The organism is Streptomyces natalensis ATCC 27448, from assembly GCF_000935125.1.
GTDB classification, from domain to species: domain Bacteria; phylum Actinomycetota; class Actinomycetes; order Streptomycetales; family Streptomycetaceae; genus Streptomyces; species Streptomyces natalensis.
Genome location: NZ_JRKI01000061.1, coordinates 800,157 through 857,216, shown reverse-complemented (window position 1 = coordinate 857,216; position 57,060 = coordinate 800,157). Strand labels below are relative to the sequence as shown.

Genomic DNA, 57,060 nt, shown 5'->3' with positions numbered 1-57,060 from the left:
CGCCGACCTGGGCCGCGGTCACCGGCACGCCACGCGTGATCCCGACTGTGCGGAAATTCACCCCGGCCGACGGACGCGGCTGGCGCCCCTCGAAGGGGGCCCGGATCGTGGTGCCGGCCGGGGAGAAGAGCACCCTCGCCGACGAGGCGCAACTCATGGCCCAAGATCTTGGCGGGCTTCCGGTGGTGTGGGGTGACAAGACCGTACGTCCAGGTGATATCGAGCTGAAGCTCACCGGCACCCAGGGGACGTCCCGGCCCGACGACGCGGCCGCCCGCAGCACCGCCGACGAGGCGTACACCCTCACCGCCCGCGGCACCCGGCTCACTCTGACGGCCCCGACCGACGCCGGAATTTTCTACGGCACCCGCACCGTCAGGCAGGCCGTGCACACCGCCGGGGGCCTGCCCGAGGGCACCATCAAGGACCGGCCGGACCGCCCGCAGCGCGGCATGTCCCTGGACAACGCCCGCAAGCCCTTCAGCGCGAACTGGATCGAGGCCCGCATCAAGGAGCTGAGCGACCTCAAGCTCAACCAGCTCCAGCTGCACTTCTCCGACGACCAGGGCTTCCGTATCGAGAGCGACACCCACCCCGAGATCGTCTCCCCGGACCATCTGACCAAGGACCAGGTCCGGCATCTGATCAAGGTCGCGCAGAGCCGGCACGTCTCCCTCATCCCCGAGCTCGACTCGCCGGGCCACCTGGGCGCCGTCCTCGACCACTATCCCGACCTCGTCCTGCGCAATGCCGAGGGCCGGACGGTCAAGGGCGCCATCGACATCTCCAACCCCAAGTCCGCCCGGCTGGTCGACTCGCTGCTGCGCGAGTACGCGGCGCTGTTCACCAATCCCAAGGGCGCCGATGCGTACTGGCACCTGGGCGGCGACGAGTACCAGGCGCTGATGGCGAGCAACCCGGAGTCCTCCTATCCGCAGCTGGCGCAGGCCGCACAGCAGAAGTACGGGTCCGGCGCCACCATCGAGGACCTGGCGACCGGCTGGCTCAACGACCGGGAGAAGACCGTGAAGGCCGCGGGCAAGAACCGCATCGAGGCATGGAACGACGGCTTCTTCTCCGACGGGAAGGTCACCGCCGACAAGGACCGCACGGTCGCCTACTGGACCGGCAAGGAGATCGGCAAGCGCGACCCCTCGGCCTTCCTGCACGAGGGCCGCAACGTCCTGAACGTCAACGACGAGTACCTCTACTACGTGCTCGGCGAGCCGAACGACTTCACCTACCCGACCGGCGAACGGATCTACCGCAGCTGGTCCCCGTCGGTGCTGCGCGACACCGCACCGGTGGCCGTGCCGCAGAAGCAGACGACACCGGACCGGATCCCCGGCGGCCGCTTCGCCATCTGGGCCGACCAGTCCCAGGCCCAGACGGCGCAGCAGATCGCGGCCGGAATCCGGCTGCCGCTGGCGGCGCTGGCGCAGAAGACATGGAACCCGGGGACACCCACGATGTCCTGGCAGAACTTCAAGGCGCTGGCCGACCGGATGTGATCCGGCGGAGCCTCCAGGGGGCGCGCGCCACAGGGTGGGCGCCGGGTATGAGTTCCGTATGAATCGAGGGACGGCCGGGGCCGCCACCCCCCACAGGAGAGGCCCCGGCCGTCGTTCTCGGAGAGGCCCTCACGGGCCTCTAATCGATACAGCGCCAGGCGGCGCGAAAGCGTCACACAGGCGTCACGCGCGGTATGGGCCGGGCGGGTACAAGTGGTCTGGACGCGGGCCGCTCAGGGCCCGTAACGTGCGGGTTCGCGCCGGTAGGCGCACTGGCCGGGGCCGGCGCCCACGGCCGGCGAACGGCCGTGTTCCCGGGAGTCCCAGATGGATCGGTGCGCACCGCACACGGCGGCCACCGCGGCGGATGCGGGCCCCCTCGGGCACCGCGGCGCCCGACCCGCCGCCTCCGTTTTCGTCGCTCCATGCGCAGGTCCCGGTTCGGAGCGTGCGGTTGAACGCGTTACGGTCTCCTGGAGCAGCCGGGTTACCCGGAGTCGGTGAAGGGGCTCGGCGGACCGGCGCGGCCGACAGAACGCAAAGCAGCAAGGACCGGGCGGCGGACATTCCACGTGCGACAGGATGGACCCGTGCGAGGGGACGACATTCAGCCGGACGACAGCCGGCTGACGGTTGCCGTACAGGCGGCACAGGACGGCGACGAGACGGCGTTCCGTACCGTCTACCGCGCCGTGCATCCCCGACTTCTCGGATATGTACGGACCTTGGTGGGCGAACCGGACGCGGAGGACGTCGCCTCCGAGGCGTGGCTCCAGATCACCCGCGACCTCGCCCGCTTCAGCGGCGACGCGGACCGCTTCCGGGGCTGGGCCGCCCGCATCGCCCGTAACCGTGCCCTGGACCACATACGGATGCGTGGCCGCCGCCCGGCCATCGGCGGCGACGAGAGCGAACTGGCCGACACCCCCGCGCTGTCCGACACCGCCAAGGAGGCGCTGGAAGCCCTGGGCACCGGCCGCACCATGCGGCTCATAGCCAGGCTGCCGCAGGACCAGGCCGAGGCCGTGGTGCTGCGGGCGGTCGTCGGACTCGACGCCAAGAGCGCCGCGCAGGTGCTCGGCAAGCGGCCCGGAGCGGTGCGCACCGCCGCACACCGCGGGCTTCGCAAACTCGCCGAACTGATCGGGGACCCGTCGGGCGACGCCTTCGGGGAGGCCGCCGACCAGGACGAAGACACATCCGTCGGCCCGCCCGCCCGGGGCGCGCGCAGGGGCGGCGGCAGCGCGGGGGAGGTGCCCCCGCAGGGACGATGCCGCAGCGACGGCGCGACGGAATCGTCCGTACCAGGTGTGACGGAATCGGCCGCACAGACGCAGAAGGACATGTGATGGCCGACGACCCGTACGACTGGCTCGACAAGGACGCCGCGGAGCAATTGCTGCGTGGCGATTCGGTCAGTGCCACCGGCGGCGACGGCGCCCGGGAACTCCAGCAGCTGCTCAAGGCCGCCGCGGCCCTCGGCGCGGGTCCGGCCCAGGGCACCGAGCTGCCCGGCGAGGCGGCCGCGGTGGCCGCGTTCCGCCGCGCGCAGCACGGCTCCGGTGCGCGACCGCGCCGCCGCGCCGCGGCCGGCCAGGGCCCCACCCGCACCACTCGCTCCGGCGGCCTCGTCGAGCGCACCCGTCTCGCGCGCCCCTTCCGGCGCGGCTTCGCCGTCGCCCTGGCGGTCTGCGCGATCAGCGGCGTCGCGGTCGCGGCCGGTACGGGCGTCCTGCCGACCCCTTTCCAGGGCGGCGGCCCCGAGCCCGCCGCCACGGTCTCCGCCGCCGAGACCCCCAGCACCTTCGCTTCCCGCGGCCCCGGCACGGAGACCGACGGCGCCACCACCTCCTCGCCCTCCGGCAGCCCCGGCTCCGGCAACCCCAGCGACACCCCGTCACCGGGCGCCTCGCACGGCCGCGGCAAGCCGGGCGGCGGCAAGGGCGGCAAGGGCCACGGTGACGACGGCGGCGACCTCCCCGCCCAGGACGTCCGTAAGAAGATCCTCCTGACGCTGTGCCTCGCCTACCAGCGCGGCGACCTCGACGCGTCCGCCGAGCGCCGCCTGACGCACACCGCCGGCGGCGCCGACAAGGTGCACGCCTTCTGTCGCCCCTACCTCGCCGGCGGGGGCAGCGGCCAAGGTGACAACGATGGCGGGACCGCCGGCGACATCGCCGGCCTCACCGACGGCGGGGCCGGCGGCGGTGCCACCGGCAGTGAGGACAGCGGCGGCGAAGGCAACGGCCAGGGCGGCCAGGGCGACAACTCCCACCCGCACGCCTCCCTGAGAGCCGCCACACCCACCGGCGCCACCACCCCCGCGCCCACGCCCACCACCGGCGCCCCGGCCCCCTCAACCACCCCGAGCGCCGCGGCCACCGGCCAGGTGTGACGTTTTCTGCGCCAGTGACGCAGTACTGATTGAAGCCGACTGGTCATCGGCTGCGCGCGAGCCGGGGTCCCCCCCGTACCCACGGCTACCGCGCCAACGGCGCGGGCGGGGCACGTTCCCCCGGCCCTGCCCGCGCCCCCCCCGCCGCCCTTTGCGCCTAAGCCGGCGCCGCCCCTTTTTGCGCCTAAGCCGGCGCCGCTCTCGCGTAGGTGGTTGGTGTTCGTGGGGGTTGCTCAATTATCGCTTCGGTCACTACGCCGACGTGGGTGCGGGGCGGGTGCATCGTTGGCGGCTTTCCCTCTTGCCGTAGCGCCGTAGCGCCGTAGCGCCGTAGCGCCGTAGCGCCGTAGCGCCGTAGCGCCGTAGCGCCGTGCCGCCTTGCTCCCGTGCGCCCTGCTTCCCTGCTCGTCTGCTTCCGTGCTCCCGGGGTGCCGTGCTGCGGTGCGGCGTGGGGGCGGGCATCCTGGGCAGAAGCCGGAAACAGGCGTAAACCGGGTGCGGGTGACCTTGGGAGGCGGACGGTCATGGCGGGCGAATCGGGTGGTGTCCGGCGCAGTGAGAGCGGGCTTCCCATCGAGGCCGTGTACGGGCCGCAGGCGCTGGACGGCTGGGATCCCGAGCGGCGGCTCGGTGCGCCCGGCGCCTATCCCTACACCCGTGGCGTGTACTCGACCATGTACACCGGCCGGCCCTGGACGATGCGTCAGTACGCCGGATTCGGCACCGCCCGCGAGTCCAACGCCCGCTACCGGCAGCTGATCGCCCACGGCACGACCGGACTGTCCGTCGCCTTCGACCTGCCGACCCAGATGGGCCACGACTCCGACACGCCGATCGCCTCCGGCGAGGTCGGCAAGGTCGGGGTGGCCATCGACTCCGTCGAGGACATGCGGGTGCTGTTCGGCGGCATTCCGCTGGACCGGGTCTCGACGTCCATGACCATCAACGCGCCCGCGGCCCTGCTGCTCCTGGCCTACCAACTCGTCGGCGAGGAAGAGGGCGTGAAGCCCCATCACCTCACCGGCACCATCCAGAACGACATCCTCAAGGAGTACATCGCGCGGGGGACGTACATCTTCCCGCCGCAGCCCTCCCTCCGGCTGGTCGCCGACACCTTCCGCTACTGCCGGGCCGAGATCCCCAAGTGGAACACCATCTCCATCTCCGGCTACCACATGGCCGAGGCCGGCGCCTCGCCCGCCCAGGAGATCGCCTTCACCCTCGCCAACGGCATCGCCTACGTCCGTACCGCCCTCGCCGCCGGAATGGACGTCGACGACTTCGCCCCCCGGCTGTCCTTCTTCTTCGTCTCCCGTACGACGCTCCTTGAGGAGGTCGCCAAATTCCGTGCCGCACGCCGCATCTGGGCCCGCGTCATGCGCGAGGAATTCGGCGCCCGCAACCCCAAATCCCTCATGCTGCGCTTCCACACCCAGACCGCCGGGGTGCAGCTCACCGCCCAGCAGCCCGAGGTGAATCTCGCCCGCGTCACCCTCCAGGGCCTGGCCGCGGTGCTCGGCGGCACCCAGTCCCTGCACACCAACTCCTTCGACGAGGCCATCGCCCTGCCCACCGACAAAGCGGCCCGGCTCGCCCTGCGCACGCAACAGGTGCTGGCGCACGAGACCGATGTCACCGCCACCGTGGACCCCTTCGCCGGTTCCTACGCCATCGAGTCGATGACCGACGAGGTGGAGGCCGCGGCGGTGGACCTGATGCGGCGCATCGAGGACCTGGGCGGCGCGGTGGCCGCCATCGAACGCGGCTTCCAGAAGGAGGAGATCGAGCGGAACGCGTACCGCATCGCCCGGGAGACGGAGGACGGCGACCGGATCGTGGTCGGCGTCAACCGCTTCCAGCTGGACGAGGAGGAGCCGTACGAACCGCTGCGCCTCGACCCGGCGATCGAGGCCCAGCAGGTGGAGCGCCTGGCCGCGCTGCGCGCGGGCCGCAACCGCCGTACCGTCACCGCCGCCCTCGACGGCCTGCGGAAGGCGGCCGAGGGGACGGAGAACGTGCTCTACCCGATGCGGGAGGCACTGCGGGCGCGGGCGACGGTGGGGGAGATCTGCGAGGCGCTGCGGGGGGTGTGGGGGACGTATGTGCCTACGGATGCGTTCTGAGGCTGCGTGGGTTTCGGTCCACCAGGGTCGTGGAGTCGCCCCGCCCGGCCCGCAGGTTCATTCCACCCGGGCCGCGAAGCCGTAGAACAGATCCCGTCCCGGGACCGGGAGGCCGGGCGGCAGCGGTGCGCCGGGCAGGGGAGGAAAGGCGCAGTCGGTCCAGACCATGCGCCCGTCGTCGAAGTGCTCGGCGAGGTCGACGACGCTCACCTGCTCGCCGTACGCGTAGCCGCTGAGGGTCGCCGAGCCGCTCAGGCCGCAGCCCTCGGTGAGCCGGAACCACTGGTCGCAGGCCCAGCGGAGCTCATCGGGGCGGGCCGCGACGATGGTGGTGCGGTGGATGACCGATCCGCTCCACGCGTCGTCCTCCAGCACGTAGAAGCTGTGGGCGCCGCCGCTGTCGTGCGGGGGCTCGGGCGCGGACTCTCCGGACGGGGTGGGCAGTTCGAGCATGGCGGCCAGCTCGGCCAGACCGGGACGGGTGAGGCGATGGCCGGGATCGGAGCCGGAGCCGGGGGCGAGGTCGGGGCCGGGGGCGGCCGCGCGTATCCGGGCCAGCAGATCCGCAGCCTCGGCGCGCCGCCGCCCGATCGTGGCCTCGTCCTCCCCGAACTCCTCGGCGTCCGAGGGGTTGAGCTCGGTCATGTTCTCCCAGTAGTCGATCTGCTGGGCCAGGCGTCCGGCCAGCAGCGTCATCGCGGGGACGTCGCGGGGACGCCTGCGCAGTACGGCGCGCAGCCAGGGCTCCTCCGGCCAGGTCTGCCCCTCCGCCCCGTCCGCCGCGGTGCCCGCCGGACCGGCCGCCGTCAGGCACAGCAGCCGCCCCCATGCGAGCGCGGCCTGGGTATCGCCGGCCGCCGCCGCGGTGCGCAGACGCTCGATCGCCTCGTCGTTGATTGCCGTGGTTGCCATGAACGGAGGCTAGCGAGAGGCACTGACAACCGGTCCGTCAGACTGTCTTCCATGTCGTCACCCCGCCGCGCGTGCCCCGTCTGCACCCGAGAGATCGCCGTCGTCGGCGGCCGCTACGCCCGTCATGACCCTCCGGGCCGTCGTTCGGGCATCGAGTTGATCTCCTGCCCCGGCTCGCGGCGGACGGCGCCGATGATGGCGCCGGCGGAGAAGCTGTTCGACCCGGAGGAGCCGCCGATGCCGGGCCAGCAGCCGCTGTTCTGAGGGGTGCGCGGGCGATTGTTCGGGTCCAACTACGGTGCCAGGACGTCCAGTTCGGCCATCGCGCCGGTCGTGATCTCCCGTGTCAGCGCCTCCGCCCGCGCCGCGTCGCCCACCCGTACCGCCTCCGCCACCTGGACGTGCAGGGTGACGGCCGCCGGGTCGGGGTCGGTGAACATGACGTGATGCTGGGTGCGGCCGGTCAGGACAGCGGCCACGACATCGGCGAGCCGGGCGAACATCTCGTTGCCGGAGGCGGTGAGGATGACGCGGTGGAAGGCCGTGTCGTGCACGAGGTAGGCGTCGAGCTGCTGGCCGCGTGAGGTGGCGACCATGCCCATCGCGTGCCCGGTGAGCTCGGCGCACTGGTCGGGGGTGGCGTGGGCGGCGGCCAGGCCCGCGGCGACCGGTTCGACGGCGGAGCGCAGCACGGTCAGCGAGCGCAGCTGCCGGGGGCGGTCGCGGCCGGCCAGCCGCCAGCCGATGACCCGGGGGTCGTAGACGTTCCACTCCTCGGTGGGCCGGACGGTCACGCCCACACGCCGCCGGGAGACCACCAGCTGCATGGATTCCAGCACCCGGATCACCTCGCGGACGACCGTGCGGGAGACGTCGAAGCGCTCCGCCAGTTCGTCCGTGCGCAGGACCGTGCCCGGAGGGAAGTCGCCCGCGGTGATCTCGGGCCCGAGGGTCTCCAGCACGCGGGCGTGCGGCCCCTTCCCCTGCCCCTCGTTTTCCATGAACCAAGCCTACGGTCCCCCTCGGCAGCCAATTAAGTATGACTTTTACATCACAGACTCTTGAATACGTCGTACCCAATGGGTTTCAGTGGGGCCGGTCAATGAGGACGGCGCGAGCACCGCACGCGGCGCGAACAGCGCAAGCGGTGCGAGCGGCGCGCGTAGTGCAGTGCGAACAGCGAGGTAGAGCGGCATGAGCACCCCCCAGGTGATCGTCGTGATGGGCGTGGCCGGCACCGGCAAGACGACGATCGGGCCGCTGGTGGCCGCGGCTCTGGGCGTCCCGTACGCCGAGGGCGACGACTTCCACCCGCCGGCCAACATCGCCAAGATGTCGGCCGGCATCCCGCTGGACGACGCCGACCGGTGGCCGTGGCTGGACGCCCTCGGCGCCTGGGCCCACGACCGCACCGGCCACGGCGGGGTGGTCAGCAGCTCCGCCCTCAAACGCGCCTACCGCGACCGGCTGCGCGCCGCCGCCCCCGGGATCGCCTTCCTCCACCTCACCGGGGACCGTGCGCTCGTCGAGTCACGGATGACGGGACGCACCGGCCACTTCATGCCCACCGCACTGCTGGACTCCCAGTTCGCCACCCTCGAACCGCTCGGCGCGGACGAGGCGGGCGTCGAGGTCGACGTCTCCGGTACGCCGGAGCAGATCGCGGACCGCGCGGTGGCGGCCCTGCGCCACCTGGAACCGGTCGCCTGATCCACCCCCCCGTCCCTCTCCTCCCTCCTCACCAAGGGAACCCCTGCCCTCCACCAAGGGAACCCCCGACCCTAGGGAATCGCCGTGACACATCTCAGCGTCGAGATGCTCGCAGCGGACGCGACGATCGAGCCGATCACCTCGGCCGGTCACGCGCAGCTGGGCATCGCCGTCCTGGCCGGTATAGCCGTCATCGTCCTGCTCATCACCCGCTTCAAGCTGCATGCCTTTCTGTCGCTGATCATCGGCTCGCTGGCGCTGGGCGCGGTGGCCGGTGCGCCGCTCGACAAGGCCATAGCCAGCTTCTCGACGGGGCTGGGCACGACGGTCGCGGGCACCGGCGTCCTGATCGCGCTCGGCGCCGTCCTGGGCAGGCTGCTCGCCGACTCCGGCGGCGCGGACCGGATCGTCGACACGATCCTGGCGAAGGCGGGCGGGAAGGCCATGCCCTGGGCGATGGTGCTGATCGCCGGCATCATCGGCCTGCCGATCTTCTTCGAGGTCGGCATCGTGCTCCTGATCCCGGTCGTGTTGCTGGTCGCCAAACGCGGCAACTTCTCGCTCATGCGCATCGGCATCCCGGCGCTCGCGGGCCTCTCCGTCATGCACGGCCTGATTCCCCCGCACCCCGGCCCGCTGGCCGCCATCGACGCGGTCCATGCGAACCTCGGCATCACCCTGGCCCTCGGCATCGTGGTGGCCGTCCCCACGGCGATCGTTGCGGGCCCGCTCTTCTCCCGTTACGCGGCCCGCTGGGTCGACATCCGCCCGCCCGAGACCATGGTCCCCGAGCGCGCCTCCGACGACGTGGAAAAGCGCGCCTCCGACGACCTGGAGAAGCACCCCGGCTTCGCCGTCACCGTCGCCACCGTCCTCCTCCCCGTGGCGATGATGCTGGCCAAGGCCCTGACCGACATCGTCATCGACAACCCGGAGGACGCCGTCCAGCGCGCCCTCGACGTCATCGGCTCCCCGCTCATCGCGCTCCTCACCGCCGTCCTCGTCGCGATGTTCACGCTGGGCCGCGCGGCCGGCTTCACCCGCGGCCGGATCGCCACCACGGTCGAGAAGTCCCTCGCCCCGATCGCCGGCGTCCTGCTGATCGTCGGCGCCGGCGGGGGCTTCAAGCAGACACTCGTGGACGCGGGCGTCGGCCAGATGATCCTGGACGCCTCCAAGGGCTGGCACGTCTCGGCCCTGCTCCTGGCCTGGTTGATCGCCGTCACCATCCGTCTGGCCACCGGCTCCGCCACCGTCGCCACCATCTCCGCCGCCGGCCTGGCCGCCCCGCTGGCGGCCGACATGTCCACCACCCACAGCGCCCTGCTGGTCCTGGCCATCGGCTGCGGCTCGCTCTTCTTCAGCCATGTCAACGACGCCGGGTTCTGGATGGTCAAGGAGTACTTCGGGATGAGCGTCGGCCAGACCCTCAAGACCTGGTCGGTGATGGAGACGCTGATCTCGGTGGTGGGGATCGGGTGCGTGATGGGGTTGTCGGTGGTCGTTTAAGCCTTCGGGGCCCTGGGTTCTCCGGTTCCCCTGGATCCTCCGGTTCCGGTGGCTTCCCAACTCTTCTCCTCCCCAACTCCTCTCCTCCCACCCTGTGTGCCATCCGGGCGGATTCCGCCCCGGGCGCCGCACCCCCTCCGGCGCCCGTCCCCGTCACGAGGCCGCAGAGGCGGATTTCCCGCCTCTGCGGCCTCGTGGCACGTCGGCCTCCGGCTGGCGTTGGCTAGCATCGGCCGCCGCTTGTTTGAATACCGACATGATCTTTCCCGCAGGCGCGCGGGATGAAGAGTAGGGGGATGAGGGGGCATGTCGGCAGACATGGCGGCCTGGGTGCCGGCGACGGACGTGGAAGTCGGGCTGTGCGAGGCGCGGGCTCGGGGGGACTGGGCGGCCTATTTCGATGTGCTGGCCGCCACGCATGTGTTCTTGGCGGATGGACGGCGTGAAGTGGACGCCGGTTACGGGGAATCGGAGATAGGTGCGCCGTGGTGGAATCCGGCGATCGGGCAATGGTGTCTGACCGTCGTGACCGAGGGGATGTTGCCCGTACCGAGCGCCGATATCGTGTTCCACAGCCCGTATCTGCATCAGGTCGGGGAATTGCTCGCTGAGGGAGGCCAGTGGCTCGCGGTCAATCCGGGGACACCGTGTGAGGGGTACTTTCCGCCGAACCCGCAGCTGTGGCGTATGCATGAGCAGCGCGTGAAGACACCTGACCAGACGAAGCGACTGAGGGCCATCCGTACGGGGCCGACGCGCGGACCGCTGGCGCAAGGACTCGCCTGCGGTGCGCAGTTGTGCATCAACAACGGGTTCCCGTGGAACATGGTCAATTGGCATGGCGCGGGATATCAGAATGAGCGGAGGACGCTCAAGGAATGGTGGGGCATCGAGAGCCGGGCGGACTGGCTGGAGCAGCAGGAAACATTGCTCAGCCCCAATGTGGGGGCCTCCTATTGGGAGTTCGTACTCATGGTGCGGAAGGGAGTCACTCAGGCTGTGGGGCGTCCGGCGGATGCCATGACGTGGCGGTCCGCGACGGAACAGGTTCTGCGGGCGGAAGGTGAGAGCGAGAAGACCATCAAGAAGGCCGGCGGGATCATTGGAAAGATCCTGCGGTACGAGGCGCGGTTCCGGGCCGATGGGATCTTGGCGGAGGACCAGTGCGTGTCGTCGGTGCGGGCCTGGTATCTGGGGCGCGCTTCGAATATGGCGCGATGGGGATTGGGCGCTCGGTTCTGTGATGCCGGGGAAACGGAACAGAGGCTTGTGCAGACCGCGGAGCTGAGCCGCGCCGCCTACAGCTCCTGGGCGGATTTCGGGCTGGGATTCGTACTCGGCCGGTGTCTGCATTTCGATGAGGAGCGGTTCGGCAGCTGGTTCACCGACATGGTGGACGTGTATCGGACGTTGATGTCGGATTCGGGCAGCCCCTGGCTCAACATCCCTTGGTTCGGGGAGCGGGGGGAGACGGCCGAGAGGGGCGTGGCCGGCTACTGAGCGTGCGGTCCGTTCATGGTCCGTCCGTGGTCCGTTCGTCGCGTTCACGCCGCCAGGGCGGGTGGTGGCGGCGGTGGCGTCGAGGGCTTCAGCGCCAGCTCGAACCACACGGTCTTCCCGCCCGGCCCGAGCAACGAGTCCCCGAGCGCACACCCACCCCACTCGTCGGAGACGAGATCGAGGATGAACAGCCCCCGGCCGTCTTCTGCTTCTGCCGCGGGTGGCGCCGACAGGAGGGGCAGGTGGGGACAGGTGTCCGTCACGCTGACCCGCAGTACGGGGTGCGTCCAACGGACGCGTACGGAGGCGGGCCCTTTGGAGTGCTGGACGGAATTGGTGGCCAGCTCGGAGGTCAACAGCTCTGCCCGGTCGGCAAGTTCGAGCAGATCATGCGCGTCCAGCACCGCCCGGAGGGTCGTTCGCGCGATGCCGGGGCCGCGGGGATCGCGGGGGAAGGCGAGTTCGTATTCCCAGGGTTCGGTGAAGGGGAGGGGGGTGGGGTCTTCCGGGACGTACGGGTTCAGGTTCACGCGGGCACCTCCGTGTGCGGCGCGACGGTGTACGGACCTTCGGGCCAGTCGCTCTCCTGGTGCCGTGCGGTGGCATTGCCGCTTTCAGAGTGCGGTGCGCTTCCGCGAGTGCAGGACCGTGAGCGAGTGGCGTGGGCCACACCGTAGCCGCTCGCTACATAACCGTTCTACCAACTCACTAGAACGGGTTAACTGCTGGATCCCTCGTGGACCAGAACCACCGGTGTCGGCACACTGTGCGCAAGCGAGGAGAGAACACATGGCACCGAGGCATGCTCCGACGATCCGTCAACGCCGGTTCGGCGCAGAGCTGCGCCGCCTTCGAGAGGCGGCAGAGATGTCTGCACCTACGGCGGCCAGCCTGATTGGGACGGACCGCACGGTGATTTCCAACGTCGAGGCGGGGCGCTTCGGCATCAGCGAGGAGAGGCTGCGTCGCCTGGCCAGCGTCTACGAGTGCGACAACGATGCGCTGATTGATGCCCTGGCCGAGATGACCGGAGTCCGCAAAGGCGGCTGGTGGGAGGAGTACCGGGGCAAAATCCCGCCAGGCTTCCTCGACGTCGCCGAGCTTGAGCACCATGCGGTGCGGCTGCGTACCGTCCAGACCGCGCATCTGCCTGGGCTGTTCCAGACAGAGGACCATGCGCGAGCCATCTTCGAGCTCTTTACGCCCCCGATTCCTCGCCTTGAGGTCGAGCTACGGGTGGCACACCGGCTCAGCAGGCAGTCGGTGATCACGCGTGCCGATGCCGTTTCGTACATTGGCGTCATCCACGAGGCGGCCCTGCGCATGCAGCTCGGTGGCAGAGATGTGGCGAGGGCCCAGCTCAACCACCTTCTGGTTGCCGGAGAGTGGGAGAACGTGACACTCCTCGTGATCCCCTTCTCCGCCGGAGGGTTCCCTCTGATGGGCGAGAGCGCTGTCCTCTACGCCGAAGCGGCGAATCCGCACTTGGATACGGTTCACATGGACTCCCCGACTGGCGCGGTGTTCATCGATGCGCCAACCCAGTTGGCCCACTTTCGCACCCGGCTGGATCTGGCCGAGAAGAAGGCGCTGTCTCCGGAGGAGTCTGCTGACCTTATCCATAGGATCGCCAGAGAGTTGTAGGGGTAGCTGCCTTGTCCGAGCTGATATGGCACAAGTCATCGTTCTCCGACGCCGGAGGCAACAACTGCATCGAGGTCGCGGCCAATGGCGACGACATCGCTCTACGGGAGGGCGAGGCCCCAGCGCGGGTCATCGTGACCGGTCGGGGTGTGTTGCGGGGGCTGATCGTCGGGGTGAAGGCCGGAGCGATGGTGGGGGCTTCGAGCCGCTGAGCCTCCTACCCGCCAAATCGACTGTAAGGGAGTCGTCTTGACCGAGTGGAAATGGCGCAAGTCCTCGTTCTCCGAGGCTGCCGGCAACGCCTGCGTCGAGGTCGCCGCGACCGGCGACGGGGTGGCGCTCCGGGAGAGCGATGCCCCGACCGAGGTCCTCGTGGTCGGCGAGAGCGCGATGCGTGGGCTGATCGCCGGGGTGAAGGCCGAGTCGCCTGGCGCACCGCGCCGCTGACCGCCGGTCCGGACGACGACGCGGCCAGCGGCGCGGACCACGAAGCTCAACTCGGCGCGTCAGCCGGGTCGTCGGCATTGCTGCATGCCCTCATCAATCCCCCAACAAGCGGTCACGGCCCGGCAGGTGAGCTGCTCCGCCGCGACGGAAGCCGATTTCTCTTGAACCCAAAAGAACTGTAGGGCCGGTTTTGTCGCTGGCGTGTTCGACTCGTAGCGTCAGTGTCACGTGTCATGGCTGCGTCACGCATCAGGGGAATCAAGGGAGGGGCTCGCCGTGCCATTGGCCGACGAGGTAGCAGCAGTTCACGCAGGACAGCCAAATCCAGCCGCGCTGATCGGGGAATTCCGGCGCACGTCAGTACTTGTCCCCCTCGTCAACGACTCCCTCATGTCAGCCGAGTTGGGCGGCATCCGCTGGGTCTACGCATTCACCGACGAGGACGCGCTGTCGCGCTTCGCCGCCGCCCGTGGCAGTGAGCCCGGCACCGAGTGGCGCTACGTGACCGCAGCTGGCGCCCGCCTTCTTGACGTGCTGATTCCCGCTATGGACGGTCCCGCAGGCGTGGCTTTGGACGCGGGCAGTGAACAGGGGGCACTCTTCCCGCCGGTGGCCGGCATCGTGCCGGACCGCGCAGCCGTGGACATACCCGGAGACGTAGAGATACGGGACGCAGCACCAGGGGGAAATATCTTGCAAGGGGGGAACGTCTAAATGGGCCTGATAGGCGGAGACGGGTACAAGGTCGAGCCGGAGGCCCTCGAGCAACTCACCAAGGGCATCAAGGCCGCCACAGCCGAACTCAAGGAGCTTGGTTTTGACGTAGAAGCCGAACTCGGCCGTGGTTTCGGCAATTTGTCCCTGGATAGCCTGGAGTGCGGCGATGACGGACTCGCTGCCGCTATCGGCTCGTTCTGCGAACGCTGGGGCTGGGGCGTCCGCACCCTCATGCAGGACGCCAACGAATTCTCCAGAAAACTGGACATCACGGCCGGCATGTATCACGAAGAGGAGCAGTACGTCTCCGACGTACTCAAGATGGGGGTGAATGCCTCTATCGGCGACCCCACACTCTCGGGTGAGGAGCTCCATAAGAAGTCATGGAGCCAGATCGGCGCTGACAACCCGCTGACCAGCTGGGACTGGAACCCGAACTCCAAGGAGACAAACGAGGCCAGGCAGAGGTCGTCCGAGGCGCTCTCCCACGCCAAGGACGACATCACGTCCATACCCGACCGCATCACGGGCAGCGGCGATTGGGGTGACGGCAAGTGAGCTGGTTCGGTGATGCCGTAAACGCCGTCGGCGACGGCGCGGAAAAATTGACGAACGCCGTCGAGCGCGGTGCTGGCGAGGTCGTTGAAAAGGGTTCCGAGGTAACAAGCGATGCACTGGAGTGGGTCGGCGCGGACAAGGCAGCCCACGCCGTACGCACTGCCGGCGCCGACGTTGCGGGAGCCCTGGGTGCGCACGTCGATGAGCGCCAACTGGGCGAGACCGAGGATCCCAAGGAACTCATCCACGGCGATGTCGCGAAAATCCATGAATCCGCTTCCCATCTGAAGGACTTCTCCGCCGCCTTCGACCGCGTCGCGGACGGTATGCGCAAGATCGGCTCCCAGAGTCATTGGAGCGGTAAGGCCGCGGACGCCTTCCGGGAGAAATTCGATATGCATCCCAAGCAGTGGATGCACGCCGCGGACGCCTGCGACGCCACCTCAAAGGCCCTGAATTCCTATGCCCATACGGTCTCCTGGGCGCAGGACAAGGCCGCGGACGCCATTGAGAAATACCGCAAGGCACAGCAAGCCGCCGAGCACGCCCAGAGCGAGTACGAGTCCCAGTACGACAGCTATCGGGAACGCCACTCAGCCTACGAGTACCTCGTCTCACAGGGCAGCAGCGACGCCGGCTCCGAACCGCAGGCCCCCGACGAGCCTGGAGACGTGGGCAAGGAGGACCGCAAGGCCGCCGAGAGCATTCTCAAGAACGCCCGCCACCAGCGCGACGAAGCCGCACAGCGGGCTCGTCACGCGTTCACAGAAGCCCTGGCACACGCCCCGGCGAAGCCAGAGTTCACCGAACTGGCGGGCGCCAATCTCAAGGACTTCGGCACCGGCTACGTCGTTGAAAACGTGCATCTCGCCGGCGGCTTTCTGAAGGCGGCGGCCGAAACCAGCAAACTCGCCCGCACCGTCAACCCGATGGACCCCTACTACATCACCCACCCCTTCAAATACGGCCCCAACGTCACTACCACCCTCGCCGGCCTGACGAGCGCTGCCACCCATCCGAAGCAACTCGTGACGGGGATGCTCGGCACGGGCTGGGGCAGCGACCCGGCAGACGCCACCGGTGCCTTCATCTTCAACCTCATCGGCGGAAAGGGCGCCGGCGGGCTGGGCAAAGCCGCTGCGCGGGCGGGGGCGAAGGAGGCGGTCAAAAGCGCCGGGCGCAATGCGCTGAAGCGCTCCGCGGATGGCATGCGCAACTTCGCCCGCACGTTCAAGTGCAAGGTCCTGCGTCGCGAGCCAGTGGACGTGGGCACGGGCCGGATGATCCTCCCGCAGACTGATATCGCCTTGCCGGCCGGTCTTCCCCTGACCTTCACTCGTACCTTCGAGTCGTCCTACCGGGCCGGGCGGTGGTTCGGCCCGACGTGGTCGAGCACCGCCGACCAGCGACTGGAGATCGACGCGGAGGGCGTCGTCCTCATCACCGATGAAGGCCAGCTGCTCGCCTACCCTCACCCGGCCGTAGGGGTTCCTACCCTCCCCGCTGACGGCCCCGGGCGGCCGCTGGAGCGAACGCCGGACGGCGACTACCTGCTCACCGACCCCACCAGCGGCATGCGCTGGTACTTCACCACCCACACCGAAGACCTCGCCCTCCTCGACGAGATATCCGACCGCCACGGCAATCACCTCACCTACGACTACGACGAACAGGGCGCTCCGACCGCAATCACCCACAGCGCGGGCTACCGCCTCCTGCTCACCACCGAGGCCAGCCGTATCACCGCCCTCCACCTGGCCGGCGCGGCCCCGGGCGGTACCGATCAGCTCGTCCTCACCTACGGCTACGACGAGTGGGGCAACCTCGCCACCGTCACCAACTCCTCCGGCGTTCCCCTCCGCTTTGGCTACGACACCGAAGGCCGGATGACGTCCTGGACCGACACCAACGACAGCCACTTCACCTTCGAGTACGACGACGAAGACCGCTGCACCTGGCAGAGCGGCGGGGACGGGCATCTACGCTCCCGCCTCGTCTACGGCGACCCGGACCCCGAAACGGGACTACGCACCACCCTCGAGTACGACTCGCACGACCGGCTGACCCGCTACCAGATCAACGACCGCCTCCAAGTGGTCGCGGAAACGGACCCCACCGGCGCCACGACATACACCCAGCGCGACGCCCAGGACCGGGTCGTTTCCACAACTGACCCCCTCGGCCGTACGACTCACCTCACGTACGACGACGAGGGCCGCCCCGCGCAGATCACTCTTCCGGACGGCACCACTTCCTCCACCACCTACGACGCCGACGGCCACCCCATCTCCACCATCGGCCCCGACGGCACCATCTGGACTCACACCTACGACACCCACGGCAACCGCACCTCCACCACCGACCCCACCGGCGCCACCACCACCTACACCCACGACTCCCGAGGCCACCTCGCCTCCGTCACCGACGCCCTCGGCAACACCACCCGCCTCTACTGCAACGAGGCTGGCCTACCGCTCAGCGTCACCGACCCCCTTGGCGCCACCACCCACTACCGCCGCGACGCCTTCGGCCGCGTCACCTCCACCACCGACCCCCTCGGCGAAACCACCCACATGCTGTGGACGGTCGAAGGAAAACCGGCCGCGCGCATCGACCCCACCGGTGCCACCGAGGAGTGGACCTACGACGCCGAAGGCAACCGCCTCACCCACACCAACGCCGTCGGTCAGACCACTCACTTCGAATACGGCCACTTCGACCTGCTCACGGCCCAGACCGGTCCGGATGGTGTCCGGCACGAGTTCAGCCACGACACAGAGCTCCGCCTCACCTCGGTCACGAACCCCCAGGGTCTGACCTGGAGCTATCAGTACGACCCAGCCGGCCACCTGATGTCAGAGACGGACTTCGACAACCGCACCTTCACCTACACCCGCAATGCGGCCGGACAGCTCACGGCCCGCACGAACACCCTCGGCCGAACGATCACCTACACCCGTGATCTGCTCGGCCAGATCGTGGAGAAGAACGCCGACGGCAAGATCACCAGCTATCAGCGCGACACTGCGGGTCGCCTCCTTCAGGCGATCAGCCCCGACGCGACGCTCTCTTACCAGCGCGACCGCCTCGGCCGCATCACCGCCAAAATGGTGAATGGCCGCACGGTCTCGTACGTCTACGACGCCCTCGGTCGTCGCACGCACCGCACCACCCCCACCGGGGCTACCAGCACCTGGTCCTACGACGCGGCGGGTAATCGGACCACTCTCACAACCTCGGGACACACTTTTGACTTCGAGCACGACGCCGCAGGCCGCGAGATCACCCGTCAGCTGGGCAACATCCTCACCCTGGCCAACACCTGGAACGCCCCCGGACGCCTCATCGAACAATCCGCAACTGATGCCCATTCCCGCACCATCCAGCGCCGCGAGTACAGCTACCGGAGGGACGGCAACCTCCTCGGCATAGACGACCACCTCAATGGCCCGCGCACCTTCGGCCTCGACGCTGCGGGCCGCGTCACCACCGTCCAGGCGCAGGGCTGGACCGAAACCTACGCCTACGATGAGGCAGGAAATCAGTCCGAAGCCACCTGGTCGGATAGCCACCCCAGCTCAGAGGCTCGAGGCACCCGCACCTACACCGGCACCCGAATAGTCAATGCTGGCCGGGTCCGTTACGAACACGATGCCCAGGGCCGCATCACCCTCCGCCAGAAGACCCGCCTGTCTCGCAGACCCGACACCTGGCGCTACACCTGGGACGCCGAAGACCGCCTCACCACCGTCATTACCCCCGACGGCCAAACCTGGCGCTACCTCTACGACCCCCTCGGCCGCCGCATCGCAAAGCAGTACGTAGCGGCTGACGGATCGATTCTCGAACAGATCGACTTTACCTGGGACGGCACCAACCTCGCTGAACAGACAAGCAGTACACCAGGCTCCTCTACCCCCATCACGATCACCTGGGACCACGACGGCCTCCGTCCCATCGCCCAAACCGAGCGAAAAACCCTCGTCGACGCGCCCCAACAAGTAATTGACCAGCGCTTCTTCGCGATCATCACCGACCTCGTCGGCACCCCCACCGAACTCGTCGACGAAACCGGCGACATAGCCTGGCGCACTCGCAGCACCCTGTGGGGCGCCACCACCTGGACCCGAACCAGCACGGCCTACACCCCGCTCCGATTCCCCGGTCAATACTTCGACCCCGAAACCGAGCTCCACTACAACTTCCACCGCTACTACGACCCCGAGACAGCTCGCTACGCCAGCCCAGACCCTCTTGGTCTCGATGCAGGCCCCAACGCCTCCGCCTATGTCCACAACCCCCACACCCGGGCTGATCCTCTCGGGCTCATGGATTGCACGACCAGAGGAGGTGTCCTGCAAACTGGCGGTGAACTCCGTCGCGTGCGCGGGGACTCCGACTTCTACAACGATTGGGCAGAGGAAGCCTACAATTCAATTCGAACAGCTGACGATGTGGATGCTATTGCCGCAACTGCCGCGAACCACGGATTCTCACGCCCTGACATCGCACAAATCAAAAGCCATCTCTTCGAAGAAGAACACCTGCTCGACGGCTATGGGGAATCCTACACAAGTAGGTTCGATGCCAATCCCAGGATCGCCGAAGCCTGGATGCGGCTGAAGAACGGCGACCCGCACCCCGCAGATATTGACCTGCTCCGCCACGAGCGCTACGAATCCAACTACATGCGAAACACCGGAAACCCAAGCTACCAGCAGGCCCATCAAGCCACTCTCGACGCCGGCCATACATGGGATCAAGAGGCTGCTTCCCGCGATGGTTTCGGTCGCCGAATCTGAAAGGAGCCACTTCAAATGGCACTCTCTTTTCATGCCTTGCTCGTCGAGAGCACGGATTCAGTGCATCTCTATAAGGTAACTTGCGATGGCGATAGAGTCGCACATGTGATCCTCGACGAGGGCAGCAAGAAGATTATGCCCGCCTCCTCGGCTGGAGAGGCATCCGGAGAGATGAGCATGTCGCTGGAAAGTGGAAATGTGGTATCCCTGGATAATGGCGATTGGACTCGGGAAGAGTTCGCGCTTGTGGCATCGCACATCAGGTCCCATTGGGCGAAGACCGGATTGCCCCCGAATAGCATCAGAAAGTACTTCGGATGACAGGCGGCAGCCCACGTCGGCGGGCCCTGCGCAACGCTCACACGTCAAACGTTTTCTGGCACGTGTCACACCATGCGGACTTGCCGCCATATGCCAGCCTGCCGAGGCGCCAGCGATAGGGCACATGGGCGTTCACCCCCTCTCATCTCGTGTCCAGTCATGGAGGATTGCAGCGTCCTATCCGGGGGACGCTGCGCCGTTATGGTGAGCGCTCGCCCGAGCGAAGTTCAGTGTCTTTGGCTGCGACGTGCCGTCACTCCGTACCGTCCGTGTGGCTCAGAATGGGGCGGCCGAGATGAACTTCATTATCAAAAATTTGAGAAGTTGAATAGAGCGCAGGGAGGGGGGAATGGCGGATCTGGACTTGTATGTTGAGGCCGTGACCCGTGCGGAAATTCTCGGAGCTGCCTTGGGTGTTGATGTATCCAAGTGGAGCGAGGCTTTTGGCGATGACTGTGTGGAAGATGTGCGGAAGTCGCGCATGCGCAGAGACTATGGATTGATCGAGATTTTCTTCGAGCGGCGTGCGGCGTCATGCTGTTCTGGAAATTTCTCTTCAATTCACCGCCTCGGGCAGGGGGAGCACGTGGTGCCTCGAGTGCTGGCTCGCCGATACGGAGAGTTCCGTAGCCGAGCAAAATTCGAGGATCTGCGTGATTCGATTCTTCATTAGGGGGTCGGTATCGAAGAATTGGAGCTCCTGGGAGCTCACCGTCATTACAAGCTCACTCAAAACAACGTCTCTATTTACGTGGTGGAGGCAGCTGACGCGGAATTGCCGGTTGCGTGTGGAGACATCTGGTCTATCAACGTGCTTCTAGCTCGCTGAGCGCTGGACACGTATCTGCATCAGGTCGGGGAGATGTTGCCGGGTTGGTCGGCCGGGGTCCCTGTGTTTGCAGGCCCCGGCCGCGTGCTGGTGCGGGGCGGTGAAGTCCGCTCCTACCTCCCGACGGTCGCCCGTTCCGCAGCCGCGGGCGAGCATCGTTCCATGCGCCGTACTCAGCGCAGCGGCTCTGCCGCCAGTGCCGCACCCGCGCCGATGAACGTCTCCAGGGCTTCGGTGAGGCGCTCCGTGGCCTTCTCGGGCGGTGTTGCGACGGCGATGTAGCCGTCGGGGCGGATGAGGAAGACGGCGGGGTCGGAGCCATACGCGTCGCGGATGTGTCCGTCCGAATCGACGAGGTCCGGGGATGAGCCACCCACACGATACGTACGGACCAACTCCTCGTCCAAAGGCAGGAGTTCGACGTCACCCAGCGCCAGCACAGTGAACTGCGCCCCCCGATAAGCCTCGAAAAGCCGGAACGGCCGCCCATCAGCCGTCGTGCACGGCGCATCCGGTGCCCGATCCCCCGCCCGCAGTCCGTCCTCGGGAACATCCGGCCGCAGTTCCTGCGTCAGCGGGCTCTCCCGGTACCCGATGTCCAGCTGATGCAGATCCCGCCCGCGTCGCATCGTGCGGGAGCGGAAGAGGCGGGTGCTGATGTCGAGGATGTGGGCGGCGATGGGGCGGCGTTCGGATTCGTAGGTGTCCAGGAGGGTGTCGGGGGCGCCGTGGCGGAGGACCTGGCCGAGTTTCCAGCCGAGGTTGTAGGCGTCCTGGACGCTGGTGTTGAGGCCCTGGCCGCCGGCCGGGGTGTGGACGTGGGCCGCGTCGCCCGCGAGGAAGATCCGGCCGACGCGGAAGCGGTCGACCATGCCGACGCGCGGGCGGAAGACGGAGGACCAGCGCACCTCGCGGATCTGGTCTGCGGTCAGGTGGGTGTGGGCGGCGATCAGGGCGCGGACGGCGTCGGGTGAGGTGTCCGGCGTGCCCTCGGGGGATACCGCGACGAAGCACTGGAACAGGTCCGTGCGGGCCAGCGGCAGCATCATGGTGAAGCCGCCGCCCGGCGGCATCCAGCGGTGCCAGTGGTCCCGGTCGAGCCCGTCCACCCGGATGTCGGCGAGCACCGCGGCGCCCTCCTCCAGCTCCGGACCGCTCATCCCGATGTCGAGCCCCCGGCGTACGGTGCTGCGTCCGCCGTCCGCGGCGACCAGATAGCGGGAGACGACGGTCCGGGTGCCGCCGTCGGGGAGGGTGAGGTGGGCCCGTACGGTCTCCGCGTCCTGGTCGAAGGCGGTCAGTTCGGTGCCCAAGAGGACGCTGCCGCCCAGGTTCTGGAGGTGCGCGTGGAGGATTTCGATGTTGCGCCACTGGGGGACCATCAGGACGTTGGAGTACGGGGCGGACGGTGTGGGCTCGACGTGTTCGAGCAACTGTTCGCGGGAGGTGATCCGGCCGTCCTCCCAGAGGCCCACGGGGGGATATTCGCCGCCGGCCGCCTGTATCTCCTCCAGCACGCCGAGGTCCTCGTAGACCTCCTGCGTACGCGGCTGGAGGCCGGTGCCGCGGGCGCCGGGGGAGAGGTGGTCCTGGCACTCGACGACCAGGGCGGACACGCCGCGTCGGGTGAGGTCGATGGCGAGGGCGAGGCCGGTGGGGCCGGCACCCGCAATCAGAACGTCGACGGTCGTTGCGGCTGTAGCGGCTGTAGCGGCTGTAGCGGCTGTAGCGGCTGTAGCGGCCGTAGCAGTCATAGCGGTCGTAACGGATTCCGCGGCAGCTTCCTCACGGGCTTCCTTAACGTTGTTAAGTTCCATGTCACACAGCATCCGCTTAACGGTGTTAAGTTGTCAACATGGTTTCGCGCATCGACCGGAAGCAAGTGGTGGAGACCGCCCTGCGCCTGCTGAACGAGGTGGGGCTCGAAGGGCTCACCCTGCGCCGCATCGCGAAGGAGCTGAACGTCCAGGCCCCCGCCCTGTACTGGCACTTCAAGAACAAGCAGGAGCTGCTGGACGAGATGGCCACCGAGATGTTCCGGCGGATGACCGCACCGCTGATGGCGGGGACCGGCCCGTGGGACGACAGCCTCGGTTACAGCTGGCAGGACGCCGCGCTCACCGCCGCCCGCCAGCTCCGCCGCGAACTCCTCAGCTACCGCGACGGTGGCAAGGTCTTCAGCGGTACGCGGATGACCGATGAGAGCTCAGCCGGGCCGTTGGAGACCCACCTGGGCCGGATCGTCGCGGCGGGTTTCACGCCGCGCGAGGCGGTGCGGGCCTGGTTCACCATGTACAACTTCACCGTCGGCCTGGTCATCGAGGAACAGTCGGTCCACCCGGACCCGGACGACCCGGCCCACCGCGATCCGGCTTACGACTTCGACGCCCGCCGGCGCCGCCTCGGGGACAGCCATCCGCTGGCGGCCGAGGCGGCGCCGCAGATGTTCGGCGATATGGAGGCGTCGTTCGAGGCGGGTCTGCGGATCATCGTCGCGGGGATCGAGGCGACGCGCGGGAAGGGGTAGCGGGGACGTCCCGCAGGGGAGCGCTCCTCGGGGCAGTCCTCGTCAGGCGGCGCCGGTCAGTGCAGTGCTCCTCGGGCCAGCGCTCCTCAGGACGGCGCCCCTCAGGACGGCACCCCTCAGGGCAACGCCTCTCATGGCAGCGCCTGTCATGGAAGCGCTCCTCAGGCCGGCGCTACTCAGCGCAACCCCCCTCACCCCCGCCCCGCGATCCACCCCTTCAGCCGCGGCGTCAACGGCCGTTCCACCCACCGGTGCATCGCCCACGCCAGTGCCAGCATCAGCCCCACCGTCAGCGCCAACGTCGCGTACGAGGGGAGCCCGGCGTCCCGGTGCAGGACGCGGACCACGACCCAGCCCAGGTGTTCGTGGACGAGGTAGAAGGGGTAGGTCAGCGCGCCGGCCACGGTCAGCCAGCGCCAGTTCAGGCGGTGCAGGCCGCCCAGGGCGACGGCCGCGACCAGGGCGAAGCCGAGGGTGACGACGGCGATGATGCCGGCCGTGGAGCGGTAGGAGAAGGCGTGGACGGTGGGGGCGTGCCAGAGTCCGGCGACCGCGTAGTGCTGGCCGATCAGCCAGCTGACCACGACGATCGCCCAGGCTATGGGGTCGCGCGCCCCGTAGCGGTGCAGCAGGTACAGGCCCACGCCGCCGATGAAGAACGGGGCGTACTCGGGCATCAGGACGACGTTCAGGAACGGCTGGTGGGCGGCCTGGGCCAGCGCCGCGGCCAGGGTCCAGCCGGCGCAGAAGAGGACGACGCGGCCGCGGGTGGCGCCGGGCAGGACGATGCACAGGGCGAACAGGGCGTAGAAGCGCATCTCGGCCCACAGCGTCCAGCAGACGCCGAGGACGCGGTGTACCCCGAGCGGCTGCTGAAGCATCGTCAGATTGGTGAGGACCTCGCTGGGGGCCAGGGCCTTGTAGGCGACCCAGGGGAGCGCGAAGACGAGCGTGACGAGCAGGATCGCGGCCCAGTACGCCGGGTAGAGGCGCGAGATGCGGGAGGCGGTGAAGGCCCGCAGGGTGCGGCCCCAGCCGCTGAGGCAGATGACGAAGCCGCTGATGACGAAGAAGATCTGGACGCCGAGGCATCCGTAGGCGAAGTAGGGCGCCAGGGTGGGGAATTGGTGGGCGGGCGAGCCGCCCCAGGCCGCGGATATCTCGCCGCTGCGCCCCCCGTAGTGGTATGCCGCGACCATCAGCGCGGCCAGCAGTCGCAGCCCGTCCAGTGCGCGCAGTCGGGAGGAGCCGCTCTCCCGGCTGCGCACCCGTATGGAGCGGGGGGCGGGGACCGGCGCCGCGGAAGGGGCGCCCGACGTCAGCTCCGTGGTCGTCATCCGAATGCGGCCCGCTTCTTCAGCCGTCGCTGGACGGCCCGCGCCCGCCGCGCGACCTTGCGCACGGTGGCATTGCGCGGGATGAACGCCAGCTGCGAGGGGATCGCGCCGGGCAGCGCCAGCGCGGTCAGGCGGCGGCGTTTGAAGTAGCGCCAGGTGTGCTGGTCCAGGCGCGTGGCCAGATAGCGCTCGGTGGCCGGGCGGAGGTTCGGGTAGATCTGGTGCTGCATGGCGTAGCCGACGGCGGTGACCAGGCCGGCGATGTCCCCGGGGGCGGTGTTCGGCGTCGCGCTGCGGTCGGCGAGGTCGGGGACCAGCGCGTCGACGATCGTGACGGGGATGCGGTTGCTGTTCTGGTACGGGGAGAGCCGCTCCAGCAGCAGGCCGGTGCCGGTGCGCGCGGTCGGCAGATCGTAGAAGGCCGAGGCCGTCAGCAGCGCGGTGGAGAAGCAGCCGACGACGAGCGCGGGCCGCATCCGCTGGTAGAGGACCTCGGCGAGCACCGGGGTGTCCAGGACGGTCAGGGTGAGGTCGAGCTTCTCGGCCTCCCGTTCCAGCAGGCGCGACCAGCGGGCCGGTGCGGACGGATGGGGTTTGAAGACGATCTCCTGATGGCCGCGCTCGGCCGCGCCCCGCAGCATCTGGACGTGCAGCCCTTCCTCCTCCTCGGGGGTGAGGATGCCGAGCGCGGAGAGGTACTGGCCGAGGAGCAGGGCGGCGCCGTGCGGTACGTCCAACTCGGGTGTGGTGTCGGACAGTTCGTCCAGCACCTTCAGGAAGGCGTCGGTCGGTACGGTCTCGGTCGGCACCTCGAACTCGGTGAGCAGCAGCGGCGTCAGCCCCGGCACCAGGTCCAGGTGCAGCAGCCGGCCGATCCGGGTGCCGATCAGCGGGTCGAGCTTGTTGCGGGTGGGGCCGTAGCTCATCAGGCCGTCGGCGTAGACGTCGAGGGGCGCGCCCGGGAAGACCTGGGCCAGCGCGAGGGCCGGGTTGACCTGGATGGATTCCACGATCAGCTCGACGTGCGAGTCGCCCAGGCCCCACAGCAGCCGCAGATACCGCTCCCACAGCGGGGCGTCGTCGGCGCGCGGGGACCAGCCGCCGGGGTGGAACGGGCTGATCGTCTCGTTCCAGGACAGCACGCGGTCGAAGCGGGTGCGCAGCCGGTCGAAGCCGGGCATGGTGTCCAGCGACGCGGTGGTCTCCGGGGTCGCGGCGTTGTTGCTGAGCAGCAGCAGACGGCGGTCGGCCGGTGCGAAGCGGTCGGCGTCCAGGGCGGCGGCGAGGGTGGCCGCGCCGTAGAGGGTGGACGCCATGAAGATCTGGGTACGGGGCCGGTTGAGCATCAGGCGGCGACCTCCGCGGGGACCGGGCGGCGACGCAGCCGCCGCAGCCGGGACGCACGCTGTACATCCATCGAATCCAGGGCTTCCTTCAGTACGTCCTGCGGCATGCGTTTCATGGCCGCGGCACTCATGGATCGCAATTTACGGGCGACCTGCGGTTCGAAACGTTCGATCGAACCGAGGTGGTGGGAAATGATCGCGCAATAGGTGCGCACGGCCTTCGGGAGAAGAAGATCCGCCTCGCGGTCCTGCGCGGTTTCTTCGATCACCTGGTCGAATGCGCGAATAAAGTCCAATTGTCGTACGTCGCCGATCTGGGTCAGCGAGGAGGCGACACCGCGCCGGTAGAAAACGCCGAGGAGGCCCACCACGGCCATGGATTTCGCCTCGCGGTGCAGCCGCCAGATCCACGGCCGGTCCTCCGCGGTGCGCAGCCCGTGGCGGAAATGCAGCACCCCGTCGTCCAGCAGCCTGCGGTGATAGATGCCGGCCCAGGCGTAGGCGTAGTCGACGGAGGTGGAGCGGTCGGACGGCAGGATCAGCGCGCGCGGGTCCATGACGACACCGCGCCGGCCGTGCGGGACGCGGTGGACGGTGCGGGCGCGGTTGGTGCACTGGACGTGGTCGGTGCGCAGGAAGTCGCAGCCCAACTCCTCGATGGCGGCGAGGAGTTCGGGGTAGTAGCCGGGGGCCAGCCAGTCGTCGCCGTCCAGGAAGGCGACGTATTCGCCCCGCGCCTCGTCCAGGCCGGTGTTACGGGCGGTGGCCAGCCCGCCGTTCTTCTCGTGCCGCAGCACTCTGGCGCCCGGGAGCTCGCGCTCGGCGCGCGCAAGGATGTCGGGGGTCTCGTCGCGTGAACAGTCGTCGACGAGCAAAAACTCAAAGTCCTCGCGGGCGTTCGCCGCCAGGCTTTTCAGGGTGTCGGGCGCGTATGTCTGCACGTTGTAGAACGGCACGATGACGGAGAGCTTAACCACCCGGGTGACATTAGGTGGCTGCCCGGCATTCGTCTTTACGCGGTCCGGACGTCAGGGTGAACGAAGAATGTCGGGATGGTTAACCAGGCAGATAATCGACCGGGTTCGCCATTCGTCGACCCGCTGTTAACCCTTTGTTGCGGCCCAGTTGGCCCGACAAACGGAATGCCTTCCTAGCGTCTTCAACGTGCCATCACGTACCGCTTCCACGCCGCGCGTCGCCGTACTCGCCGACTCGGACACCCGGTGGAAATGGGGCGCTTTGACAGCGTACCGAATCCAATCGGACATCCAGCTCGACGGTTTTTTGCTGCGCGGCCGCGCCACGCCCACGGTCCGCCAGCTCGACGAGGTCGGCGCCCGTGCGGACTCGCTGCGCGAAATCCGCGGCATCGACTTCCTGAACGAAATGAAACGCAGCGTACGGAAGATCGACCGTGCCGCCGACGGTAGTGGATACGACGTCGTGGTGCTCGCCTGTGTAGGCGGTGCGGTGCAAGCGGTGCTGCACGGGCTCGCCCGCGCCTGGCAGGGAGCGGACCGCCGCCCCGTCGTCGTCACCGGCTATGTCGGCGTCGTCTACGAAAAACTCGCCGACGGACTGCTGCTGCGGCACGGCGCGGACGTCGTCCTCGCCAACTCCCGTCACGACGCGGACCGGTTCCGCGCGGTCTACCGCGGCGTCGGCGCCGACGACTCCAGCGTCGTCGAATGCGCCCTCCCCTTCCTCGGCGGGGAGAGCTACACCGGCGAACACGACCCCTACACCGTGGTGTTCGCCGCCCAGCCCTCCGTCCCGGACAGCCGCGCCGACCGCACGTATCTGCTGCGCCGCGCCGTGGAACACGCCCGCAAGCACCCCGAACGCGAGGTGCTGATCAAGCTGCGCAGCAAGCCCGGCGAGCACACCACGCACATCGAGGAACTCCCGTACCAGAAGCTCGCCGCCAAGGCCCCCGGCGGACTGCCCGCCAACTGCCGCCTGGTGTACGGGAACATGGGCGAGGTCCTCGACCGCACCGACCTGCTGGTCACCGTCAGCTCCACCGCCGCCCTGGAGTCGCTGCACCGCGGCATCCCCACCGCCGTCCTCACCGACCTCGGCGTACGGGAAGTCCTCGGCAACCACCACTTCCTCGGCTCCGGCTGCCTGGCCTCCTGGGACGAGCTGGACGCCGGACACCGCCCGGAGCCCGACGCGGACTGGCTGGCCCGGCAGGGCGTCGCCTCCGACGGTCCGTACGAGAAAGCCTTCGACGCGGCCCGCGACCGCGTCACCGCACTGCGCGAGGCCGACCGGCTGCCGCCCCTGGCCCCGTACTACACACCGCGCACCGCCCCCGGCTACCTCCCCGGCATGCTCGCCCGGCACGGCCTGGACCCCCGGGGCGAGCCGCTCGCCGGCCATACGGAGGCCCCCGAGGAGGCCGGCGGGCTGCGCAGGATCGCCCGCGAGACGGTCCGCGAGGCCGCCCGCGGTGCCTACCGCCACGGCGTCCAGCGCGTCGCCCCCGCCATCCGCCGATGGGGCCAGCTGTGAGCGCCCCCGACACCCCACCCGCCAAGGAGCCCGCAATGCCACCGACTGTTGTGGTCGTCATCCCCGCCCGCGGCGGATCCAAGGGCGTCCCCGCCAAGAACCTCGCCGCCGTCGGGGGAGTGCCGCTGGTCGCCCGTGCGATCCGCGAATGCCGGGCCGCCCGCCTGGTGACCGACGTCGTCGTCTCCACCGACGACGCCGGGATCGCGGCCGCCGCCCGCAGCGCCGGAGCGGTCGTCGTACGGCGCCCCGGCGAGATCGCGGGCGACACCGCCACCAGCGAGGCCGCGGTGCTGCACGCCATGGACGCCTACGAGGCGGAGCACGGCGCCCGGGTCGATGCGGTGCTCCTGGTCCAGTGCACCAGCCCGTTCATCGTCCGTGAGGACATCGACGGGGTCGCCGCGGCGGTCGTCGAGGGCGGCGCCGACAGCGCGCTGACCGTCGCGCCCTTCCACGGCTTCGTCTGGCGCGACGCCGAACCGGAGGCCCACACGACCGACGGCGGCCACGGCGTCAACCACGACAAGTCCTTCCGGCCGCGCCGCCAGGACCGCCCCCAGGACCTGCTGGAGACCGGCGCCGCCTACGCCATGGACGCGGCCGGCTTCCGCACCGCCGGCCACCGCTTCTTCGGCCGTACCGAACTCATCCGCACCGACCCCGCCCGGGTGCTGGAGATCGACGATCCGCACGACCTGGCCCGCGCCCGCGCCCTCGCGCCGCTCTTCGACGCGGACCGCCCCGGCGCGCTGCCCACCACCGACGACATCGACGCGGTCGTCCTGGACTTCGACGGCACCCAGACCGACGACCGGGTGCTGATCGACGCCGACGGCCGGGAGATCGTCGCCGTCCACCGCGGCGACGGCCTGGGCATCGCCGCGCTGCGCAAGGCGGAGCTGAAACTGCTGATCCTGTCCACCGAGCAGAACCCGGTGGTCGCCGCCCGCGCCCGCAAGCTCCAGGTGCCCGTCCTGCACGGCATCGACCGTAAGGACCTGGCCCTCAAGCAGTGGTGCGAGGAGACCGGCACCGACCCCGAGCGGGTCCTCTACGTCGGCAACGACGTCAACGACCTGCCGTGCTTCGACCTCGTCGGCTGGCCGGTGGCGGTCGCCTCGGCACACGACGTGGTGCGCGGTGCGGCCCGCGCGGTCACCGCGACCCCCGGAGGCAGCGGCGCGATCCGCGAGATCGCCGGCTGGCTCCTGGGCCCGTCCCTGTAACCCCGTTACACGCCCCGTACCTCCCCGAACCCCACCAACAGACCCCCCGATCCACCCCCCCAACACACACCCCTTATCCACACGAAGGAATCCTCCCCATGAGCAGCACCTCCCGCCTCCGCACCCTCGGCACCCGCGAGGCCGGTCCCGGCCGCCCCGTCTACATCACCGGCGAGATCGGCATCAACCACAACGGCGACCTGGAGAACGCCTTCGCCCTGATCGACGCCGCCGCCGACGCCGGCTGCGACGCCGTCAAGTTCCAGAAGCGGACCCCGGAGATCTGCACCCCGCGCGACCAGTGGGACATCGAGCGCGACACCCCCTGGGGCCGGATGACCTACATCGACTACCGCCACCGCGTGGAGTTCGACGAGGACGGCTACCGCGCCATCGACGAGTACTGCAAGAAGCGCGGCATCGCGTGGTTCGCCTCCCCGTGGGACGTCGAGTCCGTCGCCTTCCTGGAGAAGTTCGAGGTGCCCTGCTACAAGGTCGCCTCCGCCTCCCTCACCGACGACGAGCTGCTGCGCGCCATGCGCGCCACCGGCCGCACCGTCATCCTCTCCACCGGCATGTCCACCCCGAAGCAGATCCGCCACGCGGTCGAGGTCCTGGGCAGCGACAACATCCTGCTCTGCCACGCCACCAGCACCTACCCGGCCAAGGCCGAGGAGCTCAACCTGCGCATGATCAACACCCTTCAGGACGAGTACCCCAACGTCCCGATCGGCTACAGCGGCCACGAGACCGGCCTCCAGACCACCCTCGCCGCCGTCGCCCTCGGCGCCACCTTCGTCGAGCGCCACATCACCCTCGACCGCGCCATGTGGGGCTCCGACCAGGCCGCCTCCGTCGAGCCCGGCGGCCTGGCCCGCCTGGTCCGCGACATCCGCACCATCGAGGACTCCCTCGGCGACGGCGTCAAGAAGGTCTACGAGTCCGAGCTCGGCCCGATGAAGAAGCTGCGCCGCGTCGCCGGTGTGGTGGCCGAGGCCGAGGCCGACCGTGAGCCGGCCGCCGTCTGACCGCCCGGCAGACAGGAGTTCCGCGAGTGAGCTCACCCGAAGGGACCCGCGCACCCGGCGCCGGCGTCCCGCCCGAGGAGACGACGGGTACTCCCGCCCGTCGTCTCCTCGGCGTGCCCCGGCAGCGCAACCGGACCGAATCCAGCGGTGACGACATGAGCACGGCCCCCGTGGAACCGCCCACCGGAACCCTCGCCTTCGTCGAGAGCCCGGTCCAGCTGCTGAACGTCCTCGAATGGGCCCACACCGCCGAGGCCGCCGCCCTCACCGTCGTCGTGCTCTCCCCGCACGACCCGATGACCCGCGGCCAGCTGCGCCGGATGGCCGAACTCGCCCGCGACGAGGGCCATACGGTCCGCTGGGAAGAGGCCCGCGGCGGCCCGACGGCACCCCTGCGCACCGTCGGCGGCCTCACCCCTCTCCTGCGCCGCGCCCGTCGCATCGTCCTCGGTGACCCCTTCTCCCGCTACGTGCAACTGCTCCTCACCCTCACCAAGGCACGCGATCTCGTCGTCGTCGACGACGGCACCGCCACCATGGAGTTCATCGGCCAACTCGCCCGCGGCGAACGGCTGGTGCGCTGGCACCGGCACGGCAGCGGACGCGGCGCCCGCGATCTGCTCTTCGCCCCCTTCGCGAACACCGCCCGCCGGCGCCTGACCCCGGCCCCCGAGGGCGCCCGCCGCGCCCGCGCCATCGGCCTGTTCAGCTCCATGCCCGTCGAGGTCCCGCCCGGCGTCCAGGTCACCACCAACGACTTCGCCTGGACCCGCGCCCGCTTCGGCCCGCCCCTGCTGACCCGCGGCACCGACATCGTCGGCACCTCGCTGGTGGAGACCGGCGTGGTCGACGCCGACCGCTATCTGGAAGCCGTACGGACCCTGGCCCGCGCCCACGGCGCCACCCGCTACTTCGCCCACCGTCGCGAAAGCACCGACAAGCTCCGCCGGCTCGCCGCCGAGACCGGCCTGGAGATCGTCCGCCCCGACCTCCCCCTGGAGCTCATCGCCCGCCGCGGCCCCATAGGACGCCTCATCCTCAGCTTCCCCTCCACCGTCGTGCACACGCTGCCGCTCGCGCTGCGCGGCACCGAGGTGGAGGTCGCCGTCTGCGATATCGACCCCACCTGGCTGACGGATCACGCCTCGCCGCGCGCCCAGGGCTTCCTCGACGGGGTCACCGGCACCGCACGCGAGGTACGACGGCTCCAGGGCGCGGCCGAGCCCAAGGGGCTGGCCGCGGGGTGACACGGTGCGGCCGAGGGGACCCCGGGGCGCCCGGGGCCCTGCGGCACGCCCCCCGGGAGAAACTCACGTTCATACCCGCCGTGCACTCCATCCATGCACCACCCAGGCTGATTTTCTTCCCCTATCGGGCTGAACTTTTGTTGATCGAGGGACAGTTGCCCCCTTGGGGCCCGTAACCTTCAACGGGTGAACGAACTGATGTCGCTCCCCGGTACCCTCCCCGAGGCCCTCCTGCCCGAACTCATCGACTTCCGCCGCGACTTGCACATGCACCCCGAGCTCGGCAACCAGGAGCTCCGCACCACCGCGGCGATCAAGGAGCGCCTGGAGCAGGCCGGTCTGCACCCGCAGGTCCTGGCCACCGGCACCGGCCTCATCTGTGACATCGGTACGGACGCCGCAACGGGTACGGCCGCCGGCGCCGGTACGGCCGACGGCGCCGACGGCCCCGGGCTCCTGGCCCTGCGCGCGGACATCGACGCCCTGCCCATCCCCGACATCAAGACCGTCCCCTACGCCTCCACGGTCCCCGGCCGCGCCCACGCCTGCGGCCACGACGTCCACACCACCGCGGTCCTCGGCACCGGCCTGGTGCTGGCCGATCTGGCCCGCGAGGGACGGCTGCCCCGCCCCGTACGCCTGCTGTTCCAGCCCGCGGAGGAAGTCCTGCCGGGCGGCGCCTCCGACGCGATCGAGTCCGGCGTCCTGGAGGGCGTCTCCCGCATCCTGGCCGTCCACTGCGATCCGCGCGTCGACGCCGGGCGGATCGGCCTGCGCACCGGAGCGATCACCTCGGCCTGCGACCGCCTCGAAATCGATCTCGAAGGCCCCGGCGGCCACACCGCCCGCCCCCACCTGACCACCGATATGGTCACCGCCGCCGCCCGTATCGCCATCGACGTCCCGGCGCTGCTCGCCCGCCGGGTCGACTCCCGGGCGGGTCTGGCCATCACCTGGGGCCGCCTGGAATCCGGCCACGCCGCCAATGTGATCCCCCAGCGCGCCGGCCTCTCCGGCACGGTCCGCTGCCTCGATCTCGACGCCTGGCACCAGGCCGCCGACCTCGTCCACGCCGCCATCGACGAGGTCGCCACCCTGTACGGCGCCAAGTCCCAGATCACCTACGTCCGCGGCGTCCCGCCCGTCGTCAACGAGACCACCAGCGTCGAGCTGCTCCAGGACGCCATGACCGCCCGCCGCGGTCTGCACTCCGTCGAGAACACCGAACAGTCCCTCGGCGGCGAGGACTTCTCCTGGTACCTCGAACACGTCCCCGGCGCCATGGCCCGCCTCGGCGTCCGCCCGCCCGGCGCCCACCACCAGTACGACCTGCACCGCGGCGACTTCGACGTGGACGAGGAGGCCATCCGCGTGGGCATCGAACTCTTCACGGCCGCGGCGCTGCTCGACGGGGCTCGCGCGGACTGACCGCCCGGCCCGCTCGATGCGATCTTGAACGCGAGCCGGTCGGCCCCCACCCCGACCGGCCCTCCACCGCCACATCGCCGATGGTGGCCATCCGGTCACGCTGAGTCCCTTCGCGACGAATCGATAACGTCCACACGGCGAAGGGTTTTGCGCCAGGTCTACGCGCGTTAATCTCCCGACAGTCGGCGCCAAGGGTGGCGCTACGAGTCGAAGGGGCCCTCGTGCACCGGGTATCCAAGATCGTTGCCGCGGGCATAGCCACCGCGGCCCTCACACTCTCGCTGAGCGCCTGCGGCGAGTCGTCCACCGAAGCCGGCGGCAAGGACAAGGGCGTCGGGCTCGCCTTCGACGTCGGCGGCCGGGACGACCACTCGTTCAACGAGGCGGCGGCTCGTGGCGTGGACAAGGCCCAGAAGGACTTCGGCGTGAAGTCCAAGATGATGACCGCCAAGAACGGCGAGACCGAGGCGGACCGCGAGCAGCGCCTGTCCTCGCTGGCCGAGGCGGGCTACAACCCCGTCATCGGCGTCGGCTTCAACTACGGCAAGTCCGTCAACAAGGTCGCCAAGCAGTTCCCGAAGACCACCTTCGGCGTCGTCGACTCCCCCTCCCAGGCCAAGAACGTCTACGGCATGGTCTTCGCCGAGAACGAGGCCTCCTACCTGGCCGGTGTCGCCGCCGCGCTGAAGAGCAAGACCCACAAGGTCGGCTTCATCGGCGGAGTGAACAACGCGCTGATCCAGAAGTTCCAGGCCGGCTTCGAGCAGGGCGTCAAGGAGACCGACCCCAAGGCGAAGGTCACCTCCGAGTACCTCTACGCCAACGACGACAAGGGCTTCAACGACCCGGCCGCCGCGAAGGGCAAGGCCAAGGGCATGCTCGACGCCGGTATCGACGTGATCTACACCGCGGCCGGCCAGTCCGGCAACGGTTCGATCGAGACGGTCGCCGGCAAGAAGGGCACCTGGGCGATCGGCGTCGACTCCGACCAGTACCTCCAGCCGGGCCTGGCCCAGTACAAGAACTCGATCCTCACGTCGGTCATGAAGAACGTCGACGTGGCGGTGTACGACCTGGTCCAGAGCGTGCACGACAAGAAGCCGCTGACCGGCAACAAGAGCTACACGCTCAAGGACAACGGCGTGCGGCTGTCCACCTCGGGCGGCTTCATCAAGGACATCCAGGCCAAGATCGACGCGGCGAAGAAGAAGATCGCGTCGGGCCAGGTGAAGGTCAGCGACACCCCCGCCAAGCAGTAGGGTCTCTCCGCCCGGCGCGACGGCAGCACGCCGCCGCGCCGGGCCGTTCGCCGGAGCGATCCGGCAGGTTTTTCGGCTTTTTTCGGCGTCAACACTACGCGCGTAGCGGGGAGTTGGCGCGATATCTTCGCCTCCCCGCTCCTCTGTACCACTCCCTGTCCCCCAAGGAGAGTGCGCCATCAAAGCGTCCAGCAGCACCCAGGCAGACAGCGCCCCCGCCGCCGCACCGGCGGTGGAACTCCGCGGGATCACCAAGCGGTTCCCGGGAGTAGTCGCCAACCACGACATCGACATCACCATCCGCCGCGGCACCGTGCACGCGCTGGTCGGCGAGAACGGCGCGGGCAAGTCCACGCTGATGAAGATCCTCTACGGCATGCAGAAGCCGGACGAGGGCACCATCGGCATCGACGGCGAACGGGTGAGCTTCCACAGCCCGGCCGACGCCATCGCCCGCGGCATCGGCATGGTGCACCAGCACTTCATGCTCGCCGACAACCTCACCGTTCTGGAGAACGTCGTTCTCGGCGGCGAGAAGCTGCACGGCATCGGCGGCAAGGCCCGCACCGAGATCCTCAAGATCTCCGAGCGCTACGGCCTCGGTGTCCGCCCCGACGTCCTCGTCGAGGACCTCGGCGTCGCCGACCGCCAGCGGGTGGAGATCCTCAAGGTTCTCTACCGCGGCGCCCGTACGCTCATCCTCGACGAGCCGACCGCCGTCCTGGTCCCGCAGGAGGTCGATGCGCTCTTCGACAACCTGCGTGAGCTCAAGGCCGAGGGCCTGACCGTCATCTTCATCTCCCACAAGCTGGGAGAGGTGCTCTCGGTCGCCGATGACATCACCGTCATCCGGCGCGGCACCACCGTCGCCTCCGTCGTCCCCGGCGAGACCACGCCCAAGCAGCTCGCCGAGCTGATGGTCGGCAGCGAACTGCCCTCTCCGCAGACCCGCGAGTCCACCGTCACGGATGTGGAGATGCTGAAGGCCGAAGGGCTGCGGCTGAGCACCGCCGACGCCGAGGGAGTCGAGCGCATCGTCCTGGACGATGTGTCGCTGACCATCCACAAGGGCGAGGTCCTGGGCATCGCGGGTGTGGAGGGCAACGGCCAGGCCGAACTGGTCGAGGCCATCATGGGCATGCGCGACCCCGACAGCGGCACCATCACGCTGGACGGCAGCGACATCAGCCGTCTGCCCACCCGCACCCGGCGTGAGGACGGCATCGGCTACATCCCCGAGGACCGCCACCGGCACGGCCTGCTGCTGGAGGCCCCCCTGTGGGAGAACCGCATCCTGGGCCATGTCACCGAGAAGCCCAACGCCAAGGGCCTGCTGCTCGACCTGAAGGCCGCCCGCGCCGACACCGAGCGGATCGTCGCCGAGTACGACGTCCGTACCCCCGGCATCGAGGTCACCGCGGCCTCGCTCTCCGGCGGCAACCAGCAGAAGCTGATCGTCGGCCGTGAGATGAGCCATCACCCCAAGCTGCTGATCGCCGCGCACCCCACCCGGGGCGTGGACGTCGGCGCCCAGGCACAGATCTGGGACCAGATACGCGAGGCCCGCCGCGAAGGGCTGGCCGTCCTGCTGATCTCCGCCGACCTGGACGAACTCATCGGGCTGTCCGACACCCTGCGGGTGATGTACCGCGGCCGCCTGGTCGCGGACGCGGACCCCGCCACCATCACCCCGGAGGAGTTGGGCTCGGCCATGACCGGCGCCGCTACCGGCCACCTGACCGTGTCCGAGGACGGCCCCGCCGAGGGCCGCACGGAGGAAGGTGGGTCCGAGTGAAGAAGTCCGCCAGGTTCGACAAGAACAAGGTGATCCTCGGGATCGCCGCCCCCGTACTCGCCATCGTGGCCGCCCTGCTGATCACCTCGGTGATCATCCTGGCCACCGGCAAGGACCCGCTGCACGCCTACGCGGTGATGCTCGACTTCGGCTCCAAGAGCGACAGCCAGGTCTGGATCATCAACAAGGCGGTTCCGTACTACCTGTCCGCGCTGGCCGTCGCCATCGGCTTCCGGATGAACCTCTTCAACATCGGCGTCGACGGCCAGTACCGCATCGCGGCGTTCTTCGCCGCCGTGGTCGGCGGTGCGCTGACGCTCCCCGGCTTCCTCCAGATCCCGCTGATCATCCTCGTCGCGATGCTGGTCGGCTCGGTCTGGGCGGGCATCGCGGGCCTGCTGAAGACCACGCGCGGCGTCAGCGAGGTGATCACCACGATCATGCTGAACGCCATCGCGGCCGCGGTCATCGGCTACTTCCTCCAGGACGGCCGGCTCGCGGTCAAGGACGGCAACCTCTTCCACACGCCGAGCCTCCCGGCCTCCAGCCATTTCTTCAGCATCCCCACCCAGCCCGCTCCCCTCGACGGCTTCCTCGTCGTCGCCGTCGTCGTCGGCTTCGCGTACTGGTTCGTGCTCAACCGCACCCGCTTCGGCTTCGACCTCCGCACGGTCGGCCAGTCCGAGTCCGCGGCCGAGGCGGGCGGTGTCGGCGTCAAGCGGATGATCGTCACCTCCATGCTGCTGTCCGGCGCCGCAGCCGGCCTGATCGGCATGCCGACGCTGCTCGGCGAGTCGTACAACTACGGCACCGACTTCCCCATCGGCATCGGCTTCACCGGCATCGCCATCGCGCTGCTGGGCCGCAACCACCCGGTCGGAATGGCCGCCGCCGCGCTGCTGTGGGGCTTCCTCGAACGGACCGGCACCCAGCTCGAATTCGAGGACTACCAGCAGGAGATCGTCGGCGTGATGCAGGGCGTCATCGTCCTGTGCGTCGTCGTCGCCTACGAACTCGTGCGGCGCTACGGCCTCAGACTCCAGCAGCGGCAGGTCGGCGCGGAGCTCGCCGCCCAGGCCCGTAAGACCGAGAAGGCGGAGGTGTCCTCGTGAGTACGAACCTCACGGCTCCGGTCGACCAGAGCCCCCAGCACCACAAGCCCAAGACCCCCCGGGCCAAGCTCAGCTACCCCAAGGTCCTGCTGATCGTCTCGGGCAGCCTGATCCTGCTGTCCCTGCTGCGGGTGATCACCGGCGCCACCAACCTGACCGAATCCGGCCAGTACACCGCCGCGCTCAACGCCGCCGTACCGATCGGCCTGGCCGGCCTGGGCGGTCTGTGGGCCGAGCGGTCCGGGGTCATCAACATCGGCCTCGAAGGCATGATGATGCTCGGCGCCTTCTCCGCGGGCGCGGTCGGCTGGCAGCACGGCCCGTGGGCCGCGGCGGCGGCCGGTATTCTCGGCGGCGCGCTCGGCGGACTGCTGCACGCCGTCGTCACCGTCACCTTCGGCGTCGACCACATCATCTCCGGCGTCGCCATCAACATCATGGCGCTCGGCCTGACCCAGTTCCTCGCCAAGCTGTGGTTCGGCGCGGACGGCAGCGCGGCGGCGGCCGCCGGCGGCAACGACAAGCAGTCGCCACCGATGCCCGATATGCCGACGTTCACCGTCCCCGGCCTGTCCCACTGGCTCTCCGCCGTCGAGCAGCACCACTGGTTCCTGGTCTCCGACGTGGCCGGCATCGCCGGCTCCCTGGTCACCAACGTCTCCTGGCTGACCGTGGCGACCGCCGTCGTCTTCGTGCTCACCTTCTTCGTCCTGTGGCGCTCCCCCTTCGGCCTGCGGCTGCGCTCCTGCGGCGAGGGCCCGATCGCGGCCGAGTCGCTGGGCGTCAACGTCTACCGCTACAAGTACGCGGCGGTGGTCGTCTCCGGTGCGCTGGCCGGCCTCGGCGGCGCGTTCCTGGCGATCTACGTCCACATCTACCAGGACGGCCAGACCGGCGGCCGCGGCTACATCGGTCTCGCCACCATGATCTTCGGCAACTGGCGGCCGGGTGGTGTCGCCATGGGCGCCGGTCTGTTCGGCTTCATGGACGCGCTCCAGCTGCGCGGCGGCGGCCCCACCGTCCACGCCCTGCTGCTCCTGCTCGCCGTGCTGCTGGTCGGCCTGGCGCTGTGGAAGCTGCGCGGCGGGCAGCGCATCCAGGCCGCGATCAGCCTGGCCGCCGCCGCCCTGCTCGCCGTCTGGTACGCCACCACCGACACGGTCCCCCTGGAGATCGTCGGTGTCGCCCCGTACATCGCTACGCTGCTGGTGCTCTCGCTGGCCGCGCAGCGGCTGCGGCCGCCGAAGGCCATCGGCAAGATCTACCGGAGAGGCCAGGGCAAGTGATCACAGCTCCCGACTGGGAGTCACTGCGGACGCAGGCCCGGGACGCGATGTCCCGGGCCTACGCCCCGTATTCCGGCTACCCCGTCGGCGCCGCCGCCCTTGTGGACGACGGCCGCACCGTCACCGGCTGCAACGTCGAGAACGCCTCCTACGGCCTGGCGCTGTGCGCCGAATGCGGCCTGGTCTCCGCCCTGTTCGCGGGCGGCGGCGGCCGGCTGACGGCCTTCACCTGCGTCGACGGCGCGGGCGAACTCCTCGTTCCCTGCGGCCGCTGCCGCCAGCTGCTGTACGAGCACGGCGGCCCGGACCTCCTGGTCGACACGGCCGCCGGCGTCCGGCCGCTGTCCGACCTCCTGCCGGATGCGTTCGGGCCGGGGCATCTGGCCTCCTGACGCACGAGGGTGGCCGGATCCCGTCCGGTCTGGCCACCCTCGTGTCTATGCGTGTAGAACGTAGGCGTAGAGAACGGGAGCCACCCGTGCGAAAGGAACCGTCCATGGACGTCATCTCCGTCATCCGCACCAAGCGCGACCGCGGCGAGCTGACCGGCGAGCAGATCGACTGGGTCATCGACGCCTACACCCGCGGCGAGGTCGCCCACGAACAGATGTCGTCGCTGGCCATGGCCATCTTCCTCAACGGCATGAACCGCACGGAGATCGCCCGCTGGACCGCCGCCATGATCGCCTCCGGCGAGCGCATGGACTTCTCCGCCCTCACCCGCCCCACCACCGACAAACACTCCACGGGCGGCGTCGGCGACAAGATCACCCTCCCCCTCGCCCCCCTCGTCGCCGCCTGCGGCGCCGCCGTCCCCCAGCTCTCCGGCCGCGGCCTGGGCCACACCGGCGGCACCCTCGACAAGCTCGAATCCCTTCCCGGCTGGCGCGCCCACCTCTCCAACACCGAGATGCTGGACGTCCTGCGCTCCGCCGGCGCCGTCATCTGCGCCGCGGGTGACGGCCTCGCCCCCGCCGACAAAAAGCTCTACGCCCTCCGGGATGTCACCGGCACCGTCGAGTCCATCCCCCTCATCGCCTCCTCGATCATGTCCAAGAAGATCGCCGAGGGCACCGGCTCCCTCGTCCTGGACGTCAAGGTCGGCTCCGGCGCCTTCATGAAGAACCTCGACGACGCCCGTGAACTCGCCGCCACCATGGTCGAGTTGGGCACCGACCACGGCGTTCGGACCACGGCCCTGCTCACCGACATGGCCACCCCCCTCGGCCGGACCGTCGGCAACGCCCTCGAAGTCCGCGAATCCGTCGAGGTCCTGGCCGGCGGCGGCCCCGCCGACGTCGTGGAACTGACCCTCGCCCTCGCCCGCGAGATGCTCGACGCGGCGGGCCTGAAGGACACCGACCCCGCCAAGGCCCTCGCCGACGGCACCGCCATGGACCACTGGCGCCGCATGATCACCGCCCAGGGCGGCGACCCCGACGCCCCCCTCCCGGTGGCCCGCGGGCAGCACGTCATCACCGCCCCGTCCTCCGGCGTCCTCACCACCCTCGACGCCTACGCCATCGGCCTCGCCGCCTGGCGCCTGGGCGCCGGCCGCGCCCGCAAGGAGGACCCGGTCCAGGCAGGCGCGGGCGTAGAACTCCACGCCAAACCGGGGGACGCGGTCGTGGCGGGCCAGCCGCTCCTGACCCTTCACACGGACACGCCGGAGAAGATCCCGTATGCGGTGGAGGCGCTGGAGGGCGGGGTCGTGGTCGGGGCGGCGGGTGCAGGCTTCGCCGCCTCGCCCGTGGTGCTGGAACGTATCGGCTGACCTGCGACTTTCTCATTCGGGTGAACGGGATCGGCGGAACGGCGCCGGTCCCGTTCGGCATGGTGGAGTCGACTGCGCCTCGACGACGGGAGACTGCCGTGAAAGAACTCACCGTCGACCACTACGACGAAGGCCCCCGCGATCACGGGGGCCTCTCACTTTGAACTCTGGGAGGGTGCCTAGGCTCGGAACTTCTCGCGCTTCACGGCGGAGACAAACGAAGACCAGGCGTCCGCCGATATGGTCAGCGCAGTTCCAGATGGGTCCTTCGAATCCCTGACAGGAACCAGACCGGATACTGCGAAGCTTCGAGAGAACTCCACACACTCGCCGCCCGACGATGAGCTGTAAGACGACTTGATCCAATCAGCAGATGTCAGTTCCCAGTCAGGGCTCATGGCGTGTACTCCTCGCGCACAGTCTTGATGAAGGCCAGCGACTCGTCAGGGGGCATTGCGTGTGCCCGCAGCCGATCGTAGTTTTGCACGGCGGCCGCAACGGGCGTTGCCCTGCGGCACAGCCTCCCTCCCTGCGGATCATCCGCGTACAACACCGTGGGCACGTCGTTGAAGGTGAGCAACGTGAACGCCACCGAGTGTGCAGCAGCCGCCCCCGCCGCAAAGGGGATCACCTGGAGATCAATGCCGGGGCGAGCGGCTAACTCCACCAGGTACTCGAGCTGACCGGCCATGACCGATGGACCGCCTACGTGAGTGCGCAAACACGCCTCGTGCAGTACGGTCCACAGCGTCGGCGGCCGGTCCTGGCTGAGGACATCACGTCGCCTTATGCGCGCGGCTACCTTGCCCTCGATCGCCTCTTCCGGCAGGCACGGATGCCCGGCGCGGAAGATGGCACGTGCGTACTCCTTCGTCTGAAGCAGTCCCATGACCCTGGTCGTCGAGAAGCCGAGGATGCCCGAAGCCTTCCGCTCCAACTGGACGTACGGCACGAACTGTGAGGGGTGGTCCCCCTCCTCGATGCGATGGAGCAAGCCCGCGAACAGCCCGTTCGTCCCGAACATGAGGTCACAGGCGTTGGCGAACTTCTCGCTCGGCAGAAGCTTCCCGGACTCGACCTGGCTGATGTACGACTCTGAGTAACCCGACGTTCTGCCCAGCTGCTTCTGTGTGATCTTGCGGCCCAGGCGCACACGTCTGACGTCCGCCCCGAAGCGCTGAAGCGGGCTTACCGGCTGATTGAAGTCTTCGGATGTGCTCGTCTCGTCCAACGCTGTGACCTCTCGTCATGCGATCACGGACGGGGAAGCCGTATGAGTGGCGACTTCAGTTTTCCGCGCTGAAGTATCCCGATCCTACGGGAAGTTGCGTTGTTCTGGTGACCAACGAACTACACCCGGTATCCGCCTGGGTGGGTCCGGACAACGACTGATCGCCACGCGAAACCCCCGCGACGGGCAAGCGTCCGGGGGCGTGGCCAACCTGAGAGAGCAGGTCGACATGCGGAACTGTATCGCCCGTCTCGCCGAGGCACTGTTGGAGTGGTTACTGCCAGCGGCAGGCCGCCATCGGTCGGTCGGCACACCGCCCGCGGCAAGGCGCGAGGGCGCACCGACGTTCGTCCTTCCACGACGTGTGTCCGTCCGGGATTCGGGGCTGCTGCGTGGCGAGGACTCGTCCCTGGTCCGCCCGTACATCCTCACTCTTGAGGAATGGCAGGAGCGGCGAGAGCGGCGAGAGCGGCGATTGCAGCGTGGGCGGCGGCGGGCGCTGTGGCTTGCCGTGCACGGTATCGATGCCGGACCGCGGTGGATTCATGGGGTGGAGGTGGTGGGCTGATGCCCCGCAGGTGCCGCCAAGTCCACCTGATGGAACCGACGTCGGATCCGGATCCGGAGCCCGGGTGCGATGTGTGCGGGGCCCTCGCCGAGCAGCGCGCGCAAGCCTACGCCGTAGATCCACTCGCTGTGCCTCGTTCCGGTCTCGCCGAGCCCGGCCACTGTCCTGGATGCGCTCTGCTGAAACGGCAATTGAGCGAGGTCCTTCAGGCAGAGAGCGGCCTCGCCTTGTGGGAAATTCTCGGCGATATGAAGGCGCGCAAGGAAAACGGGCACCCGGAGGATGCCCGCCCGACCCAGTAGACCCAGCGGGCCAACGCGCCGGTCCCTCGCCTGCCTAACGTCCCCGACCAGAAGGCCTTGAGCAGGGGCAGGACGGCCCGGCTCTCTCGCCCCCCCCGAGAGAGCCGGGCCGTCCACACACAAAGCCCCGGCGGGCAGTGTCCGTTTCCCAGGGGCAGGGCCCTGCGAACCCAGCTGTCCCTCAGTCGACGAAGTAGTGCGGGTAGTAGGTGTACTTCATCGAGACCTGCTCGGGCGTGAGATCGGGCACGGCCATGTTGCCCGTGATCAGTGCATCGTGGTTCGACCAACCGCAGACATCGATCCGGTGCCCGCCTCCATCTATGTGCCAGTCGGCATCGGGCAGTTTCGTCACAAGGTCAGCGTGCATGATGAAAGCGCGAGTTGCCTGAGTTGTGATCCACTGCGCCTTCTCCCGGTCCTGCGCTGAGTCGCGACAGCATCGCGCTGCCATCTGCCAGAGCTTCGGCCACTGAACGCCCGGCGTCAGCGGGCCGACGTACGCAATCTGCTGGTCGTCCACGAGTTCCGACGTGTAGCCGAAGACTGGGCCGAACACGCTGAAGGCAGTGACCCGACCTTTGCCCTTATGGGCGGGTTCCGGCATGAAGATTCTCCTGGAATTGGCTGGCGTCCGGGCTGACGATCCCGGACGCCAGCGGTCAGCTGCCTAGCAGCAGGGGCCGTCTCCACAGCACGCCGGAGGGTTGCACTCGGCTGGGGCACCCCACAGCCGCTCGTCTGCCTCGAAACCTTGCGCCTTGATACGCCCGACGACGTCGGCCATCAGGCCCTTGGTGCGAATCTTGCTGTTCGGCCTGTGATGCAGGAAGTAACCGAAGCTCTCCTGGCACCACTCGGCGTATTCCTGGGTGTGCAACATGAAGGTGTGCCAGCCGACGTCCACCTGCTTGCTCGGAGCCATGCTGTCTCCGGCATTGGTGATGCCCATGACGTAGCACATGGCGATGGCCTCGCTCTGGACGCGCTCAGCGACACAGCGCTCAAGGCCGTATTCGTCGGCGCAGAAATCCGCCAATCGATCAAACAACTCCGGCGAGACGAGGTCACGACCTTGCCGGACCTTGACCGACTGCTCTAAAGCGACTGTCATGGTGTTTCTTCCCTTCTACGGTAGGGATGTTGGGCCCGACTTCGGCATCAAACGCGACGTTCCGAGGCGCCGAGGCCGGGCCCCTATACGGCCGCCGTGGGCGGGGTGAGCACCTCAACGGCCCCGTCGTTGGGGAGCCGAGGAGGGCATCTATCGGGCCTCCGCGCGCATGTAGCGGAGAGTCCAGGTAAGGGCGTTGAGTTTGATTGGTCTGTGGACGAGCGTCAGTCCACCGTCGGCGAACGGCTCGATGACGGCTGGCCCCTCCCACGCTTTACTGATTACGGCTCGTATTCAGTCAACGGCTGGGGGCTCTCGGGCCTCAACGGGTGTGCCCAAACTTGCCCACGTTCACCCGAGCGCCTCAATCGCCTTTGTGATGAGGGCTCGCGCCCCCGCACCGTATTCGGCTTGCTCGGATAGGGCTGCGAAGGTCTCTGCGTACAGGCCGATTTCGTGGCGTTGCACGATGGTCAGGTGAGCGGAGACCAATTCGACGTTCGCTTGGACGTCGTCGAAGAGGAAGAAGCCCTCTACGGGCCAGAGGCCGGAGCGGTCGGCCGTGAGCGGGATGATACCCAAGCTCACCGAAGGTAGCTTGGCCACGGCAAGCAGGTGGCCAAGCTGACCCGCCATGGTCTCGACGCCGCCGATCCGGTAGCGGAGGGCGCTCTCTTCCAAGATGATCGAGAACCGGTGATTGCCCTCATGCACGATGCGCTGCTTTGCGACGCGAACGCGTACTGCATCTTCAACGTCATCGACGAGACGCCGTCGGTCGCGGATCGACGTGAGGACCGCTCGAATGTACGCCGCTGTCTGCACGGGGCCTGGGACAAGCCATGATGAGTAGATGCGGTAGCGGAGCGTGCGCTCCCAGATCGGGAGTACCGACTCCTGGACCCGGCGGAGCCCTGACCGCTCTAGTTGGCGCCACTCGACGTACATGCCGTCGATGCCGCGTGCTGTGTCAATCAGATCGTTTGCAAGGTGCGGAACTCCGCAATGCTCTGCGTAGGAGCGAATGTCATCATAGGAAGGCGCCCTGGAGCCGTTTTCAATCCTCGAGCATTTGGATTCGTGCCAACCTGCAAGTACGGCCAGCGCCCGTGCGGTGAGTCCCGAGTCTTTTCGGATCTCACGCAGACGCCGGCCGAAGGAAACCCTCGCCTCCTTGACAGTGGAGGAAGAAGGTGGAGTGTGCACCGCGCTTCAGCCTGTCCCGTAGTCAGACCACCCGGTACTGAACATGTGGGACAGCTTTCTGCCAAACGGTCTCAAAGGTCGATGAGAGGAAGGACACCAGGCGACGCTCCTCGGTGTACTCGTGCTGCAGTGATTCTCCCTCTCCGTCGAAGTGGTTGATCAGCGCTTCCTTGTCGTCGAAGACCCAGAAGTCGTTTCCTGGCAGCGCCAAGCCCGTTGCCTGGCGGCGTGGCAGCCAGCTGACTTCTTCTCCTGCGTTGATGTTGAGTCCGTCGGTGACGGAGTGCTCGAAGCGGATGTAGTCGGAAACGGGTTCCGAGACGATGCGAGCGCGGCGTACTTTCACGCCTCTTTTTGTTGTCTCCTTCACGATGTTGAGCCAGTCCTGCCAGCGTTCGGCAGGATCAAGGGGCTTTCCCGCAGCCCAGTCGATGAAGGCGGGGTCTGATCGCATGTAGCCGTCGCGCATTTCCAAGTGGACTGCCGAGCCATGGCAGTTGCGGAAGAGCTCCTCAAACGTCGGGACCTTCGTCACCCTTCACCTCCAAGAAGAACTGCACCATGCGCCGGGGAATCTCAACCACCGTCTCGTGCCCAGGAATGTCCATGTTGGACAGACGCTCCTCGTCTTCGACCTTTACCCCCTGGACGAGATAGGTGTTCTTCATGTCGTCGAGGTAGATGGTGGGTGACCCGCCGCTGGGGCTTTCGGGGTCTTTGCCGAGCTTGTGCAAGGCCATGGTGTCCTCCGAGCGGGGAGCTGACGATCTGTGGCGAGCCTTTCACTGAACTGACCTCGAACGACAGCAACTTGCCCGAACTTGCCCCGGTCGACGCCCTGCTCCTCCCCCGGTGGCCCGCCGGCCCGCCCATGTCTCGTTCTGTCCCCCCGACTGGACAGCGCCTGTCCGGGTGACTTAAATTTTGGCCGACCGGTCAGAAAATGGTCCGGACGGCCAGTTGTCGGCCGGGCCAGGGAGAGGTGGAGCAGCACGTGGGGGAGCAGCCCGAGCGCTCGTTCATTGAGAAGGCGCGGCGCGCGCAGATCGTCGATGCGGCTGTCGAGACCATCGCGGCACGGGGGTTCGCGAAGGCCTCGCTGGCGCAGATCGCCGAGCGGGCAGGGATCAGCAAGGGCGTGATCTCGTACCACTTCGCCGGTAAGGACGAGCTGATCGAGCTGGTCGTCGAGCAGGTCTACGAGCGCATCGGCGCGTTCGTGGGCCCCCGGATGGAGGAGCAGAAGGAACGGGAGGGCGGAGGCGGCTGGCTGCGCGTCTACATCCAGTCCGTCGCCGAGTACATGGCGGGGCATCGCGTCCAGCTCACCGCGCTCGGTGAGATCTTCGGCAACTTCCGCAAGGGGGACGGGGCTCCGCGCTACGACGTTGTCACCAGCGAATCGCTGTATGTCGCGCTGGAGGAGGGGTTCCGCGAGGGCCAGGAGCGCGGTGACTTCCGGCCGTTCGACGTCCGGACGATGGCCGTGAGCCTCCAGTCCGGGATCGATGCGATGTTCGCGTACTGGAGCGCCTACCCCGAGCACGACCTGGCCGCGCACGCCCGCGAACTGGCCGATCTCTTCGAGCACGCCACCCGCGCCGAGGGCCGTCCCGCCGAGGCCCGCCCCACCGCGGACCACCGGCCGCGAGAGCACTGATCACTTCGCCGCGGCTGAGCAGAGCAGCGGCTGAGCAGAGCTGAGCAGAGCTGAGCAGCACCGAGCACAACCAACGAATCGAAAACGGGGGAACGAACGATCATGACAACGGACGGATTGAGGCAGGCGGCCTCGGGCAACGAGGCGGTCCCGCCGGCCGCCGCGCGCCCTCAGCGGGCGCGGCTCCTGTACATCGACAACCTGCGAATCGCGCTGACGGCGCTGGTGGTGCTGCACCACACCGCCGTCACCTACGGCAACATCCCGGCCTGGTACTACACCGAGCCCGCCAAGGACGGCTCCGGGCTGCTCCTGGACGCCTTCGTCATGTTCAACCAGGCGTTCTTCATGGGGTTCTTCTTCATGATCGCCGGGTACTTCACCCCGCCCTCCTACGACCGCAAGGGCGGGCGCTTCTTCTACCGCGACCGGCTCAGGCGCCTGGGCATCCCGCTGCTCGTCTTCATCCTGCTGATCCGGCCCATGGTGAACTTCGTCGGGTTCGAGCAGTTCCGCGACCGCCTGCCCTACTGGCTCTACTACTTCGTGAGCTGGGACGCGGGGCCGATGTGGTTCGTCGAGGTGCTGTTGGTGCTCGCGGGGGTGTATGCGCTGATCCGGCGCCGTACGGACCGCCGGGCGGGTGGCCAGGCAGACGGCGGTGCGTTCGCCGCGGAGGCCGGTCACCAGGCGGCGTACGGACCGCGGCGCGCGCAGGAGCACAGGCCCCTTCGGCCGGGCGCCATCATCGCCTTCACTGCGGCCCTCGCCCTCGCCACGTACCTGTGGCGCATCCTCGTGCCGACCGGCATGACCTTCCCCGTCGTCGGGCTGCCGACCCCCGACTTCCTTCCGCAGTACGCGAGTTTCTTCGTCATCGGCGTCCTCGCCTTCCGGCGCGGCTGGCCGCAGACGCTCTCCCGTACCGCCGGCCGGGTCGGCTTCAGCGTCACCGCCGTGGCGACGCTCGCGTACGTGCCGGTGCTCCTCACGTCAGCGGACGCGGTCGACGGGCACGGCACCTGGCAGTCGCTGGCCAACGCGGCCTGGGAGTCGGCGTTCGCCGTCGGCATGGTCATCGGGCTGACGGTCTTCTTCCGCGAGCACCTCAACCGGCAGGGCCGCGCCGCCGGATTCCTCTCCCGGCACGCCTTCGCCGTCTACCTCATCCACCCGCCGGTGCTCGTCGCGCTCGGCTTCGCCTTCCGCTGGCTGCACGCCCCGGCCGCCGCCAAATTCGCGCTGGTCGCCGCCCTGGCGCTGCCGCTGTGCTGGGCGGTGGGGTACGCCGTACGTTCCTTGCCCCGGGCCGACCGGGTGTTGTAGGGACATCGGCGGCGTAAGGCATCGGTGGCATAAGGCATCAGTGGCGTACGACATCAGCGGCGTACGACGAAGGGACCGCCCCACCAGGACAGGTGGCGGGACGGCCCCTTCGGCTCACTAGGGGGTCGGCGGGTCAGGCCGCCTTCCCCAGGCGCAGCAGGCGCTGCTCGACGACCGCCTTGCGGGTGGCGTACAGGGTGATCGACGCGGCGGCGGCCAGGGCCACCAGGCCGAGGGCGACGGTGCCCGGCCAGCCGGAGGCGCGGAAGGCCGCCGCGCCGAGGGCGCCGCCCAGGCTGCTGCCGATGTAGTAGGAGCACTGGTAGAGGGCCGATGCCTGGGCGCGGGCCGTGGTGGCGGTGCGGCTGACCGCGGAGGAGGCGACCGCATGGCCGGCGAAGAAGCCGGCGGTGATCAGGATCAGGCCCGCCAGGACCGCGGCGACCGTGTCGGTCAGCGACAGCAGCAGTCCGGTCGCGGTGGCGCCGACGGCCAGGTAGAGGGCGCCGCGGCGGCCCATCCGGGCGACCAGCTTGCCGGCCGCGGCCGAGGAGACCGTACCGACCAGATAGACGACGAAGATCGAGCCGACGATGCCCTGCGGGAGGTTGAACGGCTCGGCGACCAGGCGGTAGCCGATGACGGTGTAGACCGCGCCGAAGACCGTCATGAACAGGGCGCCGATGGCGTACAGACGGCGCAGGAGCGGGTTGCCGAGATGGCCGGTCAGGGTGCGGACGAGGGCCCGCGGGCCGACCGAACGGGGCACGAAGTGGCGCGCCTTGGGGACCAGCAGCCGGAAGGCCACCGCGCACACCACCGCCATCAGGCCGACCGCGCCGAGCGCCGCCCGCCAGCCCCAGCCCTGCGCGACCCAGCCGGTCACGATCCGGCCGGACATCCCGCCGATGCTGTTGCCCGCCACGAACAGCCCGATGGCCGCCACCAGGGCCTTGGCCCGTACCTCCTCGGCCAGGAACGCCATCGCCGAGGCCGGCAGACCCGCCAGCGCGATGCCCTGGACGGTGCGCAGCGCGATCAGGACGCCCAGGGACGGCGCGAACGGCACCAGCAGCGCGATCAGGGCCGCGACGGCCAGCGAGCCGGTCATCAGGGTGCGGCGGCCGAGGCGTTCGGAGACCGCGCTGAGCGGGATCACGCCGAGCGCCAGGCCGAAGGTGGCCGCCGAAACCGTCCAACTCGCCTGGTCCGGCGAGACGTTGAGGTCACTGGAGATCGCGGGCAGCAGGGCCTGGGTGGAGTACAGGAGCGCGAAGGTGGCGACTCCGGCGGCGAAGAGGGCGAAGCTCATCCGGCGGTAGCCGGGGCCGCCCGGGTGCAGCTTGCCGGACTCGGGGTCCTGGGCGGCGGCCGCGGGGGAAGACGTGTCGGTGGACGACTGGGGAGAGGCGGCCGCACGGATGGTGACGGACGCCCCGGTATCAGCGGGAGGCATACGTCGAAGGTAGAGGTGGGCGCCTCATGCGTCCAATGCATGGAAACTGCATAATTGATTCCGTGAAGCATGATCGCAGTTCACGAGCCCCACTGTCGCAACCTCGCAACAGAAAAGACGGCCCGGAAGTGGCGGAGGCCACTGATCTTGGGGCGGATTCCTGGGCCTGGGCGCTCGCCCCGCGCCTGGCGCAGTTCACCGCGGTGGCCCGGCACGAGCATGTCACCCGCGCCGCACAGGAACTCGGCATGCCCCAGCCGACCCTCAGCCGCGCCCTCGTCCGCCTGGAGGAGGACCTTGGCGTCGCCCTCTTCGCCCGGCACGGCCGCACCCTCTCGCTCACCCCGGCCGGACACGCCTTCCGCGCGAGCGCCGAACGGATGCTGACGGACCTCGACCGAGCCACCGAGTCCCTGCGCGCCGATGCCGACCCCAGCGCCGGCAAGGTCGCCTTCGGCTTTCTACACACCCTCGGCTCCGAGACCGTCCCCGGCCTCATCCGCACCTTTCGCACCGATCACCCCCGGGTCCGCTTCCAGCTCGTCCAGAACTACGGCGAGGCGATGATCGAACGGCTGCGGGCCGGGGACCTCGATCTGTGCCTGACCTCGCCGGTGCCGGACTCCCCGGACCTCGTCGCCCGGCGCCTCGACGAGCAGAAGCTGCGGCTCGTCGTCCCCGACGACCATCCGCTCGCCCGCCGCAAGCGGATCCGGCTGGCGGAGGCGGCGGGCGAGCTGTTCGTGACCCTGGAGCCGGGGTTCGGGCTGCGCCGGATCACCGACGCGCTGTGCGCCGAGGCCGGGTTCACGCCGCGGGTCGCCTTCGAGGGGGAGGAGGCCGAAACGCTGCGGGGCCTGGTCGCGGCCGGGCTGGGCGTGGCCCTGCTGCCGCCGCCCGCGGTGCCGCGCCCCGGCGTCGCGGAGCTGACGGTGACCGCGCCGCGTGCGGTCCGCGAGATCGGCGTGGCCTGGGTGGACGGACACCAGGACACGCCGCCGGTGGCCGCGTTCAAGAAGTTCCTGCTGAGCCGGCGGGGGGTGCTGTTGCCTCGGTGACGTGCGTCGGTGTGACGTGCCTCGGTGACGGCGGCCCGCAGATGCGGCAGCACCCCCCGCCGGCTCAATGCCGCAGCGACGCCCCGAACCCCGACGCCAGCGGCATCCGCAGGCCCAGGGGCGGGGGCGCGGCCAGCGCGTCCCGGACCGGGCGGGCGTAGTCGCGGGTGAACAGGGACCCGAGCAGGAAGTCGGTGGCCAGGGCGTGGACTTCGGCGCGGTGCTGGTGGAGGGCGTGGCCGTCGGAGTGCACCTCGAAGCGGCAGATGTCGCGGTTGATCTTCTTGGCGCGTTCGGCGTAGCGGTAGGAGAGGTCGGGGTCGGTGCGTTCGTCGTTGGTGCCGTGGACGAGCAGCACCTGACGGCCGATGAGCTGTTTCACCGGATCGGGGGCGGTTTCGGGCACGGGGTCGGGGAACCAGGGGGCGAGGGCGAGAACGGAGTGGACGGCCGGATGGCCCGCGGCGTGCAGGGCGGCGCGGCCGCCCATGCCCGTGCCGACCAGACAGACCGGCACATCGCCGTAGCGGCGGACGATCTCGTCCAGCGCCCAGGCGGCGTCCCGTGCGGGGTGGGCGGAGGAGCCGTTCCAGCCCCGGCAGCGATAGCGCAGAACATGGGCGGCCAGGCCCTCGGGGCGGCCCGCCCGCGCCAGCCGTACGGCGAGCGGGCGCACCGCCAGGGCCGACAGCGGCGACGGCCGCCGCACCCCGGTCGCGCCCCCCGACGGCAGTAACAGGGCGACCCCGTTCACCGTCCGGTCCGCACCCGCCGTACCCCGCGGTCTTCCCAGCCGGGCCTCGCGCACCGGCAGCGCTTGCTGAGACATGACCAGAACGATGGCAGAAGGCAGCGCACCGGCCACCCTGCGGACGGGTCACTGTTACGTATCGTTCGGTGATATCTACGCGCGTAGGGGCTACAGTGCCGAGATGACGAGCGAGACCACCACCCTCCCCAGCAGTGAACAGATCCGGCGCGCCCCCAAGGTGCTGCTGCACGATCACCTCGACGGCGGGCTGCGTCCCGGTACCGTCGTCGACCTGGCCCGCGAGACCGGCTACGACGGCCTGCCCGAGTCCGACCCCGACAAGCTGGGGATCTGGTTCCGCGAGGCGGCCGACTCCGGTTCTCTGGAGCGCTATCTGGAGACCTTCGCGCACACCTGCGCCGTCATGCAGACCCGCGACGCACTGATGCGGGTCGCCGCCGAGTGCGCCGAGGACCTGGCCGCGGACGGTGTGGTCTACGCCGAGATCCGCTACGCCCCCGAGCAGCACCTGGAGAAGGGGCTGAGCCTCGAAGAGGTCGTCGAGGCGGTCAACGAGGGCTTCCGCGAGGGCGAGCGACGGGCCCGCGCGAACGGTCACCGCATCCGCGTCGGCGCCCTGCTGACCGCCATGCGGCACGCCGCCCGCGCCCTGGAGATCGCCGAACTCGCCAACCGCTACCGCGACACCGGCGTCGTCGGCTTCGACATCGCGGGCGCCGAGGCCGGCTACCCGCCCACCCGGCACCTCGACGCCTTCGAGTACCTCAAGCGCGAGAACAACCACTTCACCATCCACGCCGGTGAGGCCTTCGGCCTGCCGTCCATCTGGCAGGCGCTCCAGTGGTGCGGCGCCGACCGGCTCGGCCACGGCGTGCGCATCATCGACGACATCGAGGTCGACGACGACGGCGCGGTCACGCTCGGCCGGCTCGCCTCGTACGTCCGCGACAAGCGCATCCCGCTGGAGATGTGCCCCACCTCCAACCTCCAGACCGGCGCCGCCTCCTCCTACGCCGAGCACCCCATCGGGCTGCTGCGCCGGCTCCAGTTCCGCCTCACGGTCAACACCGACAACCGGCTGATGAGCGGCACGAGCATGTCCCGGGAATTCGAGCACCTGGTCAAGACATTCCGATACACGCTCGATGACATGCAGTGGTTTACAGTCAATGCGATGAAATCAGCATTCATTCCTTTCGATGAACGTCTGGCGATGATCAATGACGTCATCAAGCCCGGATACGCGGAACTCCGGGCCGAATGGCTCTTCCGTCAGGCGGGCACAACACCCGGTACGAGCAGGGGTTCTGACGCTGTGTAACGAGCGTTCTGCGGGATGGCGCGCGATGTAGCAAAAACGGCCGGTGCCTGTCCACCGGCCGTTTTTGCCGGGCCTTGGGTGTTTGCGGCGGCGGTAATTGCCTCACTAGGTTGATTGGCCGGTCGAGCCCCGATCACCATCCCCATCACAAGGACGTATTTCGATGAAGCAGGGAACCATCAAGACTCTCGGTGCCGCCGCTCTGGGTGCCGCTTTCGTCGTCACCGCGGCAGGCGCGGCCTCTGCGGCCTCCGTGGCCCCGTCGGTGCCCGTGGGCAGCGACGGTCTGGTCAAGTCGGCCACCGACAAGCTGCCGGTTCACTCGGCCACCGAGAAGCTCCAGGGGGCCACCCGCACCGTTGCGGGGACCGCCCACGTCCTCAAGCCGGCCGGCGTCACGACGCACACCAACTCCAAGGGCAACTCGCTCGGCCCCGTCCCGATCGACGGCGCCCTCCACAGCCTGCCGCTGAGCACCAGCAACAACTGATCCAGCCGACGCCTTCCGGGCCCGGGCGTGCCCCGGCAGCCGCGCCGCAGTGCGCAGCCGCCGGGGCACGGCCCTTTCCGGGCCCCGGCCACGCACCGCCCGCGGCCCGTCCGTCGCACGGCCGCGGCGGGGCCCGGCTGCCGGCCGGTCTACCAGGCGGCGGCGCCGGTGGCGCGGTCCTCCGAAGGGAGGAGTATCCACAGCGCCAGATAGACGAGGAACTGCGGACCCGGCAGCAGACACGACAGCAGGAAGATCACGCGCATCGTCGCGGGGGTCGTACCGAAGCGACGGGCCAGGCCCGCGCACACTCCGGCGATCATTCGGTTGTTGCGGGGGCGGACCAGTGCGGCGGCCATGAGGAACTACTCCTTTGCGACTCGGCGGGGCGGCTGCCCCGATGTCTCAAAGGTAGGTACGGCTGCCGGACAGCACGTCAGCCTGTGGGGCCAGACCGACCCTGGAAATTCTCGGGGTCGTACCCCTGAGACGCTCCCTCCGGCGGCGGAGCTTGTAGCGGTACCCGGGGACGACGGCGAGATGAGCCACCGCCACCCCCGCCGTGCCCAGCAGCACCGAATCCACATCGGGGACCTGCCCCGGCACCCCGGTCTGGAGCAGTTCGATGGCCAGCGCGATCATCGCGCCCGCGAAGACCGTACGGGTCAGGGACACCAGCGGCGACACATCCAGCCGCCCGGCCGCCATGGGCAGCAGCACCCCCAGCGGCGCCAGCAGCAGCACCTGGCCGCTCAGGCTCTGCACCGCATGCCAGGGCCCGCGGGCCAGCTCGGCGCTGATCGACGCCAGCGGCTGGAGATTGGGCGCGGGAACCCAGGGCACCGTACGGGGACGCAGCGTCAGCCAGCCGACGATCAGCAGATGCGCCACCAGCAGCAGAAGTCCGGTGGCGCGCATACGGAGGGCGGCGTTGTCGCCGGAACCATGACGCTGCACACTGGCCAGGACGCCGGTAGCGGGGGCCGCGGTTCCGCCCTGTTGCGCCCGTCTTGGCCGGATGCCGCGCCACGGGAACGGCCGCCCCGCCATCCCGCGTTGCGGCCCGTCCGGGCCCGGAAGCCGGCCGGTCCCGGCCCGTCCGCCCTTTTGCGCCCGGCCCATCAGAAGGGCCCTAGCCCTCCGCCGCCAGCGGATCGCCCCACCCGGCGTTCTGCGCGATGTCCGGATTGGCGAGCACATCGGCCGAGCAGTCGTAGCGGTGCGGCGCGTCCTTGCCGGGGCCGCCCAGGACCGCCGCATGGGTACGGCCCAGCGCCGGGGCGGCGCCGTAGGTGCACACCAGTTGGGCCAGCGCGAAGGACGGCAGGTCCTCCGGCCGGATGCTCAGCCGCAGCGCCTCGGCCGGATCGCCGGCGCGCGGACCGCTCACCCGCAGGTCCTCGGGGACCGCGCTGCTGAACCCGGCTCCGTCCTCCGCGGGCGAGGGCTGCCGCCGCAGCTCCGCCAGCAGTGCCCGCGCGGCGGCCAGCCGGGTGGCGGCCGCCGAAGTGCCCTTCGGCCGCGGCACCGACCGCTCCACCTGCGCCAGCGTGGAGCTGCACACCAGATAGACGGAGACCTGCACGCCACCGGGCGCGGCCGTCTCCGAATCCCGCGCCGGGGCCTTGCAGCTCACCCGCGAGGGCGCACCGCCCGCATCCACCGGCACCGACGTCCCCCGGATACCGCAGCCCGCCGCGGCCAACGCCACCGCGGCCACCAGGGCGAGCCGGGGCAACCACCCGGACCGCGTCATCGCTCCCCCTCCGTGCCCTGTTCCGCGGTGCCGTCGTCCGTGCGGCCCTCGCGCCGCTCGGCCCGTCCGCCGTCCGCCAGCCGCGAGGCGTCCCTCGGCAGCCGCAGCGTGAAGACCGCGCCGCCCTCGGGCCGGTTGGCCGCGGTGATCTGCCCGCCGTGGATGTGTGCGTTCTCCATCGCGATCGACAGGCCCAGCCCGCTGCCCTCCGACCGCGGCCGCGAGGCGCTCGCCTTGTAGAAGCGGTCGAAGACGTGCGGCAGCACCTCCTCGGGAATGCCGGGCCCGTTGTCCTGCACGCGGATGACCAGCTCACCCGCCCTGGCAGCCGCCTCCGAAGCGCCCTCCGCCACGGAAGCCTCCGCCAAGGAAGTCTCCGCCACGGAAGCCGCCGCCGCAGAAGCCTCTTCCGAGGGCGGCTCCTCCGTGCGGACGGACACCCGTACCGGCGACCCGCCGTGCTTGAGGGCGTTGCCGATCAGATTCGCCAGGATGACGTCGAGACGCCGCGGGTCCAGCCGGGCCACGATGCCCCGGTCCGCGTCCAGATCGACCGCGTCCAGCCAGGCCCGCGCATCGATACAGGCCGTCACCTGGTCGGCGACGTCCACATCGTCCAGCACCAGCCGGGCCGTCCCCGCATCGAAGCGGGTGACCTCCATCAGGTTCTCCACCAGGTCGTTCAGCCGCCGCGTCTCGCTGACCACCAGCTGGACGGCGGGCGCGATCATCGGATCGAGGGAGTCGGCCTCCTCCTCCAGCACCTCCGAGACCGCGGTGATCGCCGTCAGCGGCGTGCGCAGCTCGTGCGACATATCGGCGACGAAGCGCCGCGAGGCCGCCTCACGGCCGCTCAGCTCCTCGACCCGCTGCTCCAGCCGCTCCGCCGTACGGTTGAACGTCCGCGACAGATCCGCCAGTTCGTCGGTGCCGGTCACCCGCAGCCGGGTGTCCAGCCGCCCCTCGCCCAGCTGCCGCGCCGCATACCCCAGCCGCTGTACGGGCCGCAGCACCGTCGTCGCTGCGGCCTGTGCCAGCAGCGCCGAGCCGACCAGCGCCAGCGCGGTGGCGATCCCCAGCGACCAGGCCAGCGAATTGAGGTCCTGCCCCTCGGTGGCCAGCGACTTGATCATGTAGCCGGTGGGCCCGCCGCCGATCACCTTCGCCCCGGCGACCAGATAGGGGACGTCCCCCACCTCCTGGCGCTGCCAGTACAGATGGTGCGCATACGGGTTGGACTCGTCGACCGGACGCACCTCGTTGACGGCCTTGCGCAGCGCCGTCGGCACCCGCGCCAGCGACAGCAGGTCCTTGTCCGTGGTCGCCGCGCAGGGCTTGCCCTCGTGGTCCGTGGCGATCAGCAGCACCGTGTAGTTCTGCGGACCGGCTGCCATCTGCCGTGCCGCGTCCTGGAGTTCGGTGCACCGCGGCCGCAGCGGCAACGACCGCGTACTGTCCTCCAGCGACTTGCGGAAGTCCTTGAGCACCGCATTCTGCGTACGGTCGAGCACCGTGTTGCGGTTGAGCCAGTACGCGATGCCGGACGCGGAGACCGCCGCGGTCAGCGCCACCAGCGCGAAGACCACGACCAGCCGCAGCCGCAGGCTCGTCCAGCGCAGCAGCCCCGAGGCGCGCCGCAGCAGCCGGGCGGGCCGGCCGCCGGGCTTGGCCGCCGCGGTGTCCTCGATCGCCTCCTCGCCGCCGCCGTCCTCGGTCCGTCCCCTCACTGCGGGGAGTCCAGCCGGTAGCCGACGCCACGGACCGTACGGATCAGGGTCGGCGAGGACGGGACGTCCTCCACCTTCGCGCGCAGCCGCTGGACGCACGCGTCCACCAGGCGCGAGTCGCCCAGGTAGTCGTGCTCCCACACCAGCCGCAGCAGCTGCTGCCGCGACAGCGCCTGCCCGGGCCGGCGGCTCAGCTCCAGCAGCAACCGC

The 57,060-nt window shown here is 69.2% G+C and carries 54 protein-coding genes and 1 pseudogene (2 of these 55 running past the window's edge); 33 read left to right on the top strand and 22 right to left on the bottom strand.

The annotated features are described in order from the left end of the window. From SNA_RS34510 to SNA_RS34495, 4 genes are all read left to right on the top strand, one after another. Positions 1-1,511, top strand: partial view of a beta-N-acetylhexosaminidase gene (locus SNA_RS34510; protein ID WP_044368191.1) — the 3' portion only. 163 nt of this gene lie to the left of the window's left edge; only the last 1,511 of its 1,674 coding nucleotides appear in the window; its start codon lies beyond the left edge, outside the window; it ends in the stop codon at positions 1,509-1,511. Between the two features lie 590 nt (positions 1,512-2,101). After that, positions 2,102-2,860, top strand: coding sequence for an RNA polymerase sigma factor (locus tag SNA_RS34505; protein ID WP_030066796.1), 759 nt, complete (start codon positions 2,102-2,104; stop codon positions 2,858-2,860). Continuing rightward, the gene (locus tag SNA_RS42960; RefSeq protein ID WP_030066797.1) at positions 2,860-3,906 is read left to right on the top strand and encodes a hypothetical protein; all 1,047 of its coding nucleotides are present in this window, start codon (positions 2,860-2,862) and stop codon (positions 3,904-3,906) included. Before SNA_RS34505 ends, SNA_RS42960 begins: the two co-directional genes overlap by 1 nt. Positions 3,907-4,430: 524 nt before the next feature. Beyond that, on the top strand, positions 4,431-6,029 hold the full coding sequence (locus SNA_RS34495) for an acyl-CoA mutase large subunit family protein (protein WP_030066798.1): 1,599 nt from the start codon (positions 4,431-4,433) through the stop codon (positions 6,027-6,029). Between the two features lie 57 nt (positions 6,030-6,086). On the opposite strand, the gene SNA_RS34490 is transcribed toward SNA_RS34495, so the two are convergent. Next, a complete protein-coding gene (locus tag SNA_RS34490) occupies positions 6,087-6,941 on the bottom strand; it encodes a hypothetical protein (RefSeq protein ID WP_030066799.1) in 855 nt (284 codons plus the stop codon). Between the two features lie 51 nt (positions 6,942-6,992). Here SNA_RS34490 and SNA_RS34485 point away from each other — a divergent pair, with 51 nt between their 5' ends. Continuing rightward, positions 6,993-7,205, top strand: coding sequence for a hypothetical protein (locus SNA_RS34485; RefSeq protein WP_030066800.1), 213 nt, complete (start codon positions 6,993-6,995; stop codon positions 7,203-7,205). Between the two features lie 29 nt (positions 7,206-7,234). On the opposite strand, the gene SNA_RS34480 is transcribed toward SNA_RS34485, so the two are convergent. Continuing rightward, a complete protein-coding gene (locus SNA_RS34480) occupies positions 7,235-7,942 on the bottom strand; it encodes a FadR/GntR family transcriptional regulator (protein ID WP_030066801.1) in 708 nt (235 codons plus the stop codon). A 193-nt stretch (positions 7,943-8,135) separates the two neighbouring features. Between SNA_RS34480 and SNA_RS34475 the strand changes: the two genes are divergently transcribed. From SNA_RS34475 to SNA_RS34465, 3 genes are all read left to right on the top strand, one after another. Next, on the top strand, positions 8,136-8,651 hold the full coding sequence (locus tag SNA_RS34475; RefSeq protein WP_030066802.1) for a gluconokinase: 516 nt from the start codon (positions 8,136-8,138) through the stop codon (positions 8,649-8,651). A gap of 84 nt (positions 8,652-8,735) precedes the next feature. Beyond that, positions 8,736-10,160: a GntP family permease gene (locus SNA_RS34470; RefSeq protein ID WP_044368189.1), complete on the top strand. Its 1,425-nt coding sequence runs from the start codon at positions 8,736-8,738 to the stop codon at positions 10,158-10,160. Between the two features lie 306 nt (positions 10,161-10,466). Continuing rightward, entirely contained in the window at positions 10,467-11,660 is a 1,194-nt protein-coding gene (locus tag SNA_RS34465) for a DUF1266 domain-containing protein (RefSeq protein WP_051877336.1), read from the top strand. Between the two features lie 44 nt (positions 11,661-11,704). On the opposite strand, the gene SNA_RS34460 is transcribed toward SNA_RS34465, so the two are convergent. Further along, entirely contained in the window at positions 11,705-12,190 is a 486-nt protein-coding gene (locus tag SNA_RS34460; RefSeq protein WP_044368187.1) for an ATP-binding protein, read from the bottom strand. 259 nt (positions 12,191-12,449) lie between these two features. Here SNA_RS34460 and SNA_RS34455 point away from each other — a divergent pair, with 259 nt between their 5' ends. From SNA_RS34455 to SNA_RS42950, 8 genes are all read left to right on the top strand, one after another. Then, positions 12,450-13,304 (top strand): helix-turn-helix domain-containing protein, encoded by an 855-nt coding sequence (locus SNA_RS34455; protein ID WP_044368186.1) that lies wholly within the window; start codon positions 12,450-12,452, stop codon positions 13,302-13,304. An 11-nt stretch (positions 13,305-13,315) separates the two neighbouring features. Then, positions 13,316-13,516, top strand: a complete 201-nt coding sequence (locus SNA_RS34450) for a DUF397 domain-containing protein (RefSeq protein WP_030066808.1) — start codon at positions 13,316-13,318, stop codon at positions 13,514-13,516. A 37-nt stretch (positions 13,517-13,553) separates the two neighbouring features. After that, positions 13,554-13,751 (top strand): DUF397 domain-containing protein, encoded by a 198-nt coding sequence (locus tag SNA_RS34445; protein ID WP_030066809.1) that lies wholly within the window; start codon positions 13,554-13,556, stop codon positions 13,749-13,751. Between the two features lie 228 nt (positions 13,752-13,979). Continuing rightward, positions 13,980-14,465 (top strand): SseB family protein, encoded by a 486-nt coding sequence (locus tag SNA_RS34440; RefSeq protein ID WP_338059843.1) that lies wholly within the window; start codon positions 13,980-13,982, stop codon positions 14,463-14,465. Next, positions 14,466-15,026: a hypothetical protein gene (locus SNA_RS34435; RefSeq protein WP_044368185.1), complete on the top strand. Its 561-nt coding sequence runs from the start codon at positions 14,466-14,468 to the stop codon at positions 15,024-15,026. Next, entirely contained in the window at positions 15,023-19,828 is a 4,806-nt protein-coding gene (locus SNA_RS34430) for a putative T7SS-secreted protein (protein ID WP_051877337.1), read from the top strand. Before SNA_RS34435 ends, SNA_RS34430 begins: the two co-directional genes overlap by 4 nt. Before the next feature lie 15 nt (positions 19,829-19,843). Then, complete coding sequence (locus SNA_RS42955; RefSeq protein ID WP_157880170.1) at positions 19,844-20,149, top strand: hypothetical protein; 306 nt, start codon at positions 19,844-19,846, stop codon at positions 20,147-20,149. Between the two features lie 349 nt (positions 20,150-20,498). Next, positions 20,499-20,822, top strand: coding sequence for a hypothetical protein (locus SNA_RS42950; RefSeq protein ID WP_157880169.1), 324 nt, complete (start codon positions 20,499-20,501; stop codon positions 20,820-20,822). Positions 20,823-21,151: 329 nt separating this feature from the next. Here SNA_RS42950 and SNA_RS34425 read toward each other — a convergent pair whose 3' ends face one another. Next, a complete protein-coding gene (locus SNA_RS34425) occupies positions 21,152-22,732 on the bottom strand; it encodes an FAD-dependent monooxygenase (RefSeq protein WP_104532130.1) in 1,581 nt (526 codons plus the stop codon). 101 nt (positions 22,733-22,833) lie between these two features. Here SNA_RS34425 and SNA_RS34420 point away from each other — a divergent pair, with 101 nt between their 5' ends. Further along, on the top strand, positions 22,834-23,505 hold the full coding sequence (locus SNA_RS34420; RefSeq protein WP_030066815.1) for a TetR/AcrR family transcriptional regulator C-terminal domain-containing protein: 672 nt from the start codon (positions 22,834-22,836) through the stop codon (positions 23,503-23,505). 191 nt (positions 23,506-23,696) lie between these two features. Here the strand turns inward: SNA_RS34420 and SNA_RS34415 are convergent, their stop codons facing one another. Genes SNA_RS34415 through SNA_RS34405 form a run of 3 tightly spaced genes read right to left on the bottom strand, consistent with a single transcriptional unit; the run spans position 23,697 to position 27,165 of the window. Then, positions 23,697-24,842, bottom strand: coding sequence for an acyltransferase family protein (locus tag SNA_RS34415; protein ID WP_030066816.1), 1,146 nt, complete (start codon positions 24,840-24,842; stop codon positions 23,697-23,699). After that, positions 24,839-26,188, bottom strand: coding sequence for a polysialyltransferase family glycosyltransferase (locus SNA_RS34410; RefSeq protein ID WP_030066817.1), 1,350 nt, complete (start codon positions 26,186-26,188; stop codon positions 24,839-24,841). Before SNA_RS34410 ends, SNA_RS34415 begins: the two co-directional genes overlap by 4 nt. Then, positions 26,188-27,165: a glycosyltransferase family 2 protein gene (locus tag SNA_RS34405; RefSeq protein ID WP_030066818.1), complete on the bottom strand. Its 978-nt coding sequence runs from the start codon at positions 27,163-27,165 to the stop codon at positions 26,188-26,190. The genes SNA_RS34410 and SNA_RS34405 overlap by 1 nt, the downstream gene beginning before the upstream one ends. Positions 27,166-27,352: 187 nt before the next feature. Here SNA_RS34405 and SNA_RS34400 point away from each other — a divergent pair, with 187 nt between their 5' ends. The 11 genes from SNA_RS34400 to SNA_RS34350 all read left to right on the top strand — a co-directional run bounded on the left by SNA_RS34400 (position 27,353) and on the right by SNA_RS34350 (position 40,863). Then, positions 27,353-28,705, top strand: coding sequence for a DUF6716 putative glycosyltransferase (locus tag SNA_RS34400; protein ID WP_078970389.1), 1,353 nt, complete (start codon positions 27,353-27,355; stop codon positions 28,703-28,705). Positions 28,706-28,740: 35 nt separating this feature from the next. Then, complete coding sequence (locus SNA_RS34395) at positions 28,741-29,934, top strand: acylneuraminate cytidylyltransferase (protein ID WP_030066820.1); 1,194 nt, start codon at positions 28,741-28,743, stop codon at positions 29,932-29,934. Positions 29,935-30,032: 98 nt separating this feature from the next. Beyond that, positions 30,033-30,962: an N-acetylneuraminate synthase family protein gene (locus SNA_RS34390; protein ID WP_030066821.1), complete on the top strand. Its 930-nt coding sequence runs from the start codon at positions 30,033-30,035 to the stop codon at positions 30,960-30,962. A gap of 155 nt (positions 30,963-31,117) precedes the next feature. Continuing rightward, positions 31,118-32,209 carry a hypothetical protein gene (locus SNA_RS34385; protein ID WP_044368414.1) on the top strand — a complete coding sequence of 364 codons (1,092 nt, stop codon included), beginning with the start codon at positions 31,118-31,120 and terminating at the stop codon, positions 32,207-32,209. Between the two features lie 198 nt (positions 32,210-32,407). Further along, positions 32,408-33,637 (top strand): amidohydrolase, encoded by a 1,230-nt coding sequence (locus SNA_RS34380; protein ID WP_044368412.1) that lies wholly within the window; start codon positions 32,408-32,410, stop codon positions 33,635-33,637. Positions 33,638-33,858: 221 nt separating this feature from the next. Further along, on the top strand, positions 33,859-34,896 hold the full coding sequence (locus SNA_RS34375; protein WP_030066825.1) for a BMP family lipoprotein: 1,038 nt from the start codon (positions 33,859-33,861) through the stop codon (positions 34,894-34,896). A 178-nt stretch (positions 34,897-35,074) separates the two neighbouring features. Further along, on the top strand, positions 35,075-36,691 hold the full coding sequence (locus SNA_RS34370; protein ID WP_104532129.1) for an ABC transporter ATP-binding protein: 1,617 nt from the start codon (positions 35,075-35,077) through the stop codon (positions 36,689-36,691). Then, positions 36,688-37,803 carry an ABC transporter permease gene (locus tag SNA_RS34365; RefSeq protein WP_030066827.1) on the top strand — a complete coding sequence of 372 codons (1,116 nt, stop codon included), beginning with the start codon at positions 36,688-36,690 and terminating at the stop codon, positions 37,801-37,803. Before SNA_RS34370 ends, SNA_RS34365 begins: the two co-directional genes overlap by 4 nt. Further along, positions 37,800-39,089 (top strand): ABC transporter permease, encoded by a 1,290-nt coding sequence (locus SNA_RS34360; protein ID WP_044368180.1) that lies wholly within the window; start codon positions 37,800-37,802, stop codon positions 39,087-39,089. The genes SNA_RS34365 and SNA_RS34360 overlap by 4 nt, the downstream gene beginning before the upstream one ends. After that, on the top strand, positions 39,086-39,481 hold the full coding sequence (locus tag SNA_RS34355; protein ID WP_078970388.1) for a cytidine deaminase: 396 nt from the start codon (positions 39,086-39,088) through the stop codon (positions 39,479-39,481). The genes SNA_RS34360 and SNA_RS34355 overlap by 4 nt, the downstream gene beginning before the upstream one ends. 104 nt (positions 39,482-39,585) lie before the next feature. Continuing rightward, the gene (locus tag SNA_RS34350) at positions 39,586-40,863 is read left to right on the top strand and encodes a thymidine phosphorylase (protein ID WP_044368178.1); all 1,278 of its coding nucleotides are present in this window, start codon (positions 39,586-39,588) and stop codon (positions 40,861-40,863) included. A 179-nt stretch (positions 40,864-41,042) separates the two neighbouring features. On the opposite strand, the gene SNA_RS40805 is transcribed toward SNA_RS34350, so the two are convergent. The 8 genes and pseudogenes from SNA_RS40805 to SNA_RS34320 form a co-directional block, all read right to left on the bottom strand. Beyond that, a complete protein-coding gene (locus SNA_RS40805; protein ID WP_078970387.1) occupies positions 41,043-41,261 on the bottom strand; it encodes a DUF397 domain-containing protein in 219 nt (72 codons plus the stop codon). After that, entirely contained in the window at positions 41,258-42,094 is an 837-nt protein-coding gene (locus tag SNA_RS34345) for a helix-turn-helix domain-containing protein (RefSeq protein WP_030066833.1), read from the bottom strand. The genes SNA_RS40805 and SNA_RS34345 overlap by 4 nt, the downstream gene beginning before the upstream one ends. A 1,051-nt stretch (positions 42,095-43,145) precedes the next feature. After that, the gene (locus SNA_RS34340; protein ID WP_030066834.1) at positions 43,146-43,571 is read right to left on the bottom strand and encodes a hypothetical protein; all 426 of its coding nucleotides are present in this window, start codon (positions 43,569-43,571) and stop codon (positions 43,146-43,148) included. Positions 43,572-43,634: 63 nt separating this feature from the next. Continuing rightward, positions 43,635-44,078 (bottom strand): glycine-rich domain-containing protein, encoded by a 444-nt coding sequence (locus SNA_RS34335; protein ID WP_030066835.1) that lies wholly within the window; start codon positions 44,076-44,078, stop codon positions 43,635-43,637. Positions 44,079-44,429: 351 nt separating this feature from the next. Next, complete coding sequence (locus tag SNA_RS34330) at positions 44,430-45,026, bottom strand: DUF5753 domain-containing protein (RefSeq protein WP_338059849.1); 597 nt, start codon at positions 45,024-45,026, stop codon at positions 44,430-44,432. Between the two features lie 54 nt (positions 45,027-45,080). Next, positions 45,081-45,284: pseudogene (locus SNA_RS45095) on the bottom strand (helix-turn-helix domain-containing protein); the annotation flags it as partial. A gap of 22 nt (positions 45,285-45,306) precedes the next feature. Then, a complete protein-coding gene (locus SNA_RS34325; protein WP_030066837.1) occupies positions 45,307-45,819 on the bottom strand; it encodes a DUF6879 family protein in 513 nt (170 codons plus the stop codon). Continuing rightward, a complete protein-coding gene (locus SNA_RS34320; RefSeq protein WP_030066838.1) occupies positions 45,797-46,024 on the bottom strand; it encodes a hypothetical protein in 228 nt (75 codons plus the stop codon). Before SNA_RS34320 ends, SNA_RS34325 begins: the two co-directional genes overlap by 23 nt. Before the next feature lie 242 nt (positions 46,025-46,266). On the opposite strand from SNA_RS34320, the gene SNA_RS34315 reads away from it, so the two are divergent. Together SNA_RS34315 and SNA_RS34310 are read left to right on the top strand one after the other, a co-directional pair. Next, on the top strand, positions 46,267-46,944 hold the full coding sequence (locus tag SNA_RS34315) for a TetR/AcrR family transcriptional regulator (protein WP_241779942.1): 678 nt from the start codon (positions 46,267-46,269) through the stop codon (positions 46,942-46,944). A 102-nt stretch (positions 46,945-47,046) separates the two neighbouring features. Beyond that, a complete protein-coding gene (locus SNA_RS34310) occupies positions 47,047-48,270 on the top strand; it encodes an acyltransferase family protein (protein ID WP_078970385.1) in 1,224 nt (407 codons plus the stop codon). Between the two features lie 133 nt (positions 48,271-48,403). Here SNA_RS34310 and SNA_RS34305 read toward each other — a convergent pair whose 3' ends face one another. Continuing rightward, complete coding sequence (locus tag SNA_RS34305) at positions 48,404-49,726, bottom strand: MFS transporter (RefSeq protein ID WP_044368174.1); 1,323 nt, start codon at positions 49,724-49,726, stop codon at positions 48,404-48,406. Positions 49,727-49,761: 35 nt separating this feature from the next. Between SNA_RS34305 and SNA_RS34300 the strand changes: the two genes are divergently transcribed. Next, positions 49,762-50,784: a LysR family transcriptional regulator gene (locus tag SNA_RS34300; protein WP_420823542.1), complete on the top strand. Its 1,023-nt coding sequence runs from the start codon at positions 49,762-49,764 to the stop codon at positions 50,782-50,784. Between the two features lie 64 nt (positions 50,785-50,848). Here the strand turns inward: SNA_RS34300 and SNA_RS34295 are convergent, their stop codons facing one another. Continuing rightward, entirely contained in the window at positions 50,849-51,613 is a 765-nt protein-coding gene (locus SNA_RS34295) for an alpha/beta hydrolase (RefSeq protein WP_030066844.1), read from the bottom strand. 103 nt (positions 51,614-51,716) lie between these two features. Here SNA_RS34295 and SNA_RS34290 point away from each other — a divergent pair, with 103 nt between their 5' ends. Both SNA_RS34290 and SNA_RS34285 read left to right on the top strand, forming a co-directional pair. Continuing rightward, the gene (locus SNA_RS34290) at positions 51,717-52,877 is read left to right on the top strand and encodes an adenosine deaminase (RefSeq protein WP_030066845.1); all 1,161 of its coding nucleotides are present in this window, start codon (positions 51,717-51,719) and stop codon (positions 52,875-52,877) included. Between the two features lie 163 nt (positions 52,878-53,040). Beyond that, complete coding sequence (locus SNA_RS34285; protein WP_030066846.1) at positions 53,041-53,367, top strand: hypothetical protein; 327 nt, start codon at positions 53,041-53,043, stop codon at positions 53,365-53,367. 149 nt (positions 53,368-53,516) lie between these two features. Here the strand turns inward: SNA_RS34285 and SNA_RS34280 are convergent, their stop codons facing one another. The 5 genes from SNA_RS34280 to afsQ1 form a co-directional block, all read right to left on the bottom strand. Continuing rightward, positions 53,517-53,726 carry a PspC domain-containing protein gene (locus tag SNA_RS34280; RefSeq protein WP_030066847.1) on the bottom strand — a complete coding sequence of 70 codons (210 nt, stop codon included), beginning with the start codon at positions 53,724-53,726 and terminating at the stop codon, positions 53,517-53,519. Positions 53,727-53,772: 46 nt separating this feature from the next. Then, positions 53,773-54,324 carry a VanZ family protein gene (locus SNA_RS34275; RefSeq protein ID WP_030066848.1) on the bottom strand — a complete coding sequence of 184 codons (552 nt, stop codon included), beginning with the start codon at positions 54,322-54,324 and terminating at the stop codon, positions 53,773-53,775. Between the two features lie 175 nt (positions 54,325-54,499). After that, complete coding sequence (locus SNA_RS34270; protein ID WP_037790568.1) at positions 54,500-55,123, bottom strand: hypothetical protein; 624 nt, start codon at positions 55,121-55,123, stop codon at positions 54,500-54,502. Continuing rightward, complete coding sequence (locus tag SNA_RS34265) at positions 55,120-56,850, bottom strand: ATP-binding protein (RefSeq protein ID WP_078970384.1); 1,731 nt, start codon at positions 56,848-56,850, stop codon at positions 55,120-55,122. Before SNA_RS34265 ends, SNA_RS34270 begins: the two co-directional genes overlap by 4 nt. Next, positions 56,847-57,060, bottom strand: the final stretch of a protein-coding gene (afsQ1, locus tag SNA_RS34260) for a two-component system response regulator AfsQ1 (protein WP_030066851.1). The gene runs 464 nt beyond the window's last position; 214 of the gene's 678 nt are visible here — the last part of the coding sequence; the start codon falls outside the window, past its right edge; it ends in the stop codon at positions 56,847-56,849. The genes SNA_RS34265 and afsQ1 overlap by 4 nt, the downstream gene beginning before the upstream one ends.

Excerpts from the sequence above, each read along its gene's own strand:
- SNA_RS42960 (WP_030066797.1), top strand. The coding sequence starts at position 2,860 with ATGGCCGACGACCCGTACGACTGGCTCGACAAGGACGCCGCGGAGCAA.
- SNA_RS34380 (WP_044368412.1), top strand. The coding sequence starts at position 32,408 with ATGTCGCTCCCCGGTACCCTCCCCGAGGCCCTCCTGCCCGAACTCATC.
- SNA_RS34485 (WP_030066800.1), top strand. The coding sequence starts at position 6,993 with ATGTCGTCACCCCGCCGCGCGTGCCCCGTCTGCACCCGAGAGATCGCC.
- SNA_RS34490 (WP_030066799.1), bottom strand. The coding sequence starts at position 6,941 with ATGGCAACCACGGCAATCAACGACGAGGCGATCGAGCGTCTGCGCACC.
- SNA_RS34295 (WP_030066844.1), bottom strand. The coding sequence starts at position 51,613 with ATGTCTCAGCAAGCGCTGCCGGTGCGCGAGGCCCGGCTGGGAAGACCG.
- SNA_RS34290 (WP_030066845.1), top strand. The coding sequence starts at position 51,717 with ATGACGAGCGAGACCACCACCCTCCCCAGCAGTGAACAGATCCGGCGC.
- SNA_RS34350 (WP_044368178.1), top strand. The coding sequence starts at position 39,586 with ATGGACGTCATCTCCGTCATCCGCACCAAGCGCGACCGCGGCGAGCTG.
- SNA_RS34385 (WP_044368414.1), top strand. The coding sequence starts at position 31,118 with ATGAGCACGGCCCCCGTGGAACCGCCCACCGGAACCCTCGCCTTCGTC.
- SNA_RS34410 (WP_030066817.1), bottom strand. The coding sequence starts at position 26,188 with ATGCTCAACCGGCCCCGTACCCAGATCTTCATGGCGTCCACCCTCTAC.
- SNA_RS34395 (WP_030066820.1), top strand. The coding sequence starts at position 28,741 with ATGCCACCGACTGTTGTGGTCGTCATCCCCGCCCGCGGCGGATCCAAG.
- SNA_RS34270 (WP_037790568.1), bottom strand. The coding sequence starts at position 55,123 with ATGACGCGGTCCGGGTGGTTGCCCCGGCTCGCCCTGGTGGCCGCGGTG.
- SNA_RS40805 (WP_078970387.1), bottom strand. The coding sequence starts at position 41,261 with ATGAGCCCTGACTGGGAACTGACATCTGCTGATTGGATCAAGTCGTCT.
- SNA_RS34475 (WP_030066802.1), top strand. The coding sequence starts at position 8,136 with ATGAGCACCCCCCAGGTGATCGTCGTGATGGGCGTGGCCGGCACCGGC.
- SNA_RS34390 (WP_030066821.1), top strand. The coding sequence starts at position 30,033 with ATGAGCAGCACCTCCCGCCTCCGCACCCTCGGCACCCGCGAGGCCGGT.
- SNA_RS34300 (WP_420823542.1), top strand. The coding sequence starts at position 49,762 with ATGCATGGAAACTGCATAATTGATTCCGTGAAGCATGATCGCAGTTCA.
- SNA_RS34340 (WP_030066834.1), bottom strand. The coding sequence starts at position 43,571 with ATGCCGGAACCCGCCCATAAGGGCAAAGGTCGGGTCACTGCCTTCAGC.
- SNA_RS34280 (WP_030066847.1), bottom strand. The coding sequence starts at position 53,726 with ATGGCCGCCGCACTGGTCCGCCCCCGCAACAACCGAATGATCGCCGGA.
- SNA_RS34305 (WP_044368174.1), bottom strand. The coding sequence starts at position 49,726 with ATGCCTCCCGCTGATACCGGGGCGTCCGTCACCATCCGTGCGGCCGCC.
- SNA_RS34330 (WP_338059849.1), bottom strand. The coding sequence starts at position 45,026 with ATGTACGTCGAGTGGCGCCAACTAGAGCGGTCAGGGCTCCGCCGGGTC.
- SNA_RS34420 (WP_030066815.1), top strand. The coding sequence starts at position 22,834 with ATGGTTTCGCGCATCGACCGGAAGCAAGTGGTGGAGACCGCCCTGCGC.
- SNA_RS34415 (WP_030066816.1), bottom strand. The coding sequence starts at position 24,842 with ATGACGACCACGGAGCTGACGTCGGGCGCCCCTTCCGCGGCGCCGGTC.
- SNA_RS34285 (WP_030066846.1), top strand. The coding sequence starts at position 53,041 with ATGAAGCAGGGAACCATCAAGACTCTCGGTGCCGCCGCTCTGGGTGCC.
- SNA_RS34480 (WP_030066801.1), bottom strand. The coding sequence starts at position 7,942 with ATGGAAAACGAGGGGCAGGGGAAGGGGCCGCACGCCCGCGTGCTGGAG.
- SNA_RS34495 (WP_030066798.1), top strand. The coding sequence starts at position 4,431 with ATGGCGGGCGAATCGGGTGGTGTCCGGCGCAGTGAGAGCGGGCTTCCC.
- SNA_RS34335 (WP_030066835.1), bottom strand. The coding sequence starts at position 44,078 with ATGACAGTCGCTTTAGAGCAGTCGGTCAAGGTCCGGCAAGGTCGTGAC.
- SNA_RS34465 (WP_051877336.1), top strand. The coding sequence starts at position 10,467 with ATGTCGGCAGACATGGCGGCCTGGGTGCCGGCGACGGACGTGGAAGTC.
- SNA_RS42955 (WP_157880170.1), top strand. The coding sequence starts at position 19,844 with ATGGCACTCTCTTTTCATGCCTTGCTCGTCGAGAGCACGGATTCAGTG.
- SNA_RS34435 (WP_044368185.1), top strand. The coding sequence starts at position 14,466 with ATGGGCCTGATAGGCGGAGACGGGTACAAGGTCGAGCCGGAGGCCCTC.
- SNA_RS34320 (WP_030066838.1), bottom strand. The coding sequence starts at position 46,024 with ATGGCCTTGCACAAGCTCGGCAAAGACCCCGAAAGCCCCAGCGGCGGG.
- SNA_RS34425 (WP_104532130.1), bottom strand. The coding sequence starts at position 22,732 with ATGACTGCTACGGCCGCTACAGCCGCTACAGCCGCTACAGCCGCTACA.
- SNA_RS42950 (WP_157880169.1), top strand. The coding sequence starts at position 20,499 with ATGGCGGATCTGGACTTGTATGTTGAGGCCGTGACCCGTGCGGAAATT.
- SNA_RS34455 (WP_044368186.1), top strand. The coding sequence starts at position 12,450 with ATGGCACCGAGGCATGCTCCGACGATCCGTCAACGCCGGTTCGGCGCA.
- SNA_RS34310 (WP_078970385.1), top strand. The coding sequence starts at position 47,047 with ATGACAACGGACGGATTGAGGCAGGCGGCCTCGGGCAACGAGGCGGTC.